The 57671-nt window shown below is 60.8% G+C and carries 39 protein-coding genes and 3 pseudogenes; 18 read left to right on the top strand and 24 right to left on the bottom strand.

The features are described 5' to 3' along the window. Positions 1–27: 27 nt before the first annotated feature. From PUQ42_RS05660 to PUQ42_RS05625, 8 genes are all read right to left on the bottom strand, one after another. A complete protein-coding gene (locus PUQ42_RS05660; protein ID WP_273371800.1) occupies positions 28–630 on the bottom strand; it encodes a glycoside hydrolase family 18 protein in 603 nt (200 codons plus the stop codon). Between the two features lie 2 nt (positions 631–632). Then, a complete protein-coding gene (locus tag PUQ42_RS05655; protein WP_273371797.1) occupies positions 633–2219 on the bottom strand; it encodes a SusD/RagB family nutrient-binding outer membrane lipoprotein in 1587 nt (528 codons plus the stop codon). 12 nt (positions 2220–2231) lie between these two features. Further along, positions 2232–2630: a hypothetical protein gene (locus PUQ42_RS05650; RefSeq protein ID WP_273371795.1), complete on the bottom strand. Its 399-nt coding sequence runs from the start codon at positions 2628–2630 to the stop codon at positions 2232–2234. An 82-nt stretch (positions 2631–2712) separates the two neighbouring features. Then, positions 2713–5085, bottom strand: a complete 2373-nt coding sequence (locus PUQ42_RS05645) for a SusC/RagA family TonB-linked outer membrane protein (RefSeq protein WP_273371792.1) — start codon at positions 5083–5085, stop codon at positions 2713–2715. Positions 5086–5367: 282 nt separating this feature from the next. After that, complete coding sequence (locus tag PUQ42_RS05640; RefSeq protein ID WP_273371789.1) at positions 5368–7242, bottom strand: alpha-L-fucosidase; 1875 nt, start codon at positions 7240–7242, stop codon at positions 5368–5370. After that, positions 7239–10418 carry a glycoside hydrolase family 2 TIM barrel-domain containing protein gene (locus PUQ42_RS05635; RefSeq protein ID WP_273371787.1) on the bottom strand — a complete coding sequence of 1060 codons (3180 nt, stop codon included), beginning with the start codon at positions 10416–10418 and terminating at the stop codon, positions 7239–7241. Before PUQ42_RS05635 ends, PUQ42_RS05640 begins: the two co-directional genes overlap by 4 nt. After that, positions 10415–12577, bottom strand: a complete 2163-nt coding sequence (locus tag PUQ42_RS05630; protein ID WP_273371784.1) for a GH92 family glycosyl hydrolase — start codon at positions 12575–12577, stop codon at positions 10415–10417. The genes PUQ42_RS05635 and PUQ42_RS05630 overlap by 4 nt, the downstream gene beginning before the upstream one ends. A 5-nt stretch (positions 12578–12582) precedes the next feature. Further along, positions 12583–14904: a glycoside hydrolase family 3 N-terminal domain-containing protein gene (locus tag PUQ42_RS05625; RefSeq protein ID WP_273371782.1), complete on the bottom strand. Its 2322-nt coding sequence runs from the start codon at positions 14902–14904 to the stop codon at positions 12583–12585. 799 nt (positions 14905–15703) lie between these two features. Between PUQ42_RS05625 and PUQ42_RS05620 the strand changes: the two genes are divergently transcribed. Continuing rightward, entirely contained in the window at positions 15704–17968 is a 2265-nt protein-coding gene (locus PUQ42_RS05620) for a glycoside hydrolase family 20 protein (RefSeq protein WP_273371780.1), read from the top strand. A 168-nt stretch (positions 17969–18136) separates the two neighbouring features. Here the strand turns inward: PUQ42_RS05620 and PUQ42_RS05615 are convergent. From PUQ42_RS05615 to PUQ42_RS05605, 3 genes and pseudogenes are all read right to left on the bottom strand, one after another. Continuing rightward, positions 18137–19035, bottom strand: a pseudogene (locus PUQ42_RS05615) (efflux RND transporter periplasmic adaptor subunit); the annotation flags it as partial. Between the two features lie 11 nt (positions 19036–19046). After that, positions 19047–22811, bottom strand: a pseudogene (locus PUQ42_RS05610) (CusA/CzcA family heavy metal efflux RND transporter). Positions 22812–22932: 121 nt separating this feature from the next. Beyond that, complete coding sequence (locus tag PUQ42_RS05605) at positions 22933–23289, bottom strand: winged helix-turn-helix transcriptional regulator (protein ID WP_087311055.1); 357 nt, start codon at positions 23287–23289, stop codon at positions 22933–22935. A 153-nt stretch (positions 23290–23442) separates the two neighbouring features. Between PUQ42_RS05605 and PUQ42_RS05600 the strand changes: the two genes are divergently transcribed. The 9 genes from PUQ42_RS05600 (at position 23443) to PUQ42_RS05560 (ending at position 35478) form a co-directional block, all read left to right on the top strand. Further along, a complete protein-coding gene (locus PUQ42_RS05600; protein WP_087405251.1) occupies positions 23443–23826 on the top strand; it encodes a nuclear transport factor 2 family protein in 384 nt (127 codons plus the stop codon). Between the two features lie 7 nt (positions 23827–23833). Continuing rightward, on the top strand, positions 23834–24373 hold the full coding sequence (locus PUQ42_RS05595; RefSeq protein ID WP_273371776.1) for a flavodoxin family protein: 540 nt from the start codon (positions 23834–23836) through the stop codon (positions 24371–24373). Positions 24374–25003: 630 nt separating this feature from the next. Beyond that, positions 25004–26101, top strand: coding sequence for a DUF3575 domain-containing protein (locus PUQ42_RS05590; protein ID WP_273371774.1), 1098 nt, complete (start codon positions 25004–25006; stop codon positions 26099–26101). Continuing rightward, on the top strand, positions 26098–27144 hold the full coding sequence (locus PUQ42_RS05585; RefSeq protein ID WP_273371773.1) for a DUF5119 domain-containing protein: 1047 nt from the start codon (positions 26098–26100) through the stop codon (positions 27142–27144). The genes PUQ42_RS05590 and PUQ42_RS05585 overlap by 4 nt, the downstream gene beginning before the upstream one ends. 53 nt (positions 27145–27197) lie before the next feature. Beyond that, the gene (locus PUQ42_RS05580; protein WP_273371771.1) at positions 27198–28286 is read left to right on the top strand and encodes a fimbrillin family protein; all 1089 of its coding nucleotides are present in this window, start codon (positions 27198–27200) and stop codon (positions 28284–28286) included. Between the two features lie 83 nt (positions 28287–28369). Next, positions 28370–29314, top strand: coding sequence for a fimbrillin family protein (locus tag PUQ42_RS05575; protein WP_122120945.1), 945 nt, complete (start codon positions 28370–28372; stop codon positions 29312–29314). Positions 29315–29329: 15 nt separating this feature from the next. After that, a complete protein-coding gene (locus tag PUQ42_RS05570) occupies positions 29330–30526 on the top strand; it encodes a fimbrillin family protein (RefSeq protein ID WP_122120947.1) in 1197 nt (398 codons plus the stop codon). 25 nt (positions 30527–30551) lie between these two features. Continuing rightward, positions 30552–32336 (top strand): hypothetical protein, encoded by a 1785-nt coding sequence (locus PUQ42_RS05565; protein WP_273371766.1) that lies wholly within the window; start codon positions 30552–30554, stop codon positions 32334–32336. Between the two features lie 10 nt (positions 32337–32346). Further along, positions 32347–35478 (top strand): DUF4906 domain-containing protein, encoded by a 3132-nt coding sequence (locus PUQ42_RS05560; RefSeq protein ID WP_273371763.1) that lies wholly within the window; start codon positions 32347–32349, stop codon positions 35476–35478. A 118-nt stretch (positions 35479–35596) separates the two neighbouring features. Here PUQ42_RS05560 and PUQ42_RS05555 read toward each other — a convergent pair whose 3' ends face one another. The 3 genes from PUQ42_RS05555 to PUQ42_RS05545 form a co-directional block, all read right to left on the bottom strand. Further along, complete coding sequence (locus PUQ42_RS05555) at positions 35597–36676, bottom strand: alcohol dehydrogenase (RefSeq protein WP_273371761.1); 1080 nt, start codon at positions 36674–36676, stop codon at positions 35597–35599. Positions 36677–36817: 141 nt separating this feature from the next. Continuing rightward, positions 36818–37456: a nitroreductase family protein gene (locus tag PUQ42_RS05550; protein WP_273371759.1), complete on the bottom strand. Its 639-nt coding sequence runs from the start codon at positions 37454–37456 to the stop codon at positions 36818–36820. A gap of 111 nt (positions 37457–37567) precedes the next feature. Beyond that, entirely contained in the window at positions 37568–38377 is an 810-nt protein-coding gene (locus PUQ42_RS05545) for an AAA family ATPase (RefSeq protein ID WP_273371757.1), read from the bottom strand. A 73-nt stretch (positions 38378–38450) separates the two neighbouring features. Between PUQ42_RS05545 and PUQ42_RS05540 the strand changes: the two genes are divergently transcribed. The 5 genes from PUQ42_RS05540 (at position 38451) to PUQ42_RS05520 (ending at position 45589) form a co-directional block, all read left to right on the top strand. Beyond that, positions 38451–39206, top strand: a complete 756-nt coding sequence (locus PUQ42_RS05540; protein ID WP_273371754.1) for a UDP-2,3-diacylglucosamine diphosphatase — start codon at positions 38451–38453, stop codon at positions 39204–39206. Next, positions 39206–40285: a glycosyltransferase family protein gene (locus PUQ42_RS05535; RefSeq protein WP_273371751.1), complete on the top strand. Its 1080-nt coding sequence runs from the start codon at positions 39206–39208 to the stop codon at positions 40283–40285. The genes PUQ42_RS05540 and PUQ42_RS05535 overlap by 1 nt, the downstream gene beginning before the upstream one ends. 9 nt (positions 40286–40294) lie before the next feature. Beyond that, positions 40295–42349, top strand: coding sequence for a polyphosphate kinase 1 (ppk1, locus tag PUQ42_RS05530; protein ID WP_273371749.1), 2055 nt, complete (start codon positions 40295–40297; stop codon positions 42347–42349). Then, positions 42349–43251 carry a Ppx/GppA phosphatase family protein gene (locus PUQ42_RS05525; protein WP_087405237.1) on the top strand — a complete coding sequence of 301 codons (903 nt, stop codon included), beginning with the start codon at positions 42349–42351 and terminating at the stop codon, positions 43249–43251. Before ppk1 ends, PUQ42_RS05525 begins: the two co-directional genes overlap by 1 nt. A gap of 286 nt (positions 43252–43537) precedes the next feature. After that, positions 43538–45589: a glycoside hydrolase family 20 protein gene (locus tag PUQ42_RS05520; protein ID WP_273371745.1), complete on the top strand. Its 2052-nt coding sequence runs from the start codon at positions 43538–43540 to the stop codon at positions 45587–45589. A gap of 141 nt (positions 45590–45730) precedes the next feature. Here PUQ42_RS05520 and PUQ42_RS05515 read toward each other — a convergent pair whose 3' ends face one another. From PUQ42_RS05515 to PUQ42_RS05485, 8 genes and pseudogenes are all read right to left on the bottom strand, one after another. After that, positions 45731–46957, bottom strand: coding sequence for a permease (locus PUQ42_RS05515; RefSeq protein WP_273371742.1), 1227 nt, complete (start codon positions 46955–46957; stop codon positions 45731–45733). A gap of 198 nt (positions 46958–47155) precedes the next feature. Further along, on the bottom strand, positions 47156–47806 hold the full coding sequence (locus PUQ42_RS05510) for a helix-turn-helix domain-containing protein (protein ID WP_273371739.1): 651 nt from the start codon (positions 47804–47806) through the stop codon (positions 47156–47158). Between the two features lie 19 nt (positions 47807–47825). Continuing rightward, complete coding sequence (locus tag PUQ42_RS10385; RefSeq protein WP_475652127.1) at positions 47826–48143, bottom strand: TolC family protein; 318 nt, start codon at positions 48141–48143, stop codon at positions 47826–47828. Between the two features lie 15 nt (positions 48144–48158). Continuing rightward, a complete protein-coding gene (locus tag PUQ42_RS05505) occupies positions 48159–48860 on the bottom strand; it encodes a hypothetical protein (RefSeq protein ID WP_475652126.1) in 702 nt (233 codons plus the stop codon). A 2-nt stretch (positions 48861–48862) separates the two neighbouring features. Then, positions 48863–51018, bottom strand: a pseudogene (locus PUQ42_RS05500) (efflux RND transporter permease subunit). After that, entirely contained in the window at positions 51015–51260 is a 246-nt protein-coding gene (locus tag PUQ42_RS05495) for a permuted SH3 domain-containing protein (protein ID WP_232009211.1), read from the bottom strand. The pseudogene PUQ42_RS05500 and the gene PUQ42_RS05495 overlap by 4 nt, the downstream one beginning before the upstream one ends. Further along, the gene (locus PUQ42_RS05490) at positions 51251–51466 is read right to left on the bottom strand and encodes a hypothetical protein (protein WP_273371736.1); all 216 of its coding nucleotides are present in this window, start codon (positions 51464–51466) and stop codon (positions 51251–51253) included. Before PUQ42_RS05490 ends, PUQ42_RS05495 begins: the two co-directional genes overlap by 10 nt. Positions 51467–51516: 50 nt before the next feature. Then, positions 51517–51903 carry a hypothetical protein gene (locus tag PUQ42_RS05485; RefSeq protein ID WP_273371734.1) on the bottom strand — a complete coding sequence of 129 codons (387 nt, stop codon included), beginning with the start codon at positions 51901–51903 and terminating at the stop codon, positions 51517–51519. On the opposite strand from PUQ42_RS05485, the gene PUQ42_RS05480 reads away from it, so the two are divergent. The 3 genes from PUQ42_RS05480 (at position 51886) to PUQ42_RS05470 (ending at position 54627) form a co-directional block, all read left to right on the top strand. Beyond that, positions 51886–52461, top strand: a complete 576-nt coding sequence (locus PUQ42_RS05480; protein ID WP_232009214.1) for a helix-turn-helix domain-containing protein — start codon at positions 51886–51888, stop codon at positions 52459–52461. The genes PUQ42_RS05485 and PUQ42_RS05480 overlap by 18 nt on opposite strands. Before the next feature lie 69 nt (positions 52462–52530). After that, the gene (locus PUQ42_RS05475) at positions 52531–53781 is read left to right on the top strand and encodes an MFS transporter (RefSeq protein ID WP_273371732.1); all 1251 of its coding nucleotides are present in this window, start codon (positions 52531–52533) and stop codon (positions 53779–53781) included. A gap of 15 nt (positions 53782–53796) precedes the next feature. After that, positions 53797–54627, top strand: coding sequence for an endonuclease/exonuclease/phosphatase family protein (locus PUQ42_RS05470; RefSeq protein ID WP_273371729.1), 831 nt, complete (start codon positions 53797–53799; stop codon positions 54625–54627). 179 nt (positions 54628–54806) lie between these two features. On the opposite strand, the gene hutI is transcribed toward PUQ42_RS05470, so the two are convergent. Together hutI and hutH are read right to left on the bottom strand one after the other, a co-directional pair. Beyond that, entirely contained in the window at positions 54807–56057 is a 1251-nt protein-coding gene (gene hutI, locus PUQ42_RS05465; protein WP_273371726.1) for an imidazolonepropionase, read from the bottom strand. Then, positions 56054–57538 carry a histidine ammonia-lyase gene (gene hutH / locus PUQ42_RS05460; protein ID WP_273371723.1) on the bottom strand — a complete coding sequence of 495 codons (1485 nt, stop codon included), beginning with the start codon at positions 57536–57538 and terminating at the stop codon, positions 56054–56056. The genes hutI and hutH overlap by 4 nt, the downstream gene beginning before the upstream one ends. Between the last annotated feature and the right edge of the window lie 133 nt (positions 57539–57671).

The raw sequence follows: 57671 nt of genomic DNA, 5'->3' as shown, positions 1-57671 counted from the left end.
GGCCTCCTGGATAGTCCAGGTACAGCGCTACTGGCTCCACCCTTCGAAGTCGAAGTCCACACCGTCGATGTTGCGGTCGATGGCCTTCTGGGCCCACCACTTTCCGTAGGCACGGAAGCACGTCTCACTCTGGTCGGAGTTCATGTCGTAATCCACGTACTGTCCTTCGTTCGGATAATCAATCGTAAAGACGTGACCATAGTTCGACATGTCGGCATGGGCCACAAACTTGATACCCTTCTTCTCCCGGCAATACTGCATGTCCGCATAGGCCTGCGGAGCGTAGTCGTAACCATCGGGGGAGTAAGCATCCGTCTCGGTGCCCATCGGCACGCCCATCCACAGGTTGACAACATCCATACTGTCGGGAAGCGAGATCAGACGGTCGCCGATCGACGTGTAGTCCTTGTTCAGATTGGACGAGCCCTCCAGCGGTGCATATGCTGCGTGATACATATACGAAATCGGATGATCAGTCTTCTTCCAGGCCTGCAGATTCTCGTAATAGGATTCGGGCAGGACCTCATTCCCCGGTGAGGCGATCTTCTGAACCTCGATCGGCTCCTCGTCGGTACACGAGGCTAAGGTTGCTATACAGCAGGCGATTGCAAAAAATATTGGCTTTTTCATAATTAGTTTCTAGTTTTTTTGTCCCACCAGAGTTTTGTACCGCCATTGTCGGCTCCGTCAAGAGCGGTAAGAGCCGTAGCAATACCGGCTGCATTGTTCGTGTACTCGGCTACGGGATATTGCGCACGGCGGATCTGAAGGTCGGTATCAACGGTTCCGTTGCTACGGTTGTTGACCACCGTAAGCAGTCCGGGATAACCCGTACGACGGTATTCGGCCCACGCCTCGCATCCGTTCGGGAAGAGCGCCAGCCATTTCTGCGTCATGATACGCTCCAGCTTGACCTCGGTCGAGGCGTCGTCATCCCATGCGATCGTGATCGCAGAGGGGGCTGCCGTTCCGTTGTTGGCTACGTTGTCCACGAAGGCCGCAGGGGTCGACGTGTCGTCTCTCAGATATTCGGTGGCACTTCCGGCTCCCCACTCGTCGAACGATGCCGTAACGCCCTTCTCATAGCAGGTCTGAACATTCTCCGAAGACCAGTTGCGCAACGCAATCTCGGCGCGCAGGAACCATACTTCGGCGGCATTCATCCACGTCAGGTGGTAGTTCTCTCCGGCAGGCGCCGATACCAGGCCCGACGGATTCCGGTAGTCGGTCCACGAGGTCGTAATAATGCCGTTGCGGACTCCGTGCAGTTCGCCGTCCTCCGCGGCTTTCGCATACTTGAACTTGCGCGGGTCATTGTAGCCGTTCAGGTAGCAGTCCATCGAGGCGCCCATCTGGCAGTCGCCGTTGTTCATGCTGACGTTGATCTGATAGACCGGATGGTGGGGAATCGACGCGATGAGCGCATTCTGGCTGTTATCCTCGATGAGCCCCATCGAATGCGTGAGCGATTTCTGAATCTCGGCCTGCGCCAGCGTCTCGTCCGCATAGCAAATACGCATGGCCAGACGAAGACGAAGCGAGTTGGCAAAACGAAGCCACTTGCTGACGTCGCCGCCATACACCAGGTCAATATCGGAAAGAAGCGTCTTATTGCCGGCATTGTAGTAGTCCGTAAGCACGTCGATCGCATCATCCAGCTCCGTGAAGAAGGCATTGTAGACCTCCTGCTGCGAGTCGTATTTCGGCGTAATGGTCGTGCCGACCTCGCTGTAGGGAATCGGGCCGTAATAGTCCGCAACCTGATGCATCGAGGCCACCTTGATGATGTTGGCCAGGGCCATCACCTGCGTACGACCGGCCTCTTCGGCAATCTGGCGAAGCTCGCTCCAGGCGTTCATCGTGTCGGCATACTTGAAGTCGAAGAGGGCCGCACACCACTGGTCGATAAGGCTGTAACTGCCGTTATGTACACCATTGTTCCACGTACCGGTCGGTGCAAAGTAACCGGCCCACGTGTCGGCGCACAGGTTGTAGGCGATCTGATAGTCCGAATCCAGATGCGTACCGTCGTTGTACAGGATGACCGAACGCTCCATCTGCGTAATGTAGGCCTTCAGGAAGCCGTCATCCGCAAGCATCTGATCGTACGTTGCTTCATAACTGTTGGTGTTGTACTCGACAAACTTGTCCTCGCAGGAGGTCAGGACCGTGCAAAGCAGCGTTGCCAGTGTCGCACCTTTTAATATATTGCTGTTCATATTGCGCTGCAATTAAAATTTTAACTTGAGAGAGAAGCCGATGTTGCGAGTCGAAGGCTGCATGAAGTAGTCGATGCCCTGGTCGTAGGTTCCGGTGCTCGAGGTGATCTCGGGATCGAACGGAGCCTTGTTGAAGAGCATGAGCAGGTTGTGGCCTACCAGCGAGAGGTTGAGACCCTTGCACCACTTGCACCATTTCTGAACGGGGAAGTCGTATCCCAGCGACAGCTCGGCCAGTCGGATATTCGTGGCATCATAGACGTACATCGACATGGCACCCGTACCCGTACCGTCGGATCCGATGGTCTGGTAGTAGCCCTTCACGTCGCTGATGCGCATGCCGCCCAGCTCGACGTAACCGCGGTCGCGGGCCTCGGCCGTGGCGGCCGATACGCCGTAGTAATCCATCACGGCCTGGGTCTTCGATACGACGATACCGCCGATGCGCGCGTTGAAGAGGAAGTTCAGATTGAAGCCCTTCCAGCGGAAGTTGTTACCCCACGAAAGCAGTGCATCCGGATTCGTGTCGCCGGCATAGATGTAACCGGCGTCGCTGCTGTCTACGGAGATGCCGCCCGTTCCGTTCTGAATTCTGAATGAGGGCCCCGGTCGTCGGGTCCGTCTTGATGGAGGTCACGTAGAGAGCGCCCATCGATCCGCCCTCGTAGATCACGGTCTTGACGCCGGTCTTGCTCGAGGGTTCGAGTTTGTCGATGGAATAGGTGCCCAGTCCGGGGAAGTTGAACTCCTTGACGAGTTCCGTCACGACGTTCTTGTTGTGCGATGCCGTTGCGTAGGTCTCCCAGTGCAGGTTGCCGAAGGTGTTGTTGTAGCGGACGCTCAACTCAACACCGCTGTTCTGTACGTTACCGGCATTGGCGATGATCGACGACCACCTCGACGACGAGGGAAGCGAGAAGGTGAAGAACTGATTGAAGGTCTTCGAACGGTAGTAGGTAGCCGACAGGCGCAGGTGGCTGTCGAAGAGGTGAATGTTGGTTCCGACCTCCAGCGACTTGGTGCGCTCCGGTTTCAGGTCGGTCCACTGATAACGCGTCTTCGTGGTCACGTTGCCATCCTTGATCTGGTAGGTCGGGATGGTGAGGTGGGCCTCGGGCGAGTTACCGACCTCCGAATACGAAACCCAAACCTTCCAGTAGGGAAGCGTCTTGCTCTTCAGCATGGGAAGGAACTCGGTCACAATGCCCGAAAGACCGGCCGAATAGTAGAAGAACGGGTTGTTGTCCGATGCGGCAAAGGTCGACGCCCAGTCGAAACGCCCCGTCAAATCGAGATAAACCATGCTCTTGTAACCGACCTGCGTATTGACAAAGGCGGCGATATTCTCCTTCGTATATCCTTCCTGCGTCAGACTCGTTTCGGCATGCTTGCGATCGATGTTGTCGTAGGTAAACAGATTGGCCACCGAGGCGAGTTTTCCGCCGACATACGCCGTCTCGTAATTCAGGTAGTCGACATTACCGCCGGCTACGGCCGACCACGAAATCTGACGGTCCGATCCGAAATACTTGTTGATGTTGAGCAGAACCTCACCGTATTTCTGCGTGGTCTCGTTCGTGCTGCGGCTGTAGAAACCATATTTCGAAGCAAAGAGGTCGATGGTTCCCGCATTGAAACGACGCTCGTGCTGCTCCGTATTGCGGTCGTACTTGCCGCGTACCGACAGATTGATACCCTTGGCAAGTTCGTAGCTCAACTGAACGGTTCCCGAGAAACGGTGCTTGTCGTTGTTGTACTTCTGTGCGTCGGTGATCCAGTAGGGGTTCTGCATCGACATGTTGTTGTCGTAGGGCCAGTACTGGGTCTCAAGGTTGCGCTCGGCATCGTAACGCTTGTAGACCAGGAGCCGCGAGAAGTCGTCGCCGGCCGGGAACAGGTATACGGGGACTACCGGGTTCATGTACTGTCCCTGCGAGATCATGTTCTGCTCCTTGATGTTCGAGTAGGTCAGGCTGATGTCCAGCTTCAGCTTGTCATGGAGCATGTTGGTCGTGTTGCGCACCGAGGCGTTGTACTTGTCGACGTCGTTGTTGCGGATGATACCGCTGGCATTGGTCGCCGACAGCGAGGCGTAGATCTGGTTCTTGTCGTTACCCGACGAGAGGCTGATCGAATTGCTCTCGATGATACCGGTCTTGAAGAAGCGACGGGGATCGTAGTCCGAAGGCGTATCCAGCTTGGCTCCCCAGCTCTGGTACGAACCCTCTTCCGTGGCGCCGTAGGTGTTCTGGAACGACGGCATCACGTAGGCTCGCGAAAACTCCGTCGTATTCGAATAATTGACCGTAAGCTTCTCGGCGGCTCCCTTCTTCGTGTTGATGATCACAACACCGTTGGCGGCCGATGCACCATAGAGCGCGGCGGCCGAAGGTCCGCTCAGCACCGAAATGCTCTCAATGTCGTCCGGGTTGATCGAGCTCAGGATGTCTCCCGTCTGACCGGCTCCTTCATAGAGTCCCTGGGGCTGTTCGGCCGTGACGTTCGCCATCGGAATACCGTCGATGACGTAGAGCGCGTTGTTGTTATTGGAAAGTGATTTGGTTCCTCGCATGACGATCGAGGAGGTCTTCAGGGTGACATTGATAACGTTCCGACCGTTGATCGGTTCGACCACGTTATTCATGCCGATGAAAGAGTAGACCAGATTCACGGCCGACTCAGGCACCGAAATCGAATAGTTTCCATTTGCGTCGGAAATCGCTCCGATGGAGGCGTTTTCCTCGACAAATACGGCAGCACCTACAAGAGGATTCCCCGTTTCATCTTTAACCGTTCCCGTGACGGTTCGGTTCTGGGCAAAGCCTGAACTGCCTGCCAACAGAAGGGCCGCAATGAAGGCGAGCACGCCCCCTCGTGAAGCTAAAGCGTTGATTTTGAATAAATAGACCCATAATCAGAATGTTGGTTAATAAATAAGTTATAGGTTATGAATCGGGTAGTCACAGCAAGGGTTTTCCCCATCGAAAGATCGCCATCTTACTGTATACCTGATACAAAATTACATAAAATTAGGTAATTCATAGAAAATGTTCATTTTTACGCTAACTATCCCGGTGTTCTGACGCCCGGACGGATCCGGATCATTCCCGGATCCGTCCAGACGAGGAAGCAACGGATGCGTAATTGTCTATTTTACAACGAGTGACAGTTCTCCGACAGATACCGTCTCAGCCAAATTCGAACGCAAAGGCGTGACTCGGATCCAGCGAGCGTTCAACATCGACTTATGGCGTAAAATACGCATAGTAGGATTATTGACGATATTGTCGACCTGTGCTCCATCGGTAACCGTCGTCCATGACTCGCCATCCGGGCCGACCTCCAACCGGTACTCCATCATGCAGCCGCCGCGACCGCCCTCGGCCGGCGTATAGGCAATTCCCAGGAACTCCCGTTCACGCCCCAGATCAACCGTCACCGAAGGGAAGCGCCCCGTCTTGTCGGCCGAAAGAATCACACTGTGCGACTCGTCCCAAAGGCCGTCAACCGCAGCCTCGGCCCCCTGCGGAGCCACGACTCGGAAGCCGTCGGCCATACAGAGACGGTCGTCTGCGGCAGTCGGTTCGTCGCTGTGCATGATGCGGTCGAGATAGAGCCCGAAACCGTTGAGCAGCGGGCAGGCAAGGGAGCCGGTGATGCGGATGCGGACCGCGTCGGTCTGCGTCTCGTCGACCAACAGGATCCGCTTGTAGCCGATCGTCGTGGCCGTGGCGATGACGTTCCAGTTCCCGGCCGCATCGCGGGCCTCCACCTCAAAGGATTTCACCCGCTGGCCGAGGGGTATATACTCCTGCAGCAGCACCCGGTTGAAACGCTTCACGCCGTCCAGATGGAAGGTCAGCACGGCCTCCGTCACGCCGTCCAGGGCGGCCCAACAGGTGTCGTAATCCGTGTCGAGCATTTGCGAGGCGGCGTATTTCCGGCCGCGCGTGGTCGAGGCCTCGGCCTTGGCTCCGGCAGCCAGATTGACCGAGAAGATTGTATCGAGGGCGGCCCGGAACTCCATCAGACGGATCGAATCCACCGCCGGAATCAGTCCGCGCGTATCGGCCGGAACATTCAGCAGAAGCAGCGAATTGCGCCCTACGCTCGAATAGTAAAGATCCAGCAGATTGGAGAGGCTCCGTACGCGCGAAGTCTCCTCCTCACGCCAGAACCATCCCGGACGGATCGACACGTCCGTCTCCGAAGGGATCCAGCAGGCTCCGTCCGGATCCCCCTCGCCCAGGTAAGTCTCGAAATCTCCGGGCAGGACCCCGCGGTTGGCTCCGTGGAGCTCCGGCGTGAAGGTCGACCAACTGGTCTCGCCGGCCTTCCCCGCCTCGTTGCCGACCCAGCGGCAGCCGGGGCCGATGTTGCTGAAGATGATTGCCTGAGGCTGGTTGGCAAACACGTGTTCGTTGAAGGCTTCCCAGTCGTAGACCTGCCGTTTGCCGTTGGGGCCCTCGCCGCAGGCTCCGTCGAACCACTGCTCGAAGACTGGTCCGTACTGGCTCAGCGAACTGTCCAGCGCATCCGTAAAGACCTTGTTGTAGGCATCGGTCCCGTAGGCGGGATGGTTGCGGTCCCACGGCGAAAGGTAGATGCCGAATTTCAGACCGTACTCCCGGCAGGCATCCGACAACTCACGCAGCACGTCCCCCTTGCCGTTGCGCCACGCGCTCTGTGCCACCGTGTGGGTGCTGGTCGGGTTGGGCCAGAGGCTGAATCCATCGTGGTGCTTGGCCGTGATGATGATGCCCTTGAAGCCGGCCGCCTTGGCCGTACGGGCCCACTGCCGGCAATCGAGCGACGTAGGGTTGAACAGATCGGTGCTCTCCTGGCCGTTGCCCCACTCCCGGCCGGAGAAAGTGTTGGGACCAAAGTGCACGAACATGTTGGTTTCCATCTTCTGCCACTCCACCTGAGCGGCCGACGGCACGGCTCCGTAGGGCGTCGGGGCATCTTCGGCACAGGAGGCTAAAAACGTCAGAACTGCCGCATAAAGCGCTGTCTTCTTCATTTTGAACTAATTATAAAGGTAAACGACCAATCTCTGTCATCCCAGACCGTGCGCGACTCCTCGGGACGGGCACCCCAACTGTCGTAGCCGCCCACGGCGTTGTGCGCCGCATCGAGGCAGACCTCCACGTAATTGCGCGGCGTGATGTCGCTGATATGGGTCTGGCGGCGGAGGCGGTTGGCCGCCTGGGCCGGATCATGCGGTTCGTCGGAGGTGTAGTTCGGCCACTGGTAGTCGCACTGCACGGCGTCCTCCGCATCGAAATCCTCCACGCTGTTGCGCAGGGCATTGAACTCGAAGGGGGCGCCGACGGCCGTGAAGCGCAGACCTCCCGCCTCCAGGAAGCTGCAGTCGATATGGTGGCCGTTCTCCTGAGGCCGTACATAGGGGAAGTACTCTGCCGAAGCGGTGCTCTCGTAGAGGCCCAGACGCGCCGAACTGAAGCGGTCGCGGTAGTTCTCGTGGGGCCCGCGGGCAAAATAGCGGATCGGGTCCGGAACCGGCTCGCCGTCGAGCAGCGGAACCCGCAGCCGAAGACCCACGCGCGGGATATCCATCCGGGACTCGGAGGGGGCGCAGGCGAGCGTTGCCGAGACCTCGACCGCGGCATCCGGACGGACGGTATAGACAACCGTATAGCGATGTGCTCCGACGGGATAGACGGCCGTGAGCACGACCCTGTCACCGTTTCGTTTCACACGCCAGGTGCATCGCTCGGGGTGTTGTCCAGCCTCTTTCCAGAGTTGCGACCGGGCCGGTTGTCCGTTGCCGTAATCGTTGTCCGTGGGGCCGCGCCAGAAGTTGGGCCGGATGCCGAAGTCCGGGGCGAGTTTCTCCACACCGTCGAATGCAAGCGACGTGACGACGCCCTTTTCGAAGCGGAAATCCACCCGATCGCCGTGGATCCGCACACTGCCATCACTCTTCTTGACCTGAAGGCGCTCCTTGACGGGTGCGGCCGGAGCCTTCGCCGGCGTGTTGTCCTCACGCAGAACGAGCTGCTCGGTAGCCAGCAGCGTGCCGCAATCGAGAAGCGGCTCCTGCCGCGAGGTACGCACGTCGAGATTCAGGCACAACAGCCCTTCCTGCGGCAGGCTGTCGGGCTTCGGGATGCGGATGGTCTGCGACTGTTGGGCTGTGGCCGAAAGCGGGAAGGTACGGACAAGAAGTTCGCGGCTCAGGCCCTCGCGCGGAGAAGAGCAGACCACCCGGGCCTCCAGCTCCAGTCCGTCGAGTGTCCGGAAATAGAAGCGGTTCCGGACGTCGAGCACCCACTCCCGGGCGTTCTCCTCCGCAAGGGTCATCTCGACGTTCTGGTAGACGTGGCGCACCTCGAAGGCTCCCGGATGGAACCGTCGGTCGGGCAGGACGAGTCCGTTGCAGAGGAAGTTGTTGTCGCTCGGCGTATTCTTGCCGTAGTCACCGCCGTAGGCCCAGAAGAAGCGTCCGTCGGCACGCCGGGCCGCCAGCGCCTGGTCCACCCAGTCCCAGATGAAGCCCCCCTGCAGGTTGGGATACCGGTAGATGGACTTCCACTGCAGATCGAGCGACCCGGTCGAATTGCCCATCGCATGGGCATATTCGGAGGGGACGACCGGACGGTCGGAACCCTCCTCCCCCATGCGGCGGAACCACTCCGCGCCGGGATACTGCGGTACAAGCATGTCGGTGTTCCACTCGAACTCGGCCCGTTCGTAGCAGACCGGGCGGTTCATACCCTGCTTCTCGCGGGCCTTGATCACCTCGTAGAGGCGGTAGAAATTGTAGCCGTTGCCACCCTCGTTGCCCAGCGAAAGAATCGTCACGCACGGATAGTTCCGTACGCGTTCGTACATGTTCAGCTCGCGATAGAGGTGGTTGCCGTACCACTCCGGGGCATTGCCGAGTGTCCGGGTCAGTTCGTAGCCCATGCCGTGGGACTCGATGTTGGCCTCGGAGTAGACGTAAAAGCCCAGGCTGTCGCACAGTTCGTAAAATTCCCGCTGCTGGGGATAGTGCGCCGTGCGGATGGCATTGATATTGAGCATCTTCATGAGCTTCATGTCTTTCAGCAGCAGTTCGCGCGTGACGTAGTGGCCGGTCCAGGGGTCGTGTTCGTGGAGGTTGACGCCCTTGAACTTGACCGGCTGTCCGTTGACCAGGAAGACCGGGAAGGTGCGTCCCTGCTGCTCGATCGTCGTGATCTCGAAGCGGCGGAACCCAACCCGGAAGCGGGTCCACTCTTCATCGACCTTCATCAGCAGCGTGTAGAGGTTCGGAGTTTCGGCACTCCAGGGAAGAACCCGCTCCAGCGTCGCCGACAGTTCGAGGCTGTCGTCAAGCCGCTGCGGTTCGAATGCGGCCACCGTCCGCCCCTCGGGATCCAGCAGTTCGGCGCTGAAGCTGACCGGTTCGCGCGAGCGGAGTCGGAGTCGGAAATCGCCCGTATGCAGATCCTCCGCAAGGGTGGAGACCACCTCGAAATCGAACCCCGAATCGGTCGACTCCGTCGAAAGGTAGACCTCGCGTTCGATGCCCGAAATCCGCCAGAAATCCATGCACTCCAGGTAGGAACCCGTGCTCCAGCGGTAGACCTTCAGGCCGATCTCGTTGGTGCCGGCGTGCAGCAGCTTCGTGACATTGAAGCGGATCGGATCCTTCGAATCGTTGTTGTAGCCCACAAGAGTCCCGTTCACGTAATACTGGGCTCCGCCCTTCACACCGTCGAAGTTCAGGTAGATCTGGCGTCCCTGCCACGACGCGGGCACCTCGAACCGGTGGCGATAGACCCCCAGCGGATTCGGATCCGGCAACTCGGGCGGCGTGACGTCGCGACGCTTGAACTCATACACCGTATTGACGTAGATCGGCGTGCCGAATCCCTGGACCTCCCAGTTGCCCGGCACACGGATCGAACTCCAGCCCTCCGGCTCGGCAAAGATCCCTTCCGGGCAGTCGCGGCTGTCGTCGTAGTAGCGGAAATCCCATCGGCCGCACAGGTCGAGGTAGCAGGAGGAGCTGCGCACCGACCCGTTCAGGGCCTCCTGGCGCGTGGGGTGAAACACCAGTTCGGTGCGGGCGGTCTCACCGCCCTGTGTAAACAGATTGAGGTCTCTCCAGCACGGAAGTCCCTCCGGCGTCTGCGCCGTTGCGGCCGCAGAGGCAAAAATGGCGATTGTCAGTAAGCGGGTATTCATGGTCTGTCGTCCGGTGCACTGCCGAAATCCGTCGGCTCGGGGCTCATGGTGAATTCGAGCGTGGCTCCTGCCGAGAGCACGTCGTAGGGAATACAGGAGCGGGTCCAGGGTTGGCCGTTGACCTTCAGCGAGGCCACGTAGATGTTACGCGGTGAATTGTTCGACGCAATGATGCGCAGCGTACGCCCGTTGCCCACCTGAACCTCGGCCCGGCGTACGGCCGGACTGCCGATCAGAAAATCACCGCCGCACGGGTCCACCTGATAGAGACCCAGCGACGAGAGGATATACCAGGCACTCATCTGTCCGCAATCCTCGTTGCCGCAGACACCGGTCTGGTCGGCATAGTAAAGGTCCTTCAGAATATGGCGGACCTTCTCGGCGCACTTCCACTGCTTGCCTACGTAATTGTACAGGTAGGCGATGTGGTGGCTGGGTTCGTTGCCGTGGGCATACTGCCCCACAAGCCCCGTTACGTCCGACGCCGTGCTGCCCAGATCACCCTCGGTCACGAAAAACTCGTCCAGCCGGCGCGCAAAGGTCTGCTCACCGCCCAGCATCGCAATGCAGCCGTACACGTCGTGCGGCACGAGCCACGTATACTGCCAGGCATTACCTTCCGTGAAATCGCCCGTCATGTGGCTGACGTTGAAGGGGTCGAACGGACTCCTCCAGCTCAGGTCCGAGGCCCGGCCGCGCACGAATCCCGTTTCAGTATCGTAGTAGCAGTGATACGACTGGGCGCGGCGGGCAAAATATCCCGCCGTCAGCGTATCGCCCAGCACGGCGGCAACGCGCGACACGCCGGCATCGGCAATGGCATATTCAAGACCCTTCGAAACGGTCTCCGCCCCGGTACTCTTGTCATAGGGGCAGAATCCATACTTGCGGAGGTTGTCCATGTCGCGTTCGTCGCGGAGTGAAGAGGCCCGGAGTGCCTCGAGGGTGCCGAGGCTGTCGGCCACAAGTCCCTTGAGAAAGAGGTCGGAGAGGGCTATCACCCCGGGATTGCCGACCATGCAGTCGGTCTCGTTGCCCCACAGGTGCCAGACCGGAAGCTTGCCCTGCCGCCGGTAGATCCGGAGCATCGTAGAGGCCAACTCCCGGCAGAAGTCCGGCCGGATGAGCGTGAGCAGCGGGAACTGGGCCCGGTAGACGTCCCACAGCGAGAAGACACTGTATTCCGGCTCCGGATCCCCGACATCGCCGAATACGCTCGGATCGAACGAAGCATGGTACAAGGCCGTGTAGAAGACCTTCTCCTGCTCGGCATCGAGCCCCTTGATCTCGATGGCCGAGAGTGCCTTCCGCCACAGCTCGCGCGCCGAATGGTGGATGGCGTCGAAATCCTGCGCCCAGTCCGCTTCGCAGTGCAGGTTCTCCCCCGCCCCGGCACAACTCGAAGGCGAAAGTCCCACGCGCACCTCCAGCACCTTGTCGGCCGAGGTGTCGAAGAGCAGACGGGCGATCACACCGTTGTCCGACTCCATCGGCTGCCGGAGGCTGTCGGCATTGGCGATCGGCAGGCTGAACTCCGCCCGGAAGTAGAAACAGTGGTCCTGGGCCCAGCCCGTCGAGCGGCGCCACCCTTCGACCGTATGGTCGTCGACGAGGCGAAGCACACTGCCGGTCACGGCATCCCAACCCGTTCCCGTACGCAGGTCGACGAGAAGTCCGGTGCGGTCGGAGGTCACGGCATAGCGGTGAATGCCGGTTCGGGCGGTGGCCGTGAGATCGGCCCGGATGCCGTTCTCCGGCATCTCGAGGTGGTAATAGCCGGGAGCGACCCGCTCCTTCGAGTGGTCGAGACGGGTATGGGGCCGACCGCCTCCTCCGGAGTGCGGGCGCGAGGCGTCGAACGGGAAGAGCAGGATGTCGCCCCCCTCACCGATGCCGGTGCCGCTCAGTCGCGTATGGCTGAATCCCAGCACCACCGTATCGCTGTAATGATAGCCGGAGCACCAGTCCCAGCCCCGGTTGGGCTGATGCGGGCCCAGGCGCACCATTCCGAAGGGGACGTTCGCCCCGACGAAAACATGGCCATGTCCGCCCGCTCCGATATAGGGATCGACCTGTCGGCAGCGGTCCGAGGCCCGGCGGCAACCGGGAAGCATCAGCGTCAGGATTGCCGCCAGAGTCAAAAAGCTTCTGTGGTTCATATCGGTTACAATGTAAGTTTACCCTGAAGTCGGATATCCTCCGAGGAGGCTCCCACGGAGATGAGGAACTCGCCGGGCTCCACGACCCGCTGCATGCGGTTGTCCCAGAGCGCAAAGGCCTTTTCGTCCAGCGGGAAGCTCACCCGGCGGCTCTCTCCGGCGGGGATCGACACCCGGGTGAAGGCCCGCAACTGTTTCACGGGTCGGACGGTCGAGGCCACCTCGTCGGTCACGTAGAGCTGGGGAACCTCGTCTCCGGCCCGATCTCCCGTATTGGAGATCGTAAAACTTACCTCGGCGCAGGAGTCGCCCCGCTTCTCGATCGTCAGATCGGAGTATTCGAAGGTCGTATAGCTCAGTCCGTAGCCGAACTCGTAGAGCGGCGAGGAGGGGCACTCCACGTAGTCGTGACCGAGCGGGAAATGGCGGTTGTAGTAGACCGGAAGCTGGCCGACACTCCGTGGCACGCTGATCGGAAGCCGTCCGGCGGGATTGAAATCGCCCGAAAGCACGTCGGCCAGGGCGTGACCACCCTCCTGACCGGGGTACCACAGCGTAAGCAGCGCATCGGCATGCTCCCGCGCCCAGTCCTTGTCGAGCGGACGCCCCTCGATGTAGACCACCACGAGCGGTTTGCCGGTTGCCTCGAGCGCCTCAAGCAGGCGGTTCTGAAGCCCCAGCAGATCCAGTGTCGAGCGGTCGAAGCCCTCGCCGGCCTCCATGTCGCTGACCGATTCGCTGTCCGCTACGGCGGCTCCCGTGTCGATGTATTTGGTCCGAAAGTCCCGGGCGCTGGAGCCCCCCACGACGGCAACCACCACATCGGCGCGTCGGGCTGCAGCCACGGCCCGCGCGATCTCGTCGAAGGATTCATCCCGCACGGCACACCCCTTGACATACTCGACACACCCCGGGAAACGCGCCTCGAGACCTTCGCGCATGGTGACAATGCGGTCGGGATCCTGCGGGGCCGTATAGTCGCCCAGCTGGTTGTAGGTGTTGTCGGCATTCGGCCCGACGAGAGCGATGCGCATTCCCTCCTTCAGCGGAAGGATACCCCGGTTTTCAAGCAGGATGACACTCTCGTCGGCCAGACGGCGCGCCAGGGCGACATGCTTCGGGGTGCGGACCTGCGTGTCGGCAAGCGATTCGTCGATATAGGGGTGGTCGAAGAGGCCGAGCTGGAACTTGATGCGCAGGACGGCCGCAACGGCCTCGTCCAGCTCATCGCGACTGATCCGTCCGTCGGCGAGGCTCTCCTTCAGCAACGGATAGCAGTTGGCGCCCAGATCCACGTCGACTCCCGCCCGGAGGGCCAGTTCGGCCGCTTCGCGCCGGTCGGCGGCCACGTGGTGGCACTCGCACAGGCCGGTGATGCTCTCCAGATCGGAGACCACAAATCCGCCAAAGCCCCACTCCTCGCGAAGAATGCCCCGCAGAAGCCGCTCGTTGGCCGTACTGGGAACTCCGTCGATGGCGTTGTAGGAGGTCATCACCGAGAGCGCGCCGGAGCGGATGGCCGACTCGAAGGCCGGCAGAAAATTCTCCCGCAACTCGCGCTCGCCCACCTGCGAGGGATTGCCGTTATGTCCCCCCTCGGGAATGCCGTATGCCACGAAATGCTTGAGCGTGGAGATCACGCCCCGATCCCAGCCGTTGTGCAGCGGCGACGTCCCGCGCACCATGGCCGAAGCCATCTCCGAGGTCAGAAAGACATCCTCGCCATAGGTCTCCTCGACCCGCGACCAGCGCGGCTCGCGGGCTATGTCGATCACCGGTCCGTAGCCGATATGGCCGCCCTGTGCACGGAGTTCGGCGGCAATCGTGCGACCGGTCTGCTCGACGGCCTCCACATCCCACGTGGAGGCCATGCCGATGCTGGTCGGAAAGACCGTCGTGCCGATGGCCATGTGTCCGTGGGGAGCCTCCTCGGCCAGAATGACGGGGATGCCGAGTCGGCTGTGTTCGATGGCATAGCGCTGCAGTTCGTTGTAGGCCCGGGCGCTCAGTCGCGGATTCAGGCCCGTTTCGAGGGTCTTGCGCGTCCACGGATCGGCCCGGAACGTCGCCCACAGCATGCCGCCGTGCTGTTTGTCGATGAACTCCCGGTAGGCTTCGGAGACCGTCACGGTGCTGTCCGAAAGCTTTTCATACATGGGCCAGCCCAGCGGGCACAGAAGCTGTCCGATCTTCTCCTCGTCGGTCATGCGCGAAACAAGGTCCGAAACCCGCTTCTCCACCGGGAGATCCGGATTCCGATAGGCCGGTGTACAGGCTGTCGCGGTCAGCAGCGTGCCGGCAAGGATGGTTGCTACGCTCTTTATCATGGTTGGTTTTCGTTTTTGAGTAGACGATTTGCACCCCCCATCCCGAAATCCGACGGACATCCGGGCGAAAGGTGTGCGCAACGACTCCGCGCCGTGTGTCTGTCAAGGAGTGGCCGGTGCGGCAGCCGGCATCGGAGGCGTGCCGGAAAAGGCGGGGAAGCCGCCGGCCGCAGACGAGCGGAAGAAAAAAACCGGAGATAGCGCAAAAATGGCCGTTGCATCCCCACGGACGACATACCCGTAAGTCCGTATCCGTGAGTCGCGGAGCGATTTTCTGAGGCTGGATATGGCGTATTCAAGGGGGGGGGTAGTTTTAAGTTCAGGCAAAATTACAAATTTTATGTTTAAATTTGCACGGCTCCCCGGACCTTACGGTAAGGCCCGAAATCCATCCGTCGTTTTGCGCGCAAACCGCCTCCGAAAAGCTCGTTCCGGGCATCGGATTGCAGGGAGATTCAACGGGGAGTCCGGCCGCACGGAGGATGCGGATGACGGACCTGTCCGAGCGGGGCGATTCGGGTCGCAACGGGATCGATTCGGGTCTGCAGGCCTCTGAGACCGCGGTCGACCGTCGCCGGAGCCGATTCCCGGACAGGGTTCCGATCCGCAGATCCCCGGTCGTAGCCCCCGGATGAAAGTTCCGTCTGCCGGCTCCGACGGACAGAGCCGCACAACTTGCAACTGGAGTTTAATCCGAAAAACCAAAAAATACGCTAACTACCATTCCGTCGAATCGCAGACCCTTCACTCCGGGTCGTGCCGCAGCAGCGGAACCCCGGCTTTCAAAACACCTTCACCCATGCGCAAAACCCTCCTTACCCTACTGATCTCGGTCGTTCTGGCCTCAGGCTGCACGCAGACGGTCGAAACCCCGGCTCTGCTGCCCCTCCCCTCGCAGGTCTCCTCTCACACCTCGACCTACACGCTCCGCGACGGGTACGGCATCGACTGCCAAGACGCGAAACTGAATTTCATCGCCGACTACACTTCCCGGATGATTCACGATCTGACCGGTGTGAGCAGCTCCCCGGACGGGAAGGCGGAAGTGCGGCTCACCCTGACCTCCGACTCCCTACAGTCGGAGGGGTACAGGCTCCGCATCGGCCGCAAGGGAATCGACATCGAGGCGGCATCGCCCGCCGGCATCTTCTACGGCGTACAGACCCTGCGGCAGCTGCTTCCCCGGCAGGAGGAGGCGTCGCCGTCCTGCACGCTGCACGGAATCGACATTCAGGACTCGCCCCGTTTCGGATGGCGCGGCCTGCATCTGGATGTCAGCCGGCACTTCTTCACCGTCGACGAGATCAAGCGCTTCATCGACGTCATGGCCATGTACAAGTTCAACCGCTTTCACTGGCATCTGACCGATGATCAGGGCTGGCGCATCGAGATCCGCAGCCATCCCGAACTCACCCGTCTCGGCGCCTGGCGGGAGGGAATCGGCTTCCCAGAAAACGAAAAGCTCGCCTTCCCGACCGAAGACGTACACCCCTACGGCGGTTTCTACACCCAGGAGCAGATCCGCGACGTGGTGGCCTACGCCGCCGAACGGATGATCGAGATCCTTCCCGAGATCGACCTCCCGGGCCACTCCACGGCGGCCATTCATGCCCTGCCGGAGCTCTTCTGCCGCCCGGACAAACGGCTCGCCGTCTGGATGCACGGCGGAGTCAGCGAAGGCGTCATGTGCGCCGGCCGGGAATCCACGTATGCCATTCTGGAGGATATTCTCGGCGAGGTCTGCGCGCTGTTTCCCTTCGAATACATCCACCTCGGAGGCGACGAGGCCCCCAAGAAGGGCTGGGAAAAGTGTCCCCAATGCCAGGCCCGCATCCGGGCCGAAGGGCTCGCCAACGAAAACGAACTCCAGGCCTATTTCATGCACCGGCTCGAAAAATTCGTCAACAGCCGGGGCAAACGCATGATCGGCTGGGACGAGATCATGGAGGGAGGGCTCTCGCCCACGGCCACCGTGATGTCGTGGCGGGGCGTGCTGCCCGGCCTTGAGGCCGCCCGCGGAGGCAATGACGTGGTCATGACCCCCGGGTCCTACCTCTATCTCAACCACCCGCAGTCGTACAACCGGGTCACCAACACGTCGGAGGGCATCCTCTCGCTGAAGCGCGTCTACGGATTCGACCCCGCGCCCGAAGCCGATCTTACACCCGAAGCCCGCGCCCATATTCTGGGCGTACAGGCCTGCCAATGGTCGGAATGCACGCCCAACGAGCAGATCCTCTACTACAAGGAGTATCCCCGCGCCATTGCCGTGGCGGAGATGGGCTGGACGGCTCAGACCGACCGCAACTGGGAGGATTTCCAGGCTCGCCTCAAGCGTCACCTCGGACTGCTCTCCCTCTACGGCATTCCGTACGGAGCTCCCAGCCGCGAGTTGCAGATCGCGCTGGTCCCCGACGCCGCGGGGAAACCGTGCATCCGGATCTCGGCCGAGACCGACGAACCCATCCACTACACCCTCGACGGAAGCGAACCGACTCAGGAGAGCCCTGTCTACGAGGGTCCCGTAGCCGTGAGCGGCGACTGCACCGTGCGTGCGCAGATCTTCGCCGACGCCCCGGCCTGCCCGGCCGAACAGACCATTCACTTCCACAAGGCCCTCTGCAAACCGGTCTCCTATGCACTGCCCTACTCGACCAACCACGACGGAGGCGGCGACTTCGCCATGACGGACGGCTGCTTCGAAAAGTGGCAGGGTTTCGAGAAGCAGGATGCCGATTTCACCCTCGATCTGGGACGGCCGACGACGATCGACAGCATCCGCACCCGCTGGATGTATGACATTTCGGACTGGGTGCTCCGCCCGCGCGAGGTGACTTTCAGCATCTCCGAGGACGGCAAGTCGTTCACCGAACTGCTGCGACGGAAACTCGTCAATCCCGAAGGACAATACGACAAGGGCGTTGAAGAGGTAAGCTGTCCGGTCGGCGGACGTCCGGTGCGGTTCATCCGCGTAGAGGCCCGCAGCGAAAAGGTCAATCCCGCCTGGCACAGCAGTGCCGGCGCTCCGTGCTGGATCTTCATCGACGAGGTGGTCGTGGAGTGAGCCGCGGCCGCGAACCCTCCCGCCCGAACGAAAAACCCGGAAAGACTCCCTCTCGGAGAACCTTTCCGGGTTTTTCATCACGATGTACGGCCGCTTCTGCGCTCCCGTCCGAACCGTCGGCAAAGATCCGGGACGGCACCGATGGAGGAGCCGATCCGCATCAGCGGCCCGGATGCGGGCCGTGGCGTACATGCCCGGCGGAACTGCGGATTCTGCTCCGCAATGCGCACGTAGACGTCGATCGAGCGATTTTCGCTGTTGACCTGCTGACCGATCATCGCAACCGTACCATGGAACGTCTGAAGGTCCATGCCGCTGACGCGGAACTCGACCTGATCACCGATCATCAGATGCGGCAGATCCTTCTCATAGGCCGTCAGGCGGAGCATCATTTTGCGCTTGTCGACAATCTCGCACAGCGGCTCGCCCACGTCGAAATGGCGGCCGATATTCATCTTCACGTCGGCCACATAGCCGCTGATCGGCGCCTTGACCTCCAGCAGCGGCGCAATCCCCCGACTCAGCAGATGGGTCGTATCCATACCCAGCAAGGCCAGCTGAGCGGCGGCAGCCTCCATGCGGCTGCGCATCGAGAGATACTCGGCACGGCTCTGCTGGTAGCGTTTCTGCGAAGAGGCCTCCTCGCGCGAAAGCGTCTGCTGACGCAGATACTCCGTACGCAGGTATTCGTACTGCGCGTGGCTGTCCAGGTAGGTCTGCTGCAGGGTGATGAACTCCGGATTTTCGAGCGTCGCCAACACGTCGCCCTGCTTGACATAGGCGCCGGGAAGCAGCGTGGTGCTCCGGACCGATCCACCCATGGTCAGAGTCACCGTGGCACGGTGCTGCGGCGGAATGGCCAGCGTTCCATTGAAGAGCGTTTCATTCGGAACCGACGTGACTCCCGACGCCGCATCCACCGCGGCGTCGGCCGGTTCAGCGGCCGCAAGTTCGACCGTATCGGCCGTCTGAACGGCCGCGGAGGCCGGATCGGCGGCCGTCGACGAGGTCCCCGAATTCGAGCAGGCCCCGAGCAGCAGGGTCAAGGGAAGAAATATCTTTTTCATAAGACTTGTTTTTAGCGGTATAATTCGTATTCGAGTGCGGCAATATTGTACTGGTTGAGCGTTTCGACGTAGCCCCGGCGGATCTCAAGCGCCGTATTGAGGCTCAGGATATATTCGGCAATGCTCGTCTCGCTGTTGGCCAACTGGAGCTTGGCGGCGCGGATGAGCGTCTCGGCCTCCGGAAGCGCCGACTCCGTGTAGTAGCGCAGGCTCTCGCCGTAACGCCGCAGCGAGGCTTCGAGCTCGGTCACCCGACTGGTCACCGTGCGCAGGTTCATCTCCGCCTCGTTGCGGGCGATACGGGCATCGGCCTTCGCCTGGCGGATCCGGCTGTGCTGCGAATTGAAGAAGATCGGGAACGATGCTCCCACCACATAGGCGTTCAGCCCCTTGTCCGGAAGGATGTTCTGCCGCTGGTAACCCAGCGAGAACTCCGGGAAAAAGCGGCTCTTCTCCACCTTGACCCGGGCCTCCGCTTCGCGCACCTGCGAGTCGTAGTAGCTGCGCTGAAGATCGGCCGCCACCTTGTGCTCCTCCTCGGCTTGGAAGAGCCTGTTGCGCATCTCGGCGGCCATCGTCGCCGTCATGCTCAACTCCAGGCGCGTGATGTCGCCCTGTTCGTAGCACAGCTGGCTCGTACGCGACAACTCCGCGGCCAGGGCATTCTGATCGGCGTAGAGGCGGCACAGATCCTGTGTATAGAGGTAGCAGGACCACGTCCGTTTGGCCTCGGCCATAACCTCGCGGCGAACCAGTTCCTTGCAGTGGCCTCCGGTTTCGATCTGCCGGCGGGCCAACGCATTTTTGTAGAAGGGCGTCAGCAGCGAGCCGACCGACTGCGTGATGCTGATCTCACGGTCGTTGCGCTCCGTGCCGTTGAGCTGGCCGAACGAATAGTCGACCGTCGTCGGGGCCAGTTCCCACGACTCGCCGCGCATGGCCCGCGTGCGCTCGATGGCCACGTCGGCCGACTGCAGGCGCGGGTGGTTCGCAACGGCCATTTCAACGGCCTCGTCCAGCGTTACGCGCTCCTGGCTGTGGCCCTGCAGCGGCTGCAGCAGCAACATTGGCAGAAGCAGCAGCGGGAAGAGGCGGCGGAACAGCGGCCGGCGACGCAGCAGCGAGGCCTCGCCGACCAGTTTGTAGAAGACCGGCACGACGAAGAGCGTCAGCAGCGTCGAAACGAAGAGTCCGCCGATCACCACCGTGGCCAGCGGGCGCTGCACCTCGGCACCGGCCGTCGTGGCGATGGCCATCGGGACGAAGCCCAGCGAGGCAACCAGACCCGTCAGGAAGACCGGACGAAGCAGATGCTGCGTACCGCGTGCAATGACGCGGCGCGTTGAAAGTGGATAGGGTGTCATGTCACGCAAGGCATTGAATTGGTTGATCATCAGGATACCGTTGAGCACGGCCACGCCGAACAGGGCGATAAAGCCCACTCCGGCCGAGATGCTGAACGGAAGTCCCCGCAGCCACAGGGCCAGGATGCCGCCGATGATCGACAGCGGCACCGTCGAGAAGACCACCAGCGTATAGGTCACGCTCTTGAAGGCGAAGAACAGCAGCAGGATCAGCAGCAGCGCCACGGGAATCACCACCAGCAGCGTGCGGATGGCATTCTGCAGATTCTCGAACTGTCCGCCGTATTCGAAGTAGTAGCCCGGTTTGAGCGAGACGTTCCGCTCGAGGCTCTCCCGGATGGAGGCCACCACCTGCTGGATGTCGGCATCACGCACGTTCACACCGATCACCACGCGCCGTTTCGTGGCATCGCGGTTGATCTGCAGCGGACCGTTCACCAGATCGATCGTCGCCACCTCGCTCACCGGAAGCTGGATGCCGTCCGACGTGCGGATGAAGAGCCGGTCGAGGTTCAGGTCGGCCACCTTGCGCTGGTCCACTCCTCGAAGGGCTTCATGACGATCATCACGTCGGCATCCTCCACGGCCATCGGGTCGGTCGGAACCTCCGCCGTACCGATCGTCGCCACCACATGCCTGATCTCCGGGAAGTTGTCCATCAGGATCTTCTCGGCGTGTTCCGAAACGGCGATGCTCCGCGTCAGCGAACTGCCCGCCGGAAGGGTCATCTGCATGGCGAAGTCCCCCTCGTCGAGCGTCGGGATGAACTCGGCGCCCAGACGCGTGAAGAGCAGCAGGCTCCCGATGAAGGCCGCCACCGCCACGCCGACCGTCGCCCAGCGGAACTGCAGGCAGACACTCAGACACCGCTGGTAGATGCGGTTCAGCCATACGAAGAAGCGGTCGGCAAGCGTCGGTTTGGCCTGGATGCGCCGCTTGAGGAAGAGCGACGACATCATCGGCACGTAGGTCAGCGAGAGGAACAGCGCTCCGATAATACAGAATACCAGCGTCTTGGCCGTCGGCGTGAAGTACTTGCCCTCGATGCCCGTCAGCGTCAGGATCGGGAAGAAGACGATCAGGATGATGACCACGGCGAAGGTTGCCGAGCGCACCACGCTGCCCGCGTCCGGCCGAGGTTCTGACGGCCGTAGAGGTGAGCCAGAATACCCTCGACAATCAAGATCGAACCGTCGACCACGATACCGAAGTCAATGGCGCCGAGACTCATCAGGTTGGCCGAAACCCCGAACAGACGCATGAGAATGAAGGCGAAGAGCATCGCCAGCGGGATCACCGACGCCACGATCAGTCCGGCCCGGACGTTGCCCAGGAAGACGATCAGCACGATGAAGACGATGATCGCCCCCTCGATCAGATTGCGGATGACGGTCGAGATGTTGCGGTTGACCAGCTCCGAACGGTTCAGATAGGGCGAGATCGTGACCTCTTCCGGCAGTATCTTCTGGATCTTCGCGACCCGCGACTCCAACTCCCGGGTCACCACGTTGGCATTCGCACCCTTGAGCATCATGGCGATGCCGCCCACGCATTCACCCTTGCCGTCGCGCGTCATGGCGCCGAAGCGTTTGGCCGAACCGAACTTCACCGTCGCCACATCACTCACATGGATCGGGATGCCGCCGCGGTTGGCCACGACGATCTGTCGCACGTCGTCCAGCGACGAGATCATTCCCTCCGAACGGATGTAGTAGGCCCGGTTGACCCTTTCGATGTAGCTGCCGCCCGTATTCTGGTTGTTGCGGCTCAGCGTCTCGAAGACATCCCCGATGGTGATGTTGAGCGAATAGAGCGCATCGGGATCCACGGCCACCTCGTACTGTTTGAGGTAACCGCCGAAACTGTTGATCTCGACAATGCCCGGAATGCCCGACAACTGTCGCTTGACAATCCAGTCCTGGATCGTACGCAACTCCATGGCGTCGTAACGGTCTTCGTAGCCCGGAGCCACATCGAGCGTATACTGGTAGATTTCGCCCAGACCCGTGGTGATGGGCATCATCTCCGGCGTGCCGAGTTTGGGCGGGATCTCGCCGGCCACGGTCTGGATCTGTTCGTTGATCAACTGGCGCGCATCGAGGATCGGAACGCTCTCCTTGAAGACAACCGTCACGACGGACAACCCGAAACGCGACACGGAACGGATCTCCTCGACATTCATGATGTTGCTCATTGCCACTTCGATCGGGAAGGTGATCAGCTGCTCAACCTCCTGGGGAACCAGCGTCGGTGAAACAGTCACGATCTGCACCTGGTTGTTGGTGATGTCCGGCACGGCATCAACCGGCAACGTCAACATCGCATAGATGCCTCCCGCAAGCAGGAAAAGCATCGTCAACCCGATGAAGAGAGCTTTTTCGTAACCGCAAAGCGAACTATGGTTTTAAACATACTGTGGTAATATGGATTTCGCACAAAAACACACAATCAAGTGTCACATGGTGCAAAAAAAAGGCGGAAAATACCATTTTCCGTCCTGACGGTCTTCAGTCCCCCCCCGAACCGCAACAACTTACAGCCGCTGTCGGCCGTATTTACGCTCAAAGAGCGCGGCATTGCGCTGCCCCCACTCGATCATCGAGTCGATGATCGGCAGCAGCGTTGCGCCCAGCTCCGAAAGCGCATACTCTGAACGCGGCGGCAATTCGGCATAGATGGTCTTGGTCACCAGACCGTCCTCGACCAGCTCCTTGAGCTGCAGGTCCAGAACCCGCGGGGTCGCCTCGGGAAGATTCCGGTGCAGCTCGCTCGGGCGAAGCGCCCCGTGGCGCAGTTCGTCCAGAATACACGACTTCCATTTCGAGTCCATCAGGCTCATCGTCAGCCGCAGCGGGCAATCCAGATCTACGGGTATCTTGCGTTCGTACATGGCACTCCTTCTTTTCTCAACGCAAAGATAGGAATATCCCCCGATATCAGGGATACACCGAATAATTTTTCAGTAGCCGAAACATTTTTCGGTACTTGATTCGCCGGCCGGTTCTGCGTAATTTTGTCCGTGTAAAACCAATACCTGTTTCCCATGAGAGCAAGCATCGAAACGTATCGGGCCGTCGAAGCGGCCGCCCGAAAATTCGTGCAGAGCGTCGCCGAAGGCAACAGCCGCCCGGCCCGCGAACTGTTTATCGACGAGGCCGTGCTGTTCGGCTATCTGGACGGCCGGCTCGAACACGGCTCCATCGAGCAATTCTACCACAACGTTGACACCGTACCGGCCGGAGAGTCGTTCAAGGCGCGCATCGACGTCCTCGACGTCGAGGAGACACTGGCCGTCGTGCGCGTGCTGGAGGAGAAATGGGGCGGACGCATCGACTTCACGGACTACCTGCTGTTGATGAAGATCGACGGTGAATGGCGTTGCGTGGCCAAGGCCTACAACCAGAATTCGGATACCATTCAAAAATAAGAGCCCCATGAAAATGACGGTAATCACGGGAAGTCCCCGCAAAAACGGCAACAGTTTTGCCATGACCGATGCCTTCATCCGCGCAGCCCGCGAACTCGGGCACTCGGTCGAACGTTTCGACGCCGCCTTTCTCAAGATCGGCGGCTGCCACGCCTGCATGACCTGCTACAAGACGGGCAAGGCCTGCTCGTTCAACGGAGAGTTTGATGCCATCGCCTCGTCGATCCTCACGTCCGATGCCGTCGTCTTCACCATGCCCGTTTACTGGTACTCCATTCCGGCACAGATCAAGGCGGTGATCGACTGTCTCTTCTCGCTCGTCGTGGGCGGGAAGTCCGTCGCCGGCAAAAAATGCGCCCTGATCGCCTGCTGCGAGGAGGAGGAGATGTCGGTGCTGGACGGCGTGCGGATCCCGATGGAACGCACCGCAGCACTGCTCCAATGGGAGATGGTCGGCGAAGTGCTCATCCCGGGCGTGCTGAACGAAGGCGACATCGACCGAACCGACGGCTGCCGACAGGCGGCCGAACTGGCCGGAAAGTTCTGAGTGACGAACCGACCTGGTGATGTCCTGACGGGCGCTCATGCGATGATGCCGGGATCCGGGCCTTCGGTGAGCGCCCGCCTTTTAGGTGCACGGGAACCGGATGAATATCCCGCAGCGGGGCCCGACAGCGGTACCGCGGAACAGACCGGCGCCCAAATCAGAGCCGTTCAAATCCTTCAAACGGTTTCTTTCGAAACTTTTCGCAACTTTTTCTTTCATTTTATGGCCTGTTTTTCGTATTAATATGAAAAAGGGCCATTTAGGAGAAGAAAAAATTGATCATTACAGGAATATTGCATATCTTTGCAGTCCTAAACCTCCGAGACCTATACTCAGCCCGAGAGAAAAGGTAATTTCCTCCGGGATGCGTGATGAATGACAGTGGCTCAGTATTTCCGGAGAAGAAGTTACTTTCTTATGCGGATCAATACGACACTTGCACTCATTTGTCTGGTGGGTCTTGCTCTTCCGGCCATGAGTCGGGAAATACCGGCTCCATCCCGTGGAGGGGGGGGGAATTTTTCCGACCCGATAAAGGCTGACTCATCGTGTATCGTCGACCGATTCGCTCTCTACTACTGGAGAGACCGGATCGATCTTGATGAGGAGTATCTCGACAACCGGTGGCAGATGGACCGAATCCGGCACTATCTGGCCAATTCACCGCACATCGACAGCATCACCATCTATGCCTACGCCTCACCCGAAGGCGTCTACGAGCACAACGTCTGGCTGGCCCGCAAACGTGCCGAAGCCGCCCGGCGTTTCGTCCTTGCGCACATTCCTGCAGATCGGAATTTCAACGCGGACCGCATCCGGCTCTGCCCGATGAACGAAAACTGGGAGGGCCTGACCCGGGAACTCGAGGCCAACTACCATCGCAACGACCGCGACAAGGTACTCGCCATCCTCGAAGCTCCCGTGCGCAACGATACCAAAAAATGGAGACTTCAGCAACTCGACAACGGTTACACCTATAAATATATTATCCGCAACCACATGCCCCGGTTGCGTCTGGCCACCTGGATCTGCATCTGGCAGAAGCCGCAGCAGAATCCCGTAGGCAAACCGGTGGAGTTCGCCGTGGAAGAGCCCGTCAAGAGTCCGCTCACGCCCCTTGCCGGCATCGGGCAGCAGGATACGGCCGCCTGGAAGAAACGAACCATCGTGGCGCTGAAGACCAATATGCTGTATGATGCAGCAACGGCGCTCAACTTCGCAATCGAGGTTCCCTTCAACGAAAAATTCTCGATCCTCTACGAACACCACTGCCCCTGGTGGCTCACCGGCAGCAACCGCTACTGTCTGCAGCTGCTCTCCTTCGGCGGCGAATTCCGCTGGTGGTTCAAGCCCAAAACCCAACCCGAAACCCCGCGCAGAGTCCAGCGCGATGCCCTGGTCGGCCATTTCCTCGGACTCTACGGCATGGGCGGAAAGTTCGACCTGCAGGCCAACAAGACCTTCTGCTATCAGGGCGAATTCTTCAGCGCGGGTCTCACCTACGGATACTCCATGCCCATTGCCAAACGCGTCAATCTTGAATTCTCCATCTCGGCCGGCTATGCGCGTATCCCCTACCGCCACTACAACCCCACCGATGATTGGGAACTGCTGATCCGCGACCGCAACAAATCGGGTGTCTGGCACTATTTCGGTCCCACGAAGATCGAAGTGGCGCTCAGCGTGCCCCTGCTCGTCAAAACCAAGGTGAAAGGAGGTAACCGATGAAACGCTCGATCACTTTACTGCCCGCGACCGCCGCCCTGCTCGCGACGGCCCTGCTTACGACCCGTTGCGAACGCCGTCCGCTCGTGGACGCCGGCAATACGCACTACGTCCGGGTCTACATCGACGAGAAGATCAAGAACGTCACGACGGGATTCTACAACTCCTCGCTCGTCAAACCCGACTACGCGACACCCGAAATGTTCCGTGTCGCCCTCTACGATCTGACAACCGGTCAAATCGCCGCCGAACGCTACCTGCGCAACCGACATACCGATGCCCGCGGCGTCTACTACGACGGCTACATCGTCGCCGAACCCGGCGACTACCGGCTGCTGACCTACAACTTCGGCACCGAGACGACGATCATCGACCAAAGCCACCTCTACCACGAAGCCGTGGCCCGTACGAACGAAATCTCCACCGTGCTGCGGCAATCGCTCTCCGTACGTGCCGGAGGCGACGAGGAGCGGATCGTCTACGGCCCCGACCACCTCTTTGTCGACCAGCATCCCGGTCTGACGATTGCCCCGAAGGAGGAGGTCGACACGTTGCGCAGTGTCGATGGCGACCACTTCACGGCCCAGAGCATCGTGCTGTCGTACTACCTACAGATCCGTGTCAAGGGGGCTCAGTGGATCTCCTCGGCCGTCGGTCTGGTGACCGGCATGGCCGGGTCGGCCACGCTCAACGACGGACAGGCCCGCGAAGAGGATCCCGTCACGGTCTACTTCGAGATGCAGCGCGGCGGACTCGACACCAACGAACCGTTCATCTACACGACATTCCACACCTTCGGCAAACTGCCCGACGTGAACAACGAACTCTCCATTACGTTTGACGTCCGCACCACCGACGGCCGCGCCCTGACCACCACGATCGACATTACGGACAAATTCTCCGAACCCGATGCCATCGAACACCAGTGGATCCTGCTCGACCAGGTGCTCAACATCCCCGAACCCGAAGAGCCCGAAGGAAGCGGAGACGGATTCGCTCCGGGCGTCGACGACTGGGAAGACATAGAGACCGATATTATCATCTGATAATCACACGGATAACAGATATTATTTCAATTCACTCTTTAATGTTCTATTTTATGAAAAAAGTTTTGCTTTTGGCAGCTGCGGCAGGCATCGTGCTCTCCGGCTGCGTGAAGAACGAACCGGCCGAAACGTTCGGTGCGTCGGACGCAAAGATCACGTTCGAAGCTCCGGCCGTAGGTGCCTCGACCCGTGCCATCCCGGGCGAGATCGACAACTCGGCAGCCTATCCTGTCGACGAAAAATTCAACGTCTGGGGTTGGTATCACCAAGGGGACTACACCACCTTCGGTGACTCGGGCAACGCGTGGACCAACTACATGACCCAGGCCGACGGCAAACCCATCACGGTAGCCAAAGAGGGCAACACCTGGGCCCCGGCAACGGACTATTTCTGGCCCAAAACCGGTAAGCTGACCTTTGCCGCCTACTCGCCGGCCGATGCCGCAGGTACCTTCACCCACACGGCCGAGGGTCTGCAGATCGCCGGATTTACGGTTCCCGCAATCGGCGATCAGTACGACCTGATGTACAGCGACCGTGCCTACAACCGCACCAGCTCGGACAACAACTACTCGGGAAGTGCTACGAATACCTATGACGGGGTCGACATCGTCTTCCACCACGCCTTGTCGTCGATCGTCTTCAAGGTCGGCACCAAGGAGAATTACTCGACGGGAGCCGACATCGACTTCAAGATCAAGAGCATCACGATCAAGAATGTCTACAATGCCGGTAACTTCAACGAGACGCTGACCGACGGCACGACGACCCGCACTCCCGCCTGGAAGGCAACCGGCAATGCAGATGCCCAGTATGTCGCATTCACGGGTGAATTCGCTGTGCCCGAGGATGGAGCGACCTACACGGAGCCCACGGGCGCTGCCGATCTGATCCTGCTTCCGCAGTCGTTCGAAAGCAACACCGCTGCCGTTGTCGAGATTGTTTACACCTATGAAACGGCCGCTTCGGGCGCGATCGAGGCTACGGAGACCTTCAATCTGAACAGCACGACGAATGCCAAGGCCTGGGAGCCCAACAAGCGCTACACCTACCGCATTATCTTCGGTCTGGACAAGATCACCTTCGCTCCCATTGTCGAGAACTGGGAGGATGTGACCGTCGAGCCCGGCATCAACCTGTAATCCGCCCGCGGAGGCGAAACCTATTCCGCAATTTGCCTGCGGACGGGGTGATACCCGCCGCAGGCCCTAAAGACCTGACAAGCATGAAAAACCCACTCTTTCGGATCCTTCTCGCTTCGGCTGCCGCCTCGCTGATCGGCGCCGGCTGCGTGAATGAAGACCGCGACCATCACGATCCCGTCGTAAGGCTCGCGTTCGAACCCGTCATGCAGGCACAGGTACGCTCGGACGCCGCCCCGGAGGACGCCGCCGCAGCCTACTCCATCGAAGACCATTTCGGGGTCAGCGGCTGGTCGCTCGACAAAGAGTCCTCCTGGAAAGCCGAAGCCAAAAGCGCCGACAGCTATCTGGCCATGGAACGTCTCGTCCGGAACGGAAACCTCTGGTATCCCGACCCGGAACTGGACTGGCCGTCGGATCAGTACACGCTCTCCTGCATCGGGTTTGCACCGTTCGAGGCCGCCACAGCCTGCACTCCGTCGGAAGGCGTCGTCTTCGACGAAGTGGACACCTCGTCGGACCCCGGCGACCTCCACTACACCGAGCCCCAGACCGATCTGGCCAAAAGCCACAACGGCGGGATCATCCCCCTGCCGATGATCCCCGCACTCTGCAAAGTCGACTTCCGGGTACGCAGCGTCTCGGGGTACGAATCCACACGCGTCTATGTCCGCAGCATTACGCTCGCCGGAATCGCGCTGAAGGGCCGCTTCCAGTCGCTGCCCGAGCCGAAGTGGACGCTCGAGAATCCGGCAGATGAGCGTCTTCTCTTCTTCGAAGGCGATCAGGAGGCGGTATATACGCCGCAGATCGTCGGCTCCGCACGGCGCATCATCCCCCAGGAGTTCGACGGCACGATCAACGTCGTCTATCAGTTTGTGACCCCGGCCGGCGGCCGTCTCAACCAAGAGGAGAAGGACCTGCCCCTCAAGATTACGCTCGAAGCCGGCCGCCACTACGTCTTCACGCTGGCCGTCAGCCCGGCCGGCGTCGAGGTAATTCCCGAAAATCCCTCACAACTCGAATAAAAACGCCCGACACGCATGATACGAACATTCAAATACCTGATTCCGATCCTCTCGGTTGCGGCGTGGAGCTGCTCCAACCCCGATACCGGAGGAGCTTCGATGCCCGAAGCCGGAACCGTGCCCATCAGCTGGAAGGTGGAAAGCGTCGACTCTCCCTCTTCCCGCTCGCTCGTGGGCCCCGAATTCGACGATGAGGGGAATCCCTACACCGATCGCGACTGGATCACCCTCGAACAGGCCTGCGCCCCGACCGGGAACGGCGGCGAAGGTCAGGCCATCGGTATCTGGGCCGACTACACCTATACCGACAGCCAGGGCAACGAGAAGACCAACCGCAATATCTTTGCGGGCACCCGGCTCATCTATGCCGAAAAGGCCAACGGGAACCCATGGAGCGACTGGAACTACGAAGGAAACGACCTCTACTGGTTCAAGGGCGGCCAATACAAGTTCCGCGCCTACTACCCCGAGCAGATCGGCGACAACGTCATCTCGTCGGCCACGGCCTCGACCTTCGTCATCGAATACCCGACCCACGACATGCAGGAGGATCTGCTGCTGGCCTACAACTACGTCAACACGACCGATCCGCAGGTCGACCTCAATCAGCCCGTCGCACTCCGATTCAGTCACGGTCTGGCGGCCGTCCGGTTCCTCGTCAAGGCCACCTATTCGAACACCGACTACCTTACTTCGTGCTGGCTTCAGAACGCCGATTCGCGCGACTTCGCCACCTCCGGAATCCTCGCCTACGGATCGGAGACCGACGAGGAGAGCATCTCCTGGATCAACGGCTACAATCCGCCCGTCACCGAACGGATCTATTACTGGAAAAACTCGGGTGTCGAATTTTCGGCGGACCCTACGGCCGGAACCTCAACCCCGGCCATGGCCTACACCCGGACCGGGACCTCGGAGGGTGAACTCTTCGCTCAAAACAACGGCTGGGTGCTGATCCTCCCCCAGCAATCGTCCGGAAACCTGCAGTTCTGCTTCACGACCCAGAGCGGCGAAGAGGGCGTCTATCGTGTCTCCATTCCCAAGGTGACCGAGCGCATCAAGGCCAGCGACGGCTCCGTGGTCGAAAGTACGGAATACCTCCCCGGAAAACGGTATACCTATACGATCTCGATCACCGAAACCAACCTCATCCTCGATCTGACGGTCGCCGACTGGAACGAACGCGAATCGTCACACAGCATCGTCTTCTGACAACGCCCCAAATTCAGCAACCATCATGTACGGCAAACTCTCCATACGCTATCTCGTTCCGATGCTCCTGGCGGCCCTCATCGGGTGCCAGCAGGCTGAAGAGGTCAGTCCCGTGACCCCCGACTCGCCCCGCGAACCGGCCAGTCTGGTCCTGACGTCGGACTTCTCGGCCCTGATCGCCTCCGCATCCCGGGCCAACGACGCCGACGACAACACCATCCGCCACGTCTCGCTCTTCCTGATCAACTACCTCGAAAACCGGCTCGTGGCCTACCGCAACATCTATCCCGACGAGCAGGCCTCGCTCTCGACATACGACGATCGGGATGCCGAAAACGGCTTTGTCAACGAGGCTACCGGCAAGGTCGATCCCGCGCTGAAGTCCGGGAAGATCGTCCGCGTGACGTTCAACTACAACTCGCCGAAGCACGGTCTGGCCGAGAAGCTCACCCGCGGCACCTATGTCCTGCTCGCCGTGGCCAACTACTCTGAATCGGATCAGTTCGGGAACTCCGGAATCGCCCGGCAGATCCGCAACCTGACAGAGCGTTTTCAACAGACTCCGGCAACCGGAATCAGCAACTTCCGCCAGGAGTGCGGCAACTTCTATGATCTGGTGCTGCAAATCCCCGTCAAAACCGACCAGAATAACCAGCAATACGCCCCCTACGTACGCCCCGGGAGTGTCTCCATCCCGCTGAGCACCACGCAGACGCTGAATCTCATCTCCGGTACGAACCGCATGAGCGCCGAACTCAAGCACACGTGCGCCCGCGTGAAAATTGACATCTGCAACTACAGCGAGCTGCCGCTGACGGTCGAGGAGCTCTCGATGAGCGACAACTTCACCCAGTCGGCCTGCTACCTCTTCTCGAGGGCCAACGGCGAGAACTATACCGATGAGGTCGCAAACGCAAACAGCGGCAAGGGGGCTCCGGTCACAACCGACGCCAATGCACTCGTTCCCTTCGTCGAAAATACCGTCGTCACCAAGAATATGGGAGTCACGACGCTCTTCGACGGACTGATCTACGAAAGCCGCGACGAGGTGAACAACTACACCTACACGATCGGGGTCAACTACGGAAACAAGGACCTCACCCGCTACGAACTCAAGAACAACGGCAGGAACATCACGAATACTAGCGACCTGACAAACCAGGGCCCCTACTTCCTGATCAAGCGCAGCGATGCCGATTCGTATCTCTACGACCAGAACGATGCGGTCTACGCTTCAAGCGGCAGCAACACTCCGCAGCAGATCCTCGATCAGTGCGCCGCAAACAACTACTACTACAACTATGTCTGGGAGCTCGTCTGGGACGGCAGCAGCTCGGGCTATTACCTGCGCAATGTCCAGACCGGAAAGTACATCGAGGAAATCACCTCCACCAGCGAATACTACCGTCTGGAGACCGTCGGCTGGACCAGTTCGGCCGATACGTTCAACGTCAGCGGAAGCTACGGCAACTTCAACTTCCGCTCGACCAGTTATTACAATGCAAGGCCGTGGTCGTCGCGTTATGCCTACATCTATTACAACTGGAACAACGGCGTGGTCTGCGGCCATGGCAGCGGCTCGAATTTCATGCTCTACCCGGTTGAACAAGTCTCGGGACTGGGTACCCGCGAACAGGTCATCCTGCGAACCATCGACAAGACGAGCGGCGTGGTGAGCGACGTGCACGAAATCCAGCGCAACGACTTCATCCGCGTGCTTGTCGAGGTGTCGTACAACCCCGACAAGGGCGACTTCGAATTCTACGTCAACGACTGGGAAATCGGCGGCGGCGAGATAACCTTCAATTGATTCTGCGCGTATGAAACGATTCATAATACTCTGTCTGTCGACGCTCGGCCTGCTGACCGCAGGCTGCGTCAAGGAGCCTGAACTCGATGCCTCGAAACTCTCCGAAGGCGAGGTATGGGCCACGCTCGATTTCGGATACACCGATTTCGAGAAAATTCAGGTCACCACCCGCTCGACGCTCGGTCTGATTGCCGAATCGCGCGTCTCGAACCTCTATGTCTTCCTCTTCGACCGCAACGGGAACCGCGTCTACGGCCACTACTTCGACTACGACAACAAACGGTCGACCCGCCCCGAGGTCGTTGCGGCCAACGTCAACTGCTGGATGGTCGACAACCTCATGAATGAAGGCGAGCAGACCCGCGGTACGATACGCATGAAGATTCCCCAGCTCTCGGGCGGTACCTTCTACCTGGTGGCCAACCTCGATACCGACATGTTCAACATCTCGGCCGATAAGTTCAGCTTCATCCGTACGCGCGCCGAACTCGAGGCCATGGCGGCCGTGCTCAATCAGGAGATCACCTCCCGCAACGGCATGTTCCCCATGACGGGTCTGGCCGAAAACATCACCATTACCGAAAACGGAATCACCTCCCAAACGGGCGGCAAGGTCGAAATACCGCTGACCCGCATGGATTCGAAGATCGAAGTCCGCATCCGTCCCGCCGTCGGCAACGAAACCCACGTCGACAACGGAGGTACGGAGACCATTCAGCGGATCAAGGGGTTCACTCCCGAATCGTGGCATGTTGTCAACCTGCCCAAGGGTTCGTTCCTGGTCGAACATCCCGTTACGGACGCGGGCGGCTACGACGCAGATAGCGGATTCTTCGACAGCCCCGAGGTCAACTTCGAAACCCAGACCGAAGAGAGTTTCTCCTACGTCAACGGCAACGGAACGCAGACGACTGTCACGGCTCCCGTCTACGGGTTCTCGTTCTATGCCTACGAAAACCGGCCCGCAGCCAAAAAGAGCGTTCCGGAATACCATCTGCGCGACAAACGGATCAAGGATGAGGCAGGGGCCTACGATACGACAAACGGATTGTGGGAGTATGCCCCCGAGACGGCCACCTATCTGGTCATCAAGGGCGAAGTGGTCATGGATGTCGACGTCAGCTCGGAGGCCAAAACTCAGACACTCAACGCTTCGGTTGTCTACTACATCCACCTGGGAGACATTGCCAACGACCTGAGCGACTTCGGTGTCAAGCGCAACACGCACTACACCTATACCGTCACCATCAAGGGCGTGGAGAACATTCAGGTCGAGGTGTCGACCAACGTCGAGAATGAATCCGGCGCCACGGGACACGTCTACATCGCCAAGGAGTCGATCTACACCTTCGACGCCCATTACGGCCAGCGTGTCTTCGCCTTCGACCAGGAGTCGATCACCTCGGAGGATGTCACCTGGTACGTAAAGACTCCGTTCGGCCGCGAGGGCATGCCCGAGGTAGTCAACGGCGCCGAGATCCCGAACGGTCTGGACTACAAGTGGGTGACGTTCCGCATCAACGAGATCGAGCCCTCGGGGCAGTACAGCCACCGCAACCGGAGCTACCACCCCGACGAGGTGATGGACGTCATCGAATTCTGCAGCTACATCCGCGAGCAGAAGACCCTCTTCGATAACAACCGGCCGAACGACTTCCGTCTGGAGGAAGATCCCGAACTCAAGCGGCAATACCCCGACCGTCCGGACATCTACAACCGCTACCGGATCTACGCTACGATCTTCGTCGACGAATACTACTACGACAAGGACCCCATCTCGGGCGAGGTAAGGTCGACGCTCTGGAAGGAGTTCATCAACCAGCCCAACCGTACGATGCACATCCTCTGCGACACGGATTTCAGCGCCGACGGCGACAGTTCTACGACCGGCAGCGTCGTGACCATCCGTCAGCACTCGATCCAGTCGATCTTCGACACCACGAACGAGGAGCTCAGCACGGCCTGGGGCGGCGAGACAATCGACGAAACCGAAGGACACCTCTGGTTCTACAACCGCACCGAACGCCACGGTACCGAGTCCTACAACTGGATGGACTTCGGCAATACCTCCCGCTCGAACGGACTCTACAACACGGCCCGACTCTGGGAACTGACCGACGGAAACGGGAACTTCAGCTACAAGCAGTGGAACGATTACCTCGATTACGACCGCGAGAACGACCATGAACAACTCTTCCTCAAGGACGATGACAATATTGCGACAGCCCGCTATACCTGTCTGATGCGCAACCGCGACGAAGACGGCGACGGCGTCATCGAGGCCTCGGAAATCAAATGGTATCTGGCGTCGATCCAGCAGTTGACGGCGCTCTACGTCGGCGATCAGGGCCTCTCGAACGACGCCAAACTCTACGACCGCTACAACGGTTACGGAAAGAATGACACGGACGAAAACGGTTCGATCTATTGGCGCCGCCACATCATCAGCAGCACGCGTTGGGGTGGCTCCGCTCTGGCCAACTACCCCACCATGCTCTGGGCCGAAGAGGGACTCTCGACGAGTGCCTACCAGCAATACAGCACGGGCAACGATGCAAAACCAGGCCGATACACCGTCCGCTGTGTTCGCAACCTGGGTATGGACCCCGCCAGCGAGTCCGAAGCCGTGGCCGCCATGAACGACGTCAACCACACGCCCGAATACTCGATCCGCTTTCAAACCGTCGAGGAGAACAATAACTCCACATCGGTCTACAAGTTCGACATGTCGCGGGTCAACAAAAAATCGACCCGTTACTACACCTCCCGCGAACTGGAACCCGGCGACGAGTACTCGGAATCGGCCCGCGTCTATCCCGCATTCGAAACCGGTCCGCTGGTGACCTTCACCGGCGGCTACAACGCCCTGAAAGATATGATCGAACGCGGCGAATCGCCCTGTCCCGACGGATACCGTGCTCCGAATATCCGTGAGGCCAGTCTGATGTCGAACTACATCACGTCGGATGTGAATACGAACTGGTGGAACAACCGGTATTCGCTCGTCAATACCTCCTATTCATTCGGAGAGTTGGGCAAATTCTACGACTGGGGCATATCGTGGTACTGCACCGGCAATCACGTTACCATCTCACAACCCAGCAACGCCACCTCGATCCGCTGCGTGAAAGATATCAAATAAACCGACGGGCGGAACAACCGCAAACTCTTCCGGAAAACAAGCCGGGAGGCAGATCCTTCGATCTGCCTCCCGGCTTTTCCGTTTTCACCATCCGCGGACGTCAAGCCGGGCTCCGGAATCAAAAGGAGCATTCCCGACCTCCGCTCCGGGAGTCTTCATCGGAATCGGGTTCGATGGCCACCTTGATCACCCCGTCGTCGTGGTGCTCGAAGAGGTAATAGGCTTCGTCGATCCGGCTCAACGGGTAACGGTGCGTGATGAACGGCGTGGTATCCAGTTTGCCCGCCTCGATCAGCCGGAGGATCTCCGCACAGTCGCACCCGTCGACGCCGCCGGTCTTGAAGGTGAGGTTCTTGCCGTACATCTCGGGCAGCGGAAGCACCTGCGGCCGGTCGTAGAGCGCCACGACCGTCACGATCGCATTGGGACGTGCACACTCCCACGCCAGACGGAAGGTATCCTCACCGCCGGCCACCTCCAGCACACGGTCGGCTCCGCCGTGGTCGCTGTGACGGAGGACAAAGTCGCGGCATTCGGCCGGACCCGTCACCAATACCTCGGGATAATGGTCGCGGACGAATTGCTGCCGCTCGGGATCCCGTTCGCAGACGATCACCCGTCTGGGCTGCCGAAGCCGCACGCAAAGCAGCGTACAGAGCCCCGTCGGGCCGGCTCCGAGGATCAGGACCGTATCTTCGGGAGTGATCTCCGAGATGCGCGCCGCCCAGAAGCCCGTAGCCAGGATGTCCCCGACGAACAGCGCCTGCGAATCACTCACGGAGGCGGGAATCGGGGTCAAACCCTGATCGGCATGGGGCACCCGCACGTATTCGGCCTGACCGCCGTCGATCCGGCAGCCGAGAGCCCAGCCGCCGTCGGGATCGGTGCAGTTGTTCACGTAGCCGTGGCGGCAAAAGAAGCACTCGCCGCAGAAGGTCTCGACGTTGACCGCCACCCGATCCCCCGGACGGACCGTGGTCACACCGGCTCCGACGGCCTCCACCACGCCGACCATCTCGTGTCCGACGGTGATGCCCGGAACGGCCCGCGGCACACTCCCGTGTTTGATATGCAGGTCGCTCGTGCAGATGCTGCCGAGCGTCACGCGGACCAGCGCATCGCGCGGATCCAGCAAACGGGGCATCGGCTTGTCGAGCAGCTCGAAACGCCCCTTTTCAACATACGTGCAGGCTAACATGAATACCTCTTTTTTTTATCTCGCGCAAAGATAACCATTCGCGTCCGATATTGCACAAAAAAAGAAGGGAATTCAGAAGGTTCGCCAATCCCGGAGGGAAGAGCGACACGGAGGAAGCCGGAGTTGGAACCGATCTGCTGATCAGCGGCCGATCAGCAGATCGTCGAGACGGACCTTCGGCACGTAGTGCACCCCCTCGCGCCGGTAATAGGCATGACTTTCGCCGGCCGCGATCTCGGTCAGTTCGATCCGTTCGGCACCCCGGCCGATGGCCAGAATCAGCAGCGGGTCGAGAGGCAGGCCGAGCGTCTCCCGCACCCGCGCGGGGTTGAAAGCCCCGATGCAGATGCCGTTCAGCCCGATCTCGGCAGCCCGCAGCAGCATGCTCTGCGCCGAGATGCCGAGGTCGATATCCACATAGCGATCTTCGGGGACCGTCGAACAGATGACGATAAAGGCGTTGGGTTCGGTGCCGGGCAGCGGAAGGTGCAGTTCGGGGAGCGCCGCCCCGAGGCGGATCAGCGGCAGCAGCTGCGGCGCCTCGTCGGCAAGGACCGGTCTAAAGCGAAGCACCTGCTGGTTGCGGGCCGACGGAATGCGGGTATTGACCTCGATCAGGGTCCGCAACTGGTCCACCCGGACCACAAAACGGGGATCATACCCCCGGTAACTGCGATTGCGGAGCAAGAGTCTGGTAAGTGTCACGGCGGGCCGGTGTACGGGAGCCTCGGCCCGCGCCCGATACTCCTCCATCTTCCGTCCCAGGTAGTTGTCAGCCATATATGTTCAGAATGATTTGCCGCCGCAAATTACAAAATCCCCGGCGGAAAAGCAAGATCCCGAAACCGGGCGGGCGGTTTCGGGATCGAAAGACGGAGTCGTCGGCGCGGATCAGGCCGCAGCGGTGTGTTTGCGGACGATGCGCATGAACTCCTCGCCGGTGATCGTTTCGCGCTGCACGAGATAGTCGGCCGCCTCGTCGAGGATCGCACGGTGCGACGAGAGGATCTCCCGAGCCTTCCCGTGGGCCTCCTTCACGATGCGCAACACCTCACGGTCGATATCGGCGGCCGTCTCCGAGGAGCAGGTCAGTGAATTGTCGCCCCCCAGATAGGCGTTGTTGACCGTCTCGAGCCCCATCATGTCGTACTTGTCGCTCATGCCGAAGCGGGAGACCATGGCGCGGGCCAGCCGCGTGGCCTGCTCGATGTCGTTCGAGGCCCCGGTGGTGATGCTTCCGAAGACCAGCTCCTCGGCCGAACGTCCGCCCGTCAGCGTTGCAATGCGGTTGAAGAGGTTTTCGCGGCTCAGCAGTACCTGTTCGCCCTCGTCGACCTGCATCGTATAGCCAAGGGCTCCCGACGTTCGCGGAATGATCGTGATCTTGTGAACGGGCGCCGAGTCGGTCTGCAGGGCAGCCACCAGCGCATGGCCGATCTCGTGGCAGGCAACGATGTGCTTCTCCTCGGCGGTGAGCACCGAATGCTTCTTCTGCGCCCCGGCCAGCACCGTCTCGACACTCTCCTCGAGATCGGACGTCGTCACCGAGCGGCGCCCCTCGAGATCGGGCAGCTCCATCTGGATGCGGCGGTCGAAACGTCCCGGACGCAGCAACGCCCGATCGAGGCTCTCGGGACGGTTCGTGGCGGCCAGAATCACGACGCCCTTGCGGCCGTCGAAGCCGTCCCACCGGTTTGTCACAACAATGTCACATTCATGTCGCACGGGCGAAAAAACGTTCGCATTCCTTTGTCGTGTCAACAGGAATAGTGAGATGTCCGAAACCAAACACTTCAAGACCATCGTAATGTCCGATGTCCACCTCGGGTCGAAATGGTCGAAAGCCAAGGAAGCCAACCGTTTTCTGAAGTACCATACCTGCGACACGCTGATCCTCTGCGGCGACATCATCGACGGCTGGGAGCTTCTGCGCGGACGGCGCGAAAAGTGGAAACGCCGCCATACGAACTTCATCAGCCGCCTGCTCGACCTCCAGCACGACACCCGCATCATCTATCTGCGGGGCAACCACGACGACTTTCTCGACCGCATCCTGCCGCTTCAGTTCGCCAACATCTCCATTCAGAAGGATTACACCTACACGAGTTGCGGGAAGCGTTACTACGTGCTTCACGGCGACGTCTTCGACCACGTGACCTCCTCGATGCGGTGGCTGGCCAAGGCGGGCGACGTGGGCTACTCGCTGCTCATGTGGGTCAACCGGCTCTACAACCGCCGCCGCCAGCGGCGCGGCCTGCCCTACTACTCCGTCTCGCAGCGGATCAAACAGAAGGTCAAGGCGTCGGTTTCGTACATCAGCGACTTCGAACAGCATCTGGTCCGTGTGGCCCGGCAGAAGGGGTGCGACGGCGTCATCTGCGGACACATCCACCAGGCCGACCAGCGGATGATCGGCGAGATGCTCTACCTCAATTCGGGCGACTGGGTCGAGTCGCTGACAGCTCTGGCCGAAGACTACGACGGCACGTGGCGGATCCTCCGCTACGAAGAGGACAAATCCGAACGGTGATGCGTTATCTCTTTGTCATTCAGGGGGAGGGGCGCGGCCACCTGACCCAAGCGCTGTCGCTGGCCTCGATGCTGCGCCGCCACGGTCACGAGATCGTCGGGGTGCTGGTCGGGCGCAGCCCCGAGCGGCGTCTGCCGGAGTTCTTTGTCCGGAAAATCGGCCTTCCGATCACCGAATTCGAGGCCCCGCAGTTTGCCTTCGACCGCTCGAACCGCAGCGTCAGCCTGCTGCGCACGCTGCTGTGCAACCTCTCGCCGCGCCGCGCCAGGGCCTTTGACCGCAGCATGCACCTGATCCGCGACCGCATCCGCGAACTATGCCCCGACCGGATCGTGAACTTCTACGAACTGCTCACCAGCCTGACCGTCCGCCGCTTCGGGATCCACATTCCGATGACGGGCATCGCCCACCAGTTTCTGCTCAACCACTCGCGCTATCCCTTCGCCCGTCACACCGGCATCCAGGGGCGGCTGCTGCGGCTTCATGCCCGACTGACGGCCTGCGGATGTTCGGAACTGCTGGCCCTCTCGTTCCGGCCCGACGAGGCCGACACTCGCCACCACATCCGTGTCGTCCCCCCGCTGCTGCGCCGCGAAGCCCTCAGCGGCGTTTCGTCGAACGGGGATTTCATTCTCGGATACATGGTCAACAACGGCTTTGCACGCGATCTGCGCAGCTGGTGCGGCAACCATCCCCAATGTTCCGTTCACGTCTTCTGGGACCATCCGCTCTCGCCCGAGACGTGGCACGCCGAGGGGCGTCTGGTTCTTCACCGACTCGACGACCGGCTTTTTCTCGACATGATGCGCAGCTGCCGGGGCTACGTCACCACGGCCGGATTCGAATCGGTCTGCGAGGCGATGTACCACGGCAAGCCGATGATGCTCATCCCGGCCCACATCGAACAGCGGATCAATGCCGCCGATGCGGCCGCCTCGGGGGCCGGCATTACGGCCGATCGTTTCGACCTGGACCGATTCAACGCCTTTCTCGCCTGCCGGCCCCAACCCGATCCGGGGTTCCGCCGCTGGGTCGACTCGGCCGAAGGGCATTTTCTGCAACTTCTGACCCGATCGTAAAATCCCGATATGGACTATTCGTTCAACAACCGCGAGTTGAGCTGGCTCTCGTTCAACGAACGGGTTCTGCAGGAGGCGCAGGACCCGAGCGTTCCGCTGCTCTCGCGCCTGCAGTTCCTGGGCATCTATTCCAACAACCAGGATGAATTTTTCCGGGTCCGCATCGCCAACCTGATGCGGCTGAAGTGTTCGCGCAAGCAACGCAACCGACAGCTGCTTGGCGGATATACCCCGGCCGCCCTGCTCGAGGCGGTGAGCCGCCGGGCCGACCGCGGGCAGGAGCTTTTCGTCTCGACCTATCGCGACATTCTCCGCCGGATGGAGGCGTGCGGCATCCGCGTCGTCGACGAAAAACACCTCTCCGAGTCGCAGCAGCGTTTCTGCCGCGACTACTTCGCCACGGTGGTCTCGCCGCGTCTCGTGCCCCTCATCCTGCGCAAATCGGTCAAGATTCCCTTCCTTCCCGACGGAAACGCCTATCTGGGCGTGAAGATGACCTGCGACGAGGAGCGTTCGACCCGCTATGCCGTCGTCTGCATTCCGGTCAGCTCGGCCTGTCCGCGTTTCGTCGTGCTCCCCTCCGAGGAGGGGTACAGCGACGTGATCTTTCTCGACGACGTGATCCGCCTGATGATCGACGACATCTTCTTCATGTTCACCTACGACCGGATCTCGGCCCATACGTTCAAGATCATGCGAGACGCCGAACTGACGATCGACGACGACGTCTCGAAGAGTCTCTTCGAACGCATTGCCGAAGGGGTCGAGGAGCGTCGCTACGGCTCTCCGATCCGCCTGATCTACGACCGTCAAATGCCGCAGGATCTGCTCGACGTACTGGTCGGCAAGCTGAAACTTAAACCCGAAATGCTGGCTCCGGGCGAACGCTACCACCTGATGAAGGATCTGATGAAGTTTCCGCGGGTGCGTCCCGAGCTGCTCACGGCCAATCCCGAGCCGCTGCACCATCGCGACATTCACCCCTTCCAGAGCATTCTGAAGGTGGTGCGGCGCCGCGACCTCTTTCTCAACTACCCCTACCACCCGTTCCAGCACTTCATCGACTTTCTGCGCGAGGCGGCGATTGATCCGCGCGTCGAGAGCATCTTCATCACGCTCTACCGCACGGCCGAACACTCGAAGGTGATCAACGCCCTGGTCAACGCCGCCCGGAACGGCAAACAGGTGGCCGTGCTCGTCGAGTTGAAGGCGCGCTTCGACGAGGAGCAGAACATCGAACACACCGATCTGCTCCAACGCGAAGGGGTGCGCATCCTGCATACGATCGAGGATCTGAAGGTGCACAGCAAGATCGTGCTCATCGAGCGTCACGAAGGATCGGGCCTGCGCGGCTACGCCTACATCGGCACCGGGAACTTCAACGAGGATACGGCGCGCATCTACAGCGACTACGGTCTGCTGACGGCCCATCGGGGCATTGTCGAGGATGTGCGCAACGTCTTCGGCTTTCTGATGAACAGCCACAAGCGCTACCGCTACAAGCACCTGCTGGTCTCGCCCTACTACATGCGCGACGCCTTCACCGAACTCATCGACCGCGAGATCCGCAATGCCCGCAAGGGCCGTCCGGCCTACATCCGGGCCAAGTGCAACTCGCTGACCGACGAGCGGATCATCGAACGCCTCTACGAGGCCGGGCGAGCCGGCGTGGAGATCCGGCTGATCGTGCGCGGGGCCTGCTGCCTGCAGCCTGCGGTCCAGGGGATGAGCGACCGCATCCGGGCCATCAGCATCGTGGACAAGTACCTCGAACACGCCCGGCTCTACCTCTTCGCCAACGGCGGCGACGAGGTGGCCTACATCGGATCGGCCGACTGGATGTCGCGCAACCTCGACCGGCGGGTCGAGGTCTGCACACCGATCCTCGACCGGCAGATTCTGCAATGTCTCCACCGGGTCTTCGACCTGCAGTGGGCCGACAACGTCAAGGCCCGCGACCTGGCCGACCAGGAGCATAACCCCCATATTGAAGCGGCTCCCGGAGCCGAACGCCTCCGCAGCCAGACCGCCCTCTACGACTTTTACAAGGAACAGGAAAAATGATGAATCGAGAGACTTTCGGAGCCATCGATATCGGCTCGAACGCCATCCGGCTGCTGATCGACTATGTGGAACAATACGAGGATCAGCGTACGGAGTACAAGAAGGCTGCCTTCGTGCGGGTTCCCGTCCGTCTGGGCGACGACGTCTTCCTGCGGGGGCATATCGGCAACGACCGTGCCGAGGCGCTGTGCGACGCCATGCAGGGATTTGCGGCGCTGCTCCGGGCCTACGGCGTGCGCGACTACCGCGCCTGCGCCACCAGTGCCATGCGCGAGGCGGCCAACAGCCGCGACATTCTCGAACGCGTGCGGCTTCGCAGCGGCATCACGGTCGAGACGATCAGCGGCGAAGAGGAGGCCGAGACGATCTTTGCGGCCGGGGGACTCAAGGAGCGTCTCGATCCGACGAAAAGCTACCTTTATGTCGACGTGGGCGGCGGCAGCACCGAGATCGTCGTCTACGCCCTGGGGCGGAAACAGGCGGCCGAATCGTTCCGCCTCGGGACGGTCCGCATTCTGAGCGGGGCGACCGACCCGGCCGAATGGAAACGGTTCGAGGAGTGGCTGGTCCGAATGGCCGAGGCCTACCGTCCGACGGTCATCATCGGTTCGGGCGGCAACATCAACAAGGTGCACAAGCTGCTCGAAAAGCGGTCCCGGGAAGCGATCCGCGCCAAGGAACTCACGGCCCTCTATGAGCGGCTGCGGAGTCTGAATGTCGTGCAGCGCATGGAGCAGTTCTACCTGAATCAGAGCAGGGCGGAGGTGATTGTTCCGGCTCTTGGGATCTTCACCGACGTGACACGCCTCTGCCGGATCGGGACGATCGATGTTCCGCGACAGGGACTGGCCGACGGCATCATCCGACAACTTTACCGCCAATATAATCTCCCATACCGGTAAACCATGGAAGAGCACAATCGCCCGCTTGCGGAAAAAACCCGTCGCATCGACCGCGAATTGCGCACCGCAGGTTACATCACCCTCGCCGAGCTGTCCGCCCGGACGACACTCACCGCCGAGGAGCTTCTGCCGGCACTCGGCTGGCTGGCCTGCAAGGGGAGGGGGCGATTCGTCTTGACAAGGAGACGATCCATGCGCTGCAGTCGGAATTTTATTTCTGAGTGGGTGGCAACCGGACAAAAATTTCTATCTTTGTCTGTAACTACCCTACTAAAACGACCGACCGATGAACCGAACCGCACGATGGCTGCTTCTGCTGCCCCTGCTGCTGAACCTCTCCTGCCGACAGACGGCACCGCTCGATACCTGCATCATTCCGCAACCGCAAGAGACTGAACCGCTCGGCGGCGTGCTGAATCTCGAACGCCCGCTCCATGTCGAGATCGAATCTCCCGACTCGGAAGCCCTTGCCGCCTGGATCGTGACCACCGGCCTTCCGCTTGCCGATCCGAGCCGGGAGGGACAGCCGGTCCGTTTTCCGCAACTGCGGCTGGCCTGCAGCGACGACGCCTCACTGCCCGAATCGGAGGAGGGCTACCGGCTCGAGATCACGCGCCGCGGCGTGGAGATCCTCTCGCGGGGCGAAGCGGGCCTCTTCTACGGTCTGCAAACGCTGCAGCAGCTCTACGATCACTACGGCGCGGAACTTCCCTGCCTGCGGATCACCGATGCACCGCGCTTTCCGTACCGGGGCCTGCACCTCGACGTGTCGCGACACTTTTTCGACAAGGAGTTCGTCAAGAAACAGTTGCGGATGATGGCCCGCCTGAAGCTGAACCGCTTCCACTGGCATCTGACGGACGGAGCCGGCTGGCGGATCGAGATCGACCGCTATCCGCAGCTGACCGACGTGGCAGCCTGGCGTCGCGGCGCGACGTGGCAGCAATGGCGCGACGGCGGCCACCGCTACTGTCGGCGCGACGATCCGGAAGCCTCGGGCGGCTACTACACGAAAGCCGACATCCGCGAGGTGGTGGCTCTGGCCGATTCGCTGCATATCACCGTGATTCCCGAGATCGAGATGCCCGCCCACTCGGAGGAGGTGCTGGCGGTCTATCCGGAACTCAGCTGCACGGGCAAACCCTATGCGACGGGCGACTTCTGCATCGGCAACGAGGCGACATTCGAATTTTTGGAACATGTTCTCACGGAGGTCATGGAGCTCTTCCCCTCGGAGTGGATCCACATCGGAGGCGACGAAGCCTCGAAGCAGGGCTGGAAGAGTTGTCCGAAATGCCGGGAACGGATGCGCCGTGAGGGGCTGGCATCGGTCGACGAACTGCAGAACTACGCCGTCCACCGCATCAGCGGGTTTCTGGCCGGACACGGCCGGAGATTGATCGGCTGGGACGAGATTCTGGACGGCGGACTGGCACCCGATGCGGTGGTCATGTCGTGGCGCGGCGAGGAGGGCGGACGGAAAGCCGCCGCAGCGGGCCACGAGGTGGTGATGACCCCGGGGTCGCACTGCTACTTCGACGGCTACCAGGACAATCCCACCACCGAGCCGCAGGCCTTCTCGGGCTATCTGCCGCTGCGCAAGGTCTACGCGTACGATCCGGCGCCGGATGCGATGCCCGGCCGCGAATGGATCCGGGGCGTGCAGGCCAACCTCTGGACCGAATACATCCCGACCCCCGAACAGGCTGAATACATGCTCTACCCGCGTCTCTTCGCGCTGGCCGAGGTGGCGTGGAGCCAACCCGGGCAGAAGGATTTCGACGATTTTCACCGCCGGGCGCTCGACCTCACCGAGCGGATCCGCCGGGCGGGCTATAACGCCTTCGACCTCGCACACGAAGCGGGCGAACGCCCTGAATCGCTCACCGAGACGGATCATCTGGCCCGCGGCTGCCGGGTCGACTACGCCACACGATGGCGGGATCAGTATGCGGCCGGCGGAGAGACGGCTCTGACCGACGGCCTGCGCGGTTCATGGAGTTACGGTACGCGCTGGCAGGGATTTCTCGATGATATTGACGTGACGATTGATCTTGGCACGACAAAGCCTCTGCACGAGATCACGGCGGACTTCATCCAGTGGTTTTCGGCGTGGGTATGGCTTCCGGTGCGGGTTGAGATTGCGGTTTCGGACGACGGCCGCGAATTCCGCACGCTGGCCACCCTGACGAACGACTACCCCGAAGAGGCCGAACGCCCCGAATACCGTGCCTTCGGCTGGCAGGGCGAGGCCCGGGGGCGTTATGTCCGCTACCGCGCCTGGCGCAACGACCGTCCGGGCGGCTGGCTCTTCACCGACGAGATCATCGTCCGCTGATCCGCCCCCCCCGACGTCCCGACACCCCGACACCCGACACCCCGACCAACAGAGCGCCGGTCCCGGAGATCACCGGAGCCGGCGCTTTTCGTTCGTCAGCCCTGCCCTCCGGCACAGCCGACCATCGCGTAACGGCAACGCCTATCCGACGTACTCGTAACCCAGCCGGTCAATGGCCGCAATGACCTTCTTCGGGTCGAACGTTCCCTCGACGTGAGCCGTTCCAGCCGCCAGATCGACCTCGACCGACGTCACACCCTCGACCTGCGACAGCCCCCGTTCGACGTTGGCCTTGCAGTGGTTGCACATCATGCCTTTGATCTTGAACGTGTTTTTCATATCCGTATTGGTTTTGGTTTTGCGATAGCGCTTGAAGAGAGCCGCGGCGAGCAGCACGACGAAGAGGATGCTCGATGCGACCTGCCACCAGGGAGTGGCCGCGGCATGCGAACAATGACCGGCCATCATCGTCGACTGCAGGGGCTGAAACCACTCGGCAGGCAGCAGCGTGTCGATCGCCAAACCGAAACCGATGGCCCCGACGATGATGGCCGTCAGATAGAGCAGCAGCGTGCGGCGTCCGAGGACCTTTCCGATGACCAGAATGGCGGCCATGTTCGTGGCCGGTCCGGCCATCAGCAGCACGAGCGCGGCACCGGGCGAAAGACCCTTGAGCATGAGCGCCGCCGCAATGGGCACCGAACCCGTGGCGCAGAGATACATCGGGATCGAGAGCGCCAGCACGAGCAGCATGCCCCACAGCGGGTGCTGCGCCGAGACGGCAAAGAGGTCATCCGGCACGAAGATCGTAATGGCTCCGGCCAGCAGCAGCCCGATGACGAGCCAGCGGCCGATGTCCTGCATCATCTCGCCGAATCCGTAACGCAGCGCCGAGAGGCAGCGCCCGAGGAACGACAGCCGCTTCGGCGCTTCGGCGGAGGCGGTGCAGCTCAACGGAGCCTCGTCGCGGCAGGCAGCACCGACCAGCGCACCGCCGACCAGCGCCGTCGTGAAGGCCGCCACGGGGCGCACCAGCGCAAAGGGCAGGCCGAGCAGTCCGGCCGTTGCCAGAATGGAGTCGACACCGGTCTGGGGCGTCGCAATGAGGAACGAGACCGTGGCGGCCTTCGAGGCCCCCTCGCGGTGCATGGCCATGGCCGTGGGGATCACCCCGCACGAACACAACGGCAACGGCACGCCGAACAGGGCGGCCAGCGCCACCGAGCGGAAGTTGTTGCGGGCCAGATAACGGGCATAGAACCGCCCGGGCACGAAAGCATGCAGCAACCCGGCAATCAGGAAGCCGAGCAGCAGATAAGGCGACATTTCGTTGAGCAGCGCCACGAACGGCATGAGATACTCCTGCATGAGAATCGGTAGTTTTTACGCCGCAAAGATAACCAACCCTCTCCGCCGCGGTGTTACAGATTTCCCGATATTCGTTACAGGATTTTTCGAGGAAGAGAGCCATCGGGGCACTTTCCCTGACGAAGCCCCGCACGCCGCCCTTCACGATGCGCCGACCGCCATGAACGGCCCGACGCCACCACCCGACACCGATCGACGCTATACCTTGTCGAGCGTCTGCCTTCGTCCGCCGCCCGACTGCCGGTATCGGCTCGGGGTCAACCCGGTGACCTGCTTGAACTGGGCGCTCAGATGGGCGACGCTCGAATAGCCGAGCCGGAAGGCGATCTCGGCCAGCGGGAGTTCGTCGTAGATGAGCAGCTCCTTGACGCGTTCGATCTTCTGGGCGATGAAATACTTCTCGACCGTACGGCCCTCGGTCTCGGAGAAGAGGGCGCTGATCTGACGGTAGTCGACGCGCAGCCGCTCCTGCAGATAGTCCGACAGCCGCACGTCGGGCACCACCTCCGAACCGCGCACCAGTTCGATCACGGCACGCTTGACGGCCTCGATCAACCGTTCGCGCCGATCCTCCAACAGTTCGAAGCCCAACGCCTCGAGCCGTGCGGCCAACTCGGCCTTGCGTTCGGACGACAACTCCCCCACGATCTCGGCCTCGCCCAGCCGGACCGATACAACCCGGCAGCCGAACCGTTCGAGTTCGGTGCGGACGACCATCACGCAGCGGTCGCAGACCATGTTTTTGATGCGCAGTACCACGTCGGCAAAGATAGGGAAAACCTCCGAAAAAAACGAGCGGCGGCCCAACCGAAGTCCGACCACCGCCCGCAGCCCGCCGTATGGAGCCATCCGGAGCCGTTCGGAGCATTTAGCGACCCGTCACCCGCATATAACGGGCCATCGCCGTACGATAGGCGGCAAAGGCCGACGTCAGGTTGTTCCGACTTTGGGTGTAGAGGGTTTCGGCATCGAGCAGATCGGTCAGCGGAGCGGTTCCTGCCTGATAGAAATTGCGGTTCTCGCGCAGGTTCTCCGTTGCGGAGTCGACCGAACGCCGGGCCAGCACAATCTGGGCATAAGCCTCCTGCAGGTCGCTCCACGACTTTTCAATCTCCACGGCCAGCATTTCACGAGCCTGCAGACGGTCGTTTTCGGCCTGGTCCTCGCGGATCCGGGCCTTTTTCAGAGCATGAGCCCCGCCCTACCACGCGGAGATCGGCACCGACACCTGGGCAAAAACCATCCCGTCGTCGACATTCTTCTCCGTCATGTTGTAGTAGAGATACCCGGCCCCGACACCGACCGTCGGCAAGCGCTTGCCGCGCTCCATGCGCGTCTGGTACCTCTGTGCCTCAACGTTCTTTTCGGCCAATTGATACTCGACCCTCCGATCGACGGCCTCGATGGTCGAGAGGTTGTCCTTCAGGGCGACGATCTGCCAGTAATAGGTATCGGTCTGCTCGCGCACCTCGCCTTCGGTTTTCCGCACCTGCAGTTGCCCGACCTCCTCGCCCAGGCATGCAAGTTTGTTGCCGTTGACGATTTTCAGGCCGGCGAACACGGGCTGAACGGCCGTCACACAGCCGAACATGCCGCGCTTGACCATCGAGATCGGCAGATTCATCGTCCCCATCTGGGGGATCGTCAGCCCGAAATCGGCCTGCACCAGCCCGTGCTGAGCCTGGAAGGCGCCGCCCGAAGCGGAGATCTGCGGGAAATAGTTCGTCAAGGCCTCGCGACGGGTCTGCAGGGCAGCCTCGAGATCGAAGCGTGCATCTTGCAGCGTGCGGTTGTGCTCGACGGCGGCCTGACGGCACTCCTCAAGCGTGAGGCTCCGGGCCCCGGCCTGCCCGATGGAAAGAAGGCCCGCCGTCAAAAAGAGAGCTATGAATCGTGTTTTCATCACTACTTGTAGATTTTGGAATAGAGAACCGGAAGAATCGTCACCACGAGGATCAGCGACCCGATGCCGCCGGCAAAGATCGTCACGCCGACCGGCGCCCAGAAACTGCTGCCTCCGAACATCATCGGCACCACGCCCACGGCCGTCGTGGCCGTCGTCAGGAAGATGGGCACCATGCGGCGCTTGCCGGCGTCGTAGGCGGCCAGACGCGCCGACCAGTGGCACGTTTTGCGCTTGCCTTCGGCGTGCTGATACATCAGGATGACGTTGCGCACGATCATGCCCAGCAGCGTGATGAATCCCAGCAAGGAGGTCAGGCCGATCGTGAAGCCGGCGATCCACAACCCCACCATCGCCCCGAACAGACAGAGCGACATGGCGGCCATGATGACCAGCGAGATGCCGAACTTGCGGAAGTTGACGAGGATAAAGAAGAAGATGATGACCAGCGAGATGGCCAGTCCGCAGATAATCGGCGGGAGGTTCTCCTCATCGAATTCGCGGGCACCTCCCACCTCGGTTGCAACCCCTTGCGGCAAGCGGAGTTCGTTGTCGATCACGCTACGGATCTCGGCCGTTTTCCGCATGGCATTGACGCCGCGCTGGAGATCGGCCGAAACGGTGATGCAGCGCATTCCGTTACGGTGGACAATCTTCGACTCGCTCCAGCGGGGTTCGACCGAGGCGATCTGGCGCAGGGGGGGGGGCACTCACGCCTGGGACGAGCGACGAGACATACGTATCGGCGACATCCGACAGCGAGCGTTCACCGTCGCAGTCTTCGTTTTTCAGCACAACGGGCACCTTGTAGTCTCCCTCCCAGACCGCCCCGACGGCCACATCGCCGGCCGCAAGAGCCAGATTGGCGGCCGTCATCGTGCGCGTGACGCCCAACTGGGCGGCCGTCACGGGATCGAGCGTCACCTCGGCAATAGCCCGCGGCTCCTCGTAATCGGAGTGGATCCACTGCAGGCCGTCGACAGCGCGCATGCGATCCATCAGACGTTCGGCGGCCACGTGCAGCGAATCGAGGTCATCGCCGTAAAAGCGGAACTCGAGCGAGGGGACATTCTGGTAGTCCAGCTGCTTGAACTTGACGTAAGCCTCGGGGAAACGGTCGGCCCAGCGGTCGGCATACTCGTCGAGGACCTCCTCCGTGGCCTCGATCGACACGGTGTTGACGATAAACTGCGCAAAGTTTTTTCCGGCGATCTGCGGGGCATAGCTCATCTGGAAGCGGGGCGACGAACAGCCTACGAACGACGTGACGGACTTTACCCGATCGTCGGCACGCAGCATCCGGTAGAGGTTCTGCACACGGTCCGTCAGCGAGACCTTACCCTCCGGACGGGGTTGCACGACCGGGATGATCAGCACCTCGAGGAAGGGGATCACCAGCACGGCCAGCAGCAGCGAGACCATCAGATTGATCGTCACCGTCCAGGGGAAGAAATTCAGGAAGTCGCGGAACATGCCCGACAAGGTGAAGAGCAGCGGATAGAAGATCATGCAGATGCAGACCGTCGCCAGAAGCAGCGAGGGGAAGAACTCGCGGGCGCTCTCGACGGCGGCATACCAGCGCGAATAGCCTCGTCCGAGGTAGTCGAGATAGCCGTCGATGACGACGATCGAGTTGTCGACGATCATTCCCAGCACGACGATCAGAGCGGCCAGCGTCACCGTGTTGAACGGGATGCCGCACAGATACATCACCCCGATGGAGATGAACATCGACAGGGGGAATGGTGATGGCGGCCACCAGCGCCACGACTCCGGCCGGCAGCTGGGCCTTGAACGAGACGAGGCCGTGTTTGATCTTCGACCAGACTTCGTCCTTGTTGTTGACATCGTCGTTGAGTTCGACCATCACGTAACACATGCCGTTCTGCGACGTGGAGGTGGCCTTGTGGCGTTTGACCTCCTTGTAGGTCATCAGGAACTGTTCGAGGGGCCTGGCCAGCTGCAGCTCGACCTCTTCGGAGGCAGCGCCGGGATAGAGGCCGACGACCACCCCCTGGCGGATCGTATACTCGGGGAACTCCTGCTTGGGAATGCGCGCCAGCGCATAGATTCCGAAGAGGAACAGACAGCCGATGATGAGGAACGTGATGCGGAAGTTCCGCATGGCCCAGGCTATGACGTTGTTCGAGCTTTTCATTGCAGTACGACTTTGGAACCCTGACCGATCTTCTGCATGCCGTCGACAACGATGCGGTCACCCTCCCGGAGGTCCTCTTCGATCACGACGCCGTTTTCGACGAAGCGTCCCGTGCGGACATCGGCCCTGACGACCGAATCGCCCTGGACACGCCATACGAAACGGGCACCGTTGCCGGCCTGCTGTACGGCCCTCACGGGCACGGCGATCTCCTCGAGGGCCGTTGCGGGCGTCACCGCCACGCGACAAACCATTCCGGGAAGCAGCCGTCCGTCGCGGTTGCCCAACGACGCGCGTACGTCAGCTGCTGCAGACGCTGCGATGCATCGCGGGCCTGTCCGAAAGCGGCCCTGGCGGCCTCGAAGGTCTGGCGGGCCGAGGTAGGATCGAGTTCGGCCAGCAGTTCGCCTTTTCGGACACGGGCGCCCCCGTCGGCACAGACTCTCATCAGGGTTCCCGCGACGGGGAAACTGAGAGCAGCGGAGTTCTGCTCCTCGATCACACCCACATAAATACCGGCATTGATGTCCTCGCGGGGTTCGACGACGAGGGATTCGTCGAGGAGGAGCAGCCGGCCGCCAGCAGGAGCAGGGCTCCAAAAACAGCACGTTTCATATCGAAGAAATTTTTTACATTGGATTTTGGTGCAAAGGAAGGTTTTTCGGGGAGAAGGGGAAAGGCCGGCCCATTGTTTTTTGTTCCAAAGGTTCGATCCGGATCACTGCCGACCTGAAACATTGCACGCTGGTCTCCCACACGATGTTTGTCTGCCCGCCGGGCCGGATCGTCCAGGTGGAGTCGCAGGAAAAGGCTTTCGTATTCCTTATATTGTGTGAAGAGGAGTTCATCAACCGGATCCACATCGACATGAAACAACTTCTGCACCTGTTCATGGCGGTTCGCGAGCATCCGTATCTGACCTTGAGTGACGAGGAGTGGTCGGACATCACGCGTTCACTCGAAGAGATCTCCGGCGAATGGCATCGGCAGCGTCGCGATTCGCTGTCGGAGGAGATTCTGCTCACGCTTTTCCGGGCCCTGGCCTACCGGATCTGCCGGGCGATCGACGACCAGCTCGGGCAACGTTCCGGCGACAAACAGGCCAAAGATACGGCCCGCGGCCGCAATGCCTTCTATTTCAACACATTCATCGAGGAGCTTTCGCGCAACTACATGCAGGAGCGCAGCGTGGGCTTTTACGCCGAGCGGCTCCATCTGACCCCGAAATACCTCACGACGCTGCTGCGCACCACGACCGGCCGCACAGCCACGGAATGGATCGATGAATATGTGGTTCTCGAAGCGAAAAACCTGCTGAAGTACTCGACCATGAACATCCAGGAAATCGCCTACTACCTGCACTTTTCGAACCAGTCGTTTTTCGGCAAATATTTCAAGCAGCATACCGGCATGACCCCGTCGGCCTACCGGTCGATCAAATAGACGAGGAAGCATTTTTCGGGAGTCATCTGCCCAAAATTTTCTATCTTTACGGCCGAAAAAACTACCGTCATGAAAAGCCTGCTCACCACACTCAAGGGACACCCGACGCTCAAGGCGGAGACGACCTACTCGATTCTCTTCACCATCGGCTTCTGTCACCTGCTGAACGACATGATCCAGTCGGTCATCCCGGCCATGTATCCGATCTTCAAGGAGAGCTTCGGCTTCACCTTTGCCCAGATCGGCCTCATCACGCTGGTATTCCAGATCACCTCGTCGATCTTCCAGCCCTTCGTCGGGCTCTATGCCGACCGCCATCCGCAACCCTACTCGCTCTCGCTGGGGATGTGCCTTTCGCTGGCGGGGCTTGTGGCGCTCTCCTTCACCTCGGCCTACGGGGCCATTCTTGCCACGGTAGCCCTCATCGGCGGAGGCTCGTCGGTCTTCCATCCCGAGGCTTCGCGGGTAGCCCAGTTGGCCTCGGGCGGCCGCAAGAGTCTGGCACAGTCGATCTTTCAGGTCGGCGGCAACGGCGGTGCCGCCATCGGGCCGCTGCTGGCGGCACTGATCGTCCTGCCCTACGGCCAACACGCCGTGGGATGGTTTGCCGGCGCAGCGCTGCTGGCCGCCGTGCTGCTGTTGCGCGTAGGCAACTGGTACAGCCTGATGCTCACGGGGCCGAATACACCGCTCCGCAACCGGACGATCACCCCTTGCACGCTTCCGCGCACGAAGATCCGCCATGCGATGTGGATCCTCGTCGTAATGATCTTCTCGAAGTACTTCTACACGTCGTGCATGACGAGCTACTTCACCTTCTTTCTGATCGACCGTTTCGGCGTCACGGTCCAGCAGTCGCAGCTGTGCCTGTTCGCCTATCTGGCGGCCTTCGCCACCGGGACGCTGCTGGGCGGTTTTCTGGGCGACCGCTACGGGCGCAAATACGTCATTCTGTTTTCGATCTTCGGCGCGGCGCCCTTTGCGCTGGCGCTGCCCTACCTGAATCTCTTCTGGACCATCACGATGTCGATTCTCGTCGGGCTGATCATCGCCTCGGCCTTCTCGGCGATTCTGGTCTATGCCACCGATCTGATGCCGGACAAGGTGGGAATGATCTCGGGGATCTTCTTCGGACTGATGTTCGGACTGGGCGGTATCGGCTCGGCCTTTTTCGGATGGCTGGCCGACCATACGAGCATCGAGTTCATCTTCCGGGCCAGTTCCTACCTGCCGCTGCTGGGCATCATCGCCCTGCTGCTGCCGGACATACGCCCCGCGGCGGGTCCCGGATTACAGTCCACTGAACATACAACCCACTAACTGAATATGAAACACATGAAACGTATCACCTTGCTGCTGCTCTTTGCAGCGGGGCTTGCGCTTCCGACGCAGGCCGAACCCGTCACGTTGAAACTGATCTCCTGCAATTTGCGCAACAGCGGCGCCGACGATGGAGCGAATTCGTGGCAATACCGCCGGGAAGCCACTCCGCGGATGTTGTCCGAGGAGGCACCGGATCTGTTCGGCGTCCAGGAGGCACTGGCCGACCAGCTTCAGTTTCTCGATCAAGCGTGCCCGGCCTACGCGCGCGTAGGAGTCGGCCGTGACGACGGCGCCACCCGCGGCGAGACAATGGCGATCTACTATCTGCGCGACCGGTTTGAACTGCTCGACAGCGGCACCTTCTGGCTGAGCGAGACGCCGGATCAGGTATCGCGGGGATGGGACGGAGCCTGCAACCGTACGGCCACGTGGGTTCACCTGCGCGACAAGGCATCGGGGAAGAGCTTCTTCTATTTCAACACGCATCTGGATCACCGCGGAAGCATGGCACGCGAGCTGGGAATAGCACTGCTGACCGAAAAAATCCGAGAGATAGCGGGCCGGAAATCGGCCGTTGTTCTGGGTGGAGATTTCAATTCGTCAACCGAAAGTCCGATCTTCAAGCCCCTGAACCGATGGATGAAGTCAGCCCGCGCAAAAGCCAAACAGACAGACAACAAGGGAACCTATAACGGATACGGAGCAGCGCCCGATACGATTGTCATCGACCACCTCTACTTCCGGGGTCGGATGCATTGCGAACGCTTCGCCACGCTCGACGGCAACTACGGCGTGCCCTACCTCTCGGACCACTACCCGATCGAGATCGTCTTCACACTCTGAGATCGCAGCCACAGCCTGCCGCGCATCATCGGATCACGCGTTACGGTTGTCCTTGCGACAAAAACCCCGGTCACACATGCGACCGGGGTTTTCTCATGCCTGCGGACCGGAAGGCGGCCGTATCCACTTCCCGGGCCCGGGCACCCTCCACCTTGGGACCGGCTTTTAAGCCGGCGCCCCTAGAACCGGTCTCTTAGACCGGTGCCGCGGAGAAAGACCTGCCGAATCAACGGCGTCTGATAGGCATAGGAGAAGAACTCTACGGAGGGCATGGGCCGCGTCACGAAGAAGTTGGCCACCTTACCGGGGGTGATGCTCCCGAAGTCGCGACTCAGCCCCATGGCACAGGCACCGTTGAGCGTTGCGGCGTGAATGGCCTCGGCCGGCGTCATCCGCATGCGGATCGAGGCCAGCGAGACCACCATGCGCATGTTCCCCGAGGGCGACGATCCGGGATTGTAGTCCGAAGCCAGCGCCACGGGCAGCCCGGCAGCGATCATCTCCCGGGCCGGAGGATAACTCATCCCGAGGAAGAAGGCGGCCCCGGGCAGCAGCGTAGGCATCGTCTGCGAACCGCGCAACGCCTCGATCTGGGCCCGGCCGGCCCGCTCGAGATGGTCGACCGAGAGGGCGCCGCACGCAACACCGACCTCGACACCACCCGAAGCGGCCAACTCGTCGGCATGAATCTTCGGCCGCAGACCATACTGACGACCGACAGCAAGAATGCGCCGTGTCTCGTCCACCGTGAAGAAACCCTCGTCGCAGAAAACATCGACAAAATCGGCCAACCCCTCGCGGGCCACCGCCGGGATCATCTCCCGACAGACCAGATCGACATACTCCCCCTGCCGGCCGCGATAGGCCCGCGCCACGGCATGGGCCCCGAGAAACGTGGCCCGCACTTCGAGAGGTGCCGTCTGGCGGATGCGGCGAATGACGCGCAGCATCTTCAGCTCGTCCTCGGTAGAAAGGCCGTAGCCGCTCTTGATCTCCACACAGCCGGTCCCCATGGCGATAATCTCCCACACGCGTTCCATAGCTTGCCGGTAAAGCTCCTCCTCGGAGGTGGCGTGCAGCCGGTCGGCCGAATTGAGAATCCCGCCTCCGCGCCGGGCAATCTCCTCGTAGGAGAGGCCGTGGATCTTGTCGAGAAACTCCTGCTCGCGGCTTCCGGCATAGACCAGATGGGTGTGCGAATCGCAGAACGAGGGAAAGAGCATTCCGCCTTCGGCATCGACCTCTTCATCGGCCGTGACACCGTCCAGCGAAGCCATTTCGCCGAAAGCGGCGATCCGCTCTCCCTCGACCAGCAGCCAGGCGTCGGCCAGTGTTTCGAGCCGATCCATCTCCGCACCGCAGATCCACAGCCGTTCCTCGGGCTGAATGCCGACCACACGGCCGATGTTCTTGACCAACAGCCGTTTCATCGTTCTTCACGCAGAAATTCCACCGAAGCGGCAATGTGGCGACACATCACCTGATCGTTGTCAATGAAGGGGACCCGCTGCCGATAATCAGCGAGCATCTGCTCCAGGGCAGGCGACGTGCGGGCGGGACGCCGGAACTCGATGGCCTGCGCGGCATTGAAAAGTTCGATGGCCAACACGCGCTCCGTGTTACCGACCACGCGCCAGAGTTTCGTGGCGGCGTTCGAACCCATGCTGACGTGATCCTCCTGCCCCTGCGACGAGGGAATCGAGTCGACCGACGCCGGCATGCACAAACCTTTGGTCTGACTGACGATCGACGCCGCGGTATACTGCGGGATCATGAAACCGCTGTTCAGACCGGGATTGGCCACCAGGAACTTCGGCAACTCGCGGGCTCCGGAGATCAGCTGATAGGTCCGCCGCTCGGAGATGTTGCCCAACTCGGCCAGCGCAATGGCCAGAAAATCCATCACCAGCGCAATGGGCTGTCCGTGGAAGTTGCCGGCCGAGACAACCATGTCCTCCTCGGGGAAGACCGTCGGGTTGTCCGTCGGGGAGTTGATCTCGGTTTCAAGCACGCCGGCCACATAGTCGATCGTGTCCTTCGAGGCGCCGTGTACCTGCGGCATACAGCGGAACGAATAGGGATCCTGCACGTGCTTCTTCGGACGCGCGATCAGCTCGCTGCCCTCCAGCCAATGGCGGATAGCGCGGGCGGTGGTGAGCTGCCCCTTGTGGGCGCGGATCTTGTGCACCTCGTCGCAGAAGGGCTCGATGCGGCCGTCGAAGGCATCGAGCGAGAGGGCTCCGATGCGGTCGGCCCACTCGCTCAGCCGCTGTGCGGCGAGCACCGACCAGACACCGTAGGCACTCATGAACTGCGTACCGTTCAACAGCGCCAACCCCTCCTTCGACTGCAGCTCGACGGGCTTCCAGCCCAACTCCTCGAGCACTTCGCCGGCGGGTCTCACACGCCCTTCGCACTCGACTTCGCCCAAACCGAGCAACGGCAGACTCATGTGGGCCAGCGGAGCCAGATCGCCCGAGGCACCCAGCGAACCCTGCTGATAGATCACAGGCAGGATATCGCGGTTGAAAAACTCGACGAGCCGTTCGACCGTTGCCAGCTGCACACCCGAATAACCGTACGCCAGCGACTGAATCTTAAAGAGCAGAATCAGACGGACGATCTCCGAAGGGACGCGTTCGCCCGTACCGCAGGCGTGCGACATGACCAGATTTCGCTGCAGCTGCGCCAGATCGTCGCCTCCGATCGAGATGTCACACAGCGACCCGAAACCGGTCGTAATGCCGTAAATCGGCTGATCGGGATTCTCCATCTTGCGATCGAGATACTCGCGGCAGCGGACAATGCGTCGCCGGGCATCCTCCGAGAGGTCGATCTTCAGGTGGCGTTCCATGATTTCGCGGACGCGGGCCAGCGTCAGCCGCTCCGCCGAGATATGATGATGTTCCATATCAAATAATCGTTGTTACTCGTTTTTTTTCAAAGCGTTGCGCACTAGTTCGTTGTTGGCCGCATGGGGCATCGTCACCTGCAGATCGGGCGTACGCTCCATCTGACGGCGGATGGTGGCCTGTGCCCCCTCG

The sequence above is a fragment of the Alistipes megaguti genome (assembly GCF_944320325.1).
GTDB classification, from domain to species: domain Bacteria; phylum Bacteroidota; class Bacteroidia; order Bacteroidales; family Rikenellaceae; genus Alistipes; species Alistipes megaguti.
Note: the sequence above shows the minus strand (reverse complement) of the source record. Positions and strands in the feature narration are given on the sequence as shown.

Excerpts from the sequence above, each read along its gene's own strand:
- PUQ42_RS05660 (WP_273371800.1), bottom strand. The coding sequence starts at position 630 with ATGAAAAAGCCAATATTTTTTGCAATCGCCTGCTGTATAGCAACCTTA.
- PUQ42_RS05655 (WP_273371797.1), bottom strand. The coding sequence starts at position 2,219 with ATGAACAGCAATATATTAAAAGGTGCGACACTGGCAACGCTGCTTTGC.
- PUQ42_RS05640 (WP_273371789.1), bottom strand. The coding sequence starts at position 7,242 with ATGAAGAAGACAGCGCTTTATGCGGCAGTTCTGACGTTTTTAGCCTCC.
- PUQ42_RS05635 (WP_273371787.1), bottom strand. The coding sequence starts at position 10,418 with ATGAATACCCGCTTACTGACAATCGCCATTTTTGCCTCTGCGGCCGCA.
- PUQ42_RS05630 (WP_273371784.1), bottom strand. The coding sequence starts at position 12,577 with ATGAACCACAGAAGCTTTTTGACTCTGGCGGCAATCCTGACGCTGATG.
- PUQ42_RS05625 (WP_273371782.1), bottom strand. The coding sequence starts at position 14,904 with ATGATAAAGAGCGTAGCAACCATCCTTGCCGGCACGCTGCTGACCGCG.
- PUQ42_RS05620 (WP_273371780.1), top strand. The coding sequence starts at position 15,704 with ATGCGCAAAACCCTCCTTACCCTACTGATCTCGGTCGTTCTGGCCTCA.
- PUQ42_RS05605 (WP_087311055.1), bottom strand. The coding sequence starts at position 23,289 with ATGTACGAACGCAAGATACCCGTAGATCTGGATTGCCCGCTGCGGCTG.
- PUQ42_RS05600 (WP_087405251.1), top strand. The coding sequence starts at position 23,443 with ATGAGAGCAAGCATCGAAACGTATCGGGCCGTCGAAGCGGCCGCCCGA.
- PUQ42_RS05595 (WP_273371776.1), top strand. The coding sequence starts at position 23,834 with ATGAAAATGACGGTAATCACGGGAAGTCCCCGCAAAAACGGCAACAGT.
- PUQ42_RS05590 (WP_273371774.1), top strand. The coding sequence starts at position 25,004 with ATGGACCGAATCCGGCACTATCTGGCCAATTCACCGCACATCGACAGC.
- PUQ42_RS05585 (WP_273371773.1), top strand. The coding sequence starts at position 26,098 with ATGAAACGCTCGATCACTTTACTGCCCGCGACCGCCGCCCTGCTCGCG.
- PUQ42_RS05580 (WP_273371771.1), top strand. The coding sequence starts at position 27,198 with ATGAAAAAAGTTTTGCTTTTGGCAGCTGCGGCAGGCATCGTGCTCTCC.
- PUQ42_RS05575 (WP_122120945.1), top strand. The coding sequence starts at position 28,370 with ATGAAAAACCCACTCTTTCGGATCCTTCTCGCTTCGGCTGCCGCCTCG.
- PUQ42_RS05570 (WP_122120947.1), top strand. The coding sequence starts at position 29,330 with ATGATACGAACATTCAAATACCTGATTCCGATCCTCTCGGTTGCGGCG.
- PUQ42_RS05565 (WP_273371766.1), top strand. The coding sequence starts at position 30,552 with ATGTACGGCAAACTCTCCATACGCTATCTCGTTCCGATGCTCCTGGCG.
- PUQ42_RS05560 (WP_273371763.1), top strand. The coding sequence starts at position 32,347 with ATGAAACGATTCATAATACTCTGTCTGTCGACGCTCGGCCTGCTGACC.
- PUQ42_RS05555 (WP_273371761.1), bottom strand. The coding sequence starts at position 36,676 with ATGTTAGCCTGCACGTATGTTGAAAAGGGGCGTTTCGAGCTGCTCGAC.
- PUQ42_RS05550 (WP_273371759.1), bottom strand. The coding sequence starts at position 37,456 with ATGGCTGACAACTACCTGGGACGGAAGATGGAGGAGTATCGGGCGCGG.
- PUQ42_RS05540 (WP_273371754.1), top strand. The coding sequence starts at position 38,451 with ATGTCCGAAACCAAACACTTCAAGACCATCGTAATGTCCGATGTCCAC.
- PUQ42_RS05535 (WP_273371751.1), top strand. The coding sequence starts at position 39,206 with ATGCGTTATCTCTTTGTCATTCAGGGGGAGGGGCGCGGCCACCTGACC.
- ppk1 (WP_273371749.1), top strand. The coding sequence starts at position 40,295 with ATGGACTATTCGTTCAACAACCGCGAGTTGAGCTGGCTCTCGTTCAAC.
- PUQ42_RS05525 (WP_087405237.1), top strand. The coding sequence starts at position 42,349 with ATGAATCGAGAGACTTTCGGAGCCATCGATATCGGCTCGAACGCCATC.
- PUQ42_RS05520 (WP_273371745.1), top strand. The coding sequence starts at position 43,538 with ATGAACCGAACCGCACGATGGCTGCTTCTGCTGCCCCTGCTGCTGAAC.
- PUQ42_RS05515 (WP_273371742.1), bottom strand. The coding sequence starts at position 46,957 with ATGCAGGAGTATCTCATGCCGTTCGTGGCGCTGCTCAACGAAATGTCG.
- PUQ42_RS05510 (WP_273371739.1), bottom strand. The coding sequence starts at position 47,806 with ATGGCTCCATACGGCGGGCTGCGGGCGGTGGTCGGACTTCGGTTGGGC.
- PUQ42_RS05505 (WP_475652126.1), bottom strand. The coding sequence starts at position 48,860 with ATGAAAACACGATTCATAGCTCTCTTTTTGACGGCGGGCCTTCTTTCC.
- PUQ42_RS05490 (WP_273371736.1), bottom strand. The coding sequence starts at position 51,466 with ATGAGAGTCTGTGCCGACGGGGGCGCCCGTGTCCGAAAAGGCGAACTG.
- PUQ42_RS05480 (WP_232009214.1), top strand. The coding sequence starts at position 51,886 with ATGAAACAACTTCTGCACCTGTTCATGGCGGTTCGCGAGCATCCGTAT.
- PUQ42_RS05475 (WP_273371732.1), top strand. The coding sequence starts at position 52,531 with ATGAAAAGCCTGCTCACCACACTCAAGGGACACCCGACGCTCAAGGCG.
- PUQ42_RS05470 (WP_273371729.1), top strand. The coding sequence starts at position 53,797 with ATGAAACGTATCACCTTGCTGCTGCTCTTTGCAGCGGGGCTTGCGCTT.
- hutI (WP_273371726.1), bottom strand. The coding sequence starts at position 56,057 with ATGAAACGGCTGTTGGTCAAGAACATCGGCCGTGTGGTCGGCATTCAG.
- hutH (WP_273371723.1), bottom strand. The coding sequence starts at position 57,538 with ATGGAACATCATCATATCTCGGCGGAGCGGCTGACGCTGGCCCGCGTC.